This is a genomic window from Enterobacter asburiae (assembly GCF_008080435.1).
Classification (GTDB): Bacteria; Pseudomonadota; Gammaproteobacteria; order Enterobacterales; family Enterobacteriaceae; genus Enterobacter; species Enterobacter asburiae_C.
Genome location: NZ_VRKN01000007.1, coordinates 56960 through 114630, shown reverse-complemented (window position 1 = coordinate 114630; position 57671 = coordinate 56960). Strand labels below are relative to the sequence as shown.

Here is a 57671-nt window from a genome sequence, read left to right as displayed (position 1 = left end):
CTGCGGCGAAGGAGATACCGGCATACAGCTCTTTTTGAAAGACCAGGGGGATGCGTTTGCAGAACATATCGCGCAGCACACCACCGAATACGCCCGTGACCACGGCAGCAATGGTGGCGATAGCGGGCCCTTCCCCCATATCGAGCGCGATTTGCGCACCGATGATCGAAAAGACGATCAGCCCCAGCGCATCAAGCACCAGGAACAGGCGGCGAAGATGGGGCATAACGGGCGCCACTATGGTGGTTAACACGGCAGCTGTCGCCACGATAATCACGTACTCAGGGTGTTTAACCCAGCCGAGCGGGTAATGGCCAAGCAGAATATCGCGCACGGAACCACCGCCCAGTGCGGTCGCTGTAGCAATAATGATTACGCCGAAAGTGTCCATACGGCGACGTCCGGCGGCAAGTGCGCCGGTCATGGCTTCTGCGGTGATGCCAATGAAATAAAGGATGTGAAGCAGCATATACCCTCCGGTGTGAACGCGGGGAGGTTAGCGATTTGTGCGTAAGATCACGATTGAGATTTTCTAAGGCGAGTCAGTTTGCCCTATAAAATTTTATCACGTTATGCTGAGCAGGCTTGATGAAAGGCGGTAAGAAGTGAAAATTGGCGTTGAGATGGATTAGAAATAATAATGGGTGGTGCAGTCGACACCACCCTAAAGGCATTACTCGATATTCTGGATCTGCTCGCGCATCTGCTCAATCAGCACTTTCAACTCAATCGCTGAATTCGTCACTTCTGCATTGATCGACTTAGACGCCAGGGTGTTCGACTCGCGGTTGAACTCCTGCATCATAAAGTCCAGACGGCGGCCCACAGCTTCTTTCTTCTTCAGAATGTTGTAGGTTTCTTTAACATGCGCTTCCAGACGGTCCAGCTCTTCAGCCACGTCAATGCGCTGCGCCATCAGCACCAGCTCTTGTTCCAGACGGGTGTTTTCCAGCTGAACTTCCGCTTCTTCCAGTTTGGCGACCAGGCGCTCGCGCTGCCATTGCAGCACTTCTGGCATATGGGTGCGGACTTTGGCTACTTCGGTACTCACGCCTTCAAGACGCTGCTCAATCATCGCTTTCAGCGCCTGGCCTTCGGTTTCACGGGCAACGATAAAGTCGTCCAGCGTGCCGTCGAGGGCTGCCAGAATTTCAGCGGCAATGGCATCCAGATCCTGCTCACCGGCGGCCATGACGCCAGGCCAGCGCAGAATATCAACCGGGTTGATTTCGCCTTCATCGCTCTGCATTTTGACCCAGTTCGCCGCATTCACGAGCTGTTTCGCCAGTTTTTCATTGAGGATGAGTTCGCCCTGTGCGCTGGCATCAGGCTCAAAACGCAGGTTACATTCCACTTTCCCGCGCGTCAGACGCGTACGGATACGTTCACGTACGACAGGCTCAAGGCTGCGGAACTGCTCCGGCATACGGAAATACGTTTCCAGGTAACGCTGGTTTACCGAGCGCATTTCCCATGTAGCGCTACCCCAGCTACCCTTGATTTCACGCCGGGCGTAGGCGGTCATACTGCGGATCATAGACATTCCCGTTTTTAAAGGAGAGATGGGGGGATTATAGCTTTCGGGGGCTTCTCAGGATAGGAATAAGCGTCCTTTATCCGTATAATGCGCAGCCACATTCGTTTCAAGCCGGAGAATCCATCATGCGTCCATCAGGTCGTAGCGCCAATCAGGTGCGTCCCGTCACCCTGACCCGTAACTATACAAAACACGCAGAAGGCTCCGTGCTGGTTGAGTTTGGTGACACTAAAGTTCTGTGCACCGCCTCCATTGAAGAAGGCGTTCCGCGCTTCCTGAAAGGTCAGGGCCAGGGCTGGATCACTGCCGAATACGGCATGCTTCCGCGCGCGACCCACACCCGTAATGCTCGCGAAGCAGCAAAAGGGAAACAGGGTGGCCGTACCATGGAAATCCAGCGTCTGATCGCGCGTGCGCTGCGCGCTGCCGTTGACCTGAAAATCCTTGGCGAATTCACCATCACGCTGGACTGCGACGTGATTCAGGCAGACGGCGGTACGCGTACGGCGTCGATTACCGGTGCCTGCGTGGCGCTGGCGGATGCCCTGAATAAGCTGGTTGCGGCCGGTAAGCTGAAAACCAACCCAATGAAAGGCATGGTTGCGGCGGTTTCTGTCGGTATCGTTAACGGCGAAGCGCTTTGCGATCTGGAATACGTTGAAGATTCCGCCGCCGAGACCGACATGAACGTGGTGATGACCGAAGACGGTCGCATCATTGAGGTGCAGGGCACGGCAGAAGGCGAGCCGTTCACCCACGAAGAGCTTCTCTCCCTGCTGGCGTTGGCCCGAGGGGGAATCGAATCCATTGTAACGACGCAGAAAGCGGCGTTAGAAAATTGATTTTAAAGGCGACCAATGAGTCGCCTTTTTTTTGCCTGTAAGACAGAAAAACCAAAGGAGCAAATCCATGAAATCGTATCAGCGCCAGTTTATTGAGTTTGCGCTTAACAAGCAGGTACTTAAGTTTGGCGAATTTACGCTGAAATCCGGGCGTAAGAGTCCCTATTTCTTCAACGCCGGGCTGTTTAATACCGGGCGCGATCTGGCATTGTTAGGCCGTTTCTATGCCGAAGCGCTGGTAGATTCCGGGACTGATTTTGACCTGCTGTTTGGCCCGGCCTATAAAGGCATTCCGATTGCGACCACCACCGCGGTTGCGCTGGCGGAACACCATGACCGCGACGTGCCGTACTGCTTTAACCGTAAAGAGGCCAAAACCCACGGTGAAGGCGGGAATCTGGTCGGCAGCCCGCTGCAGGGCCGCGTCATGCTGGTCGACGATGTGATCACCGCGGGTACGGCGATCCGCGAATCGATGGAGATTATTCAGGCCAACGGTGCGACGCTTGCTGGCGTGCTGATTTCTCTGGATCGTCAGGAGCGTGGTCGCGGTGAAATTTCCGCTATTCAGGAAGTCGAACGCGATTACAGCTGCACAGTGACGTCGATTATCACCCTGAAAGAGCTGATTGCGTATCTGGAAGAGAAGCCTGAGATGGCGGATCATCTGGCGGCGGTACGTGCGTACCGGGAAGAGTTCGGGGTGTAATTAAATTGCCTGGAGGCGCTACGCTTACCTGGCCTACGCATTTCGTAGGCCGGATAAGGCGAAGCCGCCATCCGGCAACGGTGTTACTGCAACTGAGCAGCGACTAACGGCCAGCGGGCGTCAAAATCGTCCGTTGGACAGTATTTGAACTCGCTACGCACAAAGCGGGAGAGCATCCCTTCACAAAACGCCAGAATCTGGCTCGCCAGCAGCGTTTCATCAATGCTATAACCTTCGCCTTCACGCATTTTCTTTTCGCGCAGTACCTGGCGCAGCTGCGCTTCAATACGTTCGAAAAGCTGGTTAATGCGGCCCTGCAGTCTGTCCTGTTCAAACATCAGCGCGTGGCCGGTGAGGATACGGGTTAAGCCCGGATTGCGTTCACCGAAGCCCAGGATTAACAGCACAATCAGACGCAGACGCGCGGTGGTGTCTTTTTCGTCTTTCAGAATCAGGTTGATGCGCGTGATCAGGCTGTCTTCAATAAACTCGATCAGGCTGTCGAACATCCGGGTCTTGCTCGGAAAATGACGGTACAGCGCCGCCTCAGACACGCCTACAGAGGCGGCCAGTTTAGCGGTGGTGATGCGTTGACTGCCATCGCTGGATTCAAGCATCAGAGCCAGAGATTGAAGTATTTCTTCGCGACGATTCCTTTTCGCAGTTTGTTTTTCTGCCATGTTACAAAATACCCCTGAAAATAAGCACTTGCCAGGCTGGCATCCACACAGCGACCGCAAACTGGCGTTTGCGGTTTGTTATTGCATTATGACGCTGTGAGATACGTGTCTTTCGGGCCGTTATTTGCGCCCGGAATGGCCGAAGCCGCCTTCGCCACGGTCGGTGGCGTCAAAGTCTGCCACCAGGTTAAATTCTGCCTGTACCACCGGTACAAAGACCATCTGCGCGATACGCTCGCCCGGTTCAATGGTGAAGCTGTCCTGACCACGGTTCCAGACGGAAACCATCAGCTGACCCTGGTAGTCGGAGTCGATCAGGCCGACCAGGTTCCCCAGCACAACGCCGTGCTTATGGCCCAGACCAGAACGCGGCAGGATCACCGCTGCCAGCGACGGGTCAGCAATGTGAATCGCCAGGCCAGTTGGAACCAGGGTAGTGGCACCCGGAGCCAGTTCTACGGCGTCATCGAGACAGGCGCGCAGGTCAAGACCGGCAGAGCCGGAGGTGGCATAGGTTGGCAGCGGGAATTGCTCGCCAACACGCGGGTCCAGAATCTTAACGTCGATTTTTTTCATCATAACGGGTAACGATCTCGTCGAGTAATTGTTGGCCCAGGAGTTCCTTGCGCTCAAGCGGTAAGACTTTATCTCCATCCTGCCAGAAAAGGTGCAGTGCGTTGCTGTCGCTGTTAAATCCTTGTGTGGCCAGCGATACGTCGTTCGCGCAAATCAAATCGAGGTTTTTGCGGGTACGTTTTTGCCGGGCATATTCTTCCACATTATTCGTTTCTGCGGCAAACCCAACAACGTAAGGACGATGGCTTTTTAATGCGGCGACACCGGCAACGATGTCCGGGTTTTTCACCATTTTTAGTGTTAATTCATCGCCTTGCTTTTTGATTTTAGACTCGGCGATGGTCTCGGCTCGATAGTCAGCCACGGCCGCACAACCGATAAAAATCTGCTGGCTTTGCGCATGGGCCTGCACGGCGGCTTCCATCTCCAGCGCGGTGGTAACATTAATACGCTGCACAAACGGTGGCGTAGGTAACGAGACCGGGCCGCTTACCAGCGTGACGTTGGCACCGCGTTTTGCCGCCGCGGCAGCTATCGCAAAGCCCATTTTACCGGAACTGTGGTTGGTGATGTAACGCACCGGGTCCAGCGGCTCGCGCGTGGGGCCCGCGGTAATCATGATGTTGAGATGTTGCAGATCGTTGACAGGCGAAAAATGGGCTGCGGCCATATCAACAATCGTCAGCGGGTCAAGCATGCGACCCGGGCCAACATCGCCACAGGCCTGGCTGCCGCTGTCCGGACCCCAGATAAGCAGGCCGCGTGAGGCCAGCGTCTCCAGATTGTGCTGGGTGGCTGCGTTACGGTACATCTGCTGGTTCATGGCAGGAACGACGGCAACAGGCGCTGGCGTGGCCAGACAAATGGTGGAGACCAGGTCGTTTGCCATACCGGCCGCCACCCGAGCGATTAAATCAGCCGTGGCGGGGGCGAGGATAATCAGGTCTGCCCATTTCCCCAGTTCAATATGGCCCATCGCGGCTTCGGCGGCTGGATCCAGCAGGCTGTCAGATACCGGGTATCCTGAAACGGCCTGCAGGCTCAAAGGAGTGATAAAGGCTTTACCGCCTTCGGTTATCGCGACCCGCACATCTGCCCCGCGCTCGCGCAGACGACGCACCAGCTCCGGCGCTTTGTAGGCAGCAATGCCGCCGCTCACGCCAAGAACGATTTTTTTACCGGCCAGGCTCATCATGATTCTTTCCTGTTGGGTTTCACCAGAGAGCGGGCATTTTACCACAATCCCCAAAGCGGGGTGATTTTGTCCTTCGACCACTTTGCGAGGCGCTACGCAAGAACGCAATGTGGTCGTCGAGCGACGGATTGGCCTGTGGCAGCATGAGGTCAAAAAAGGGAGAAAGAGCATGGAAGAAGAGGATGAGCAGCTGCTGCCGCGTGAAAAACTGCTGCGCTATGGCGTCACCCAGTTAAAAGACGATGAACTGTTGGCGCTCTTTTTACGTACCGGAACGCCCGGAAAAACGGTATTTACGCTGGCAAAAGAGCTGATAGCACATTTCGGTTCGCTGTACGGTTTACTGACCGCAGATCTGGCGCAGTTTAAGCACGTTGAGGGGATCGGCGTGGCGAAATATGCCCAGTTGAGGGGCATTGCTGAACTTGCCCGCCGTTTTTACAATGTCCGCATGGAGAAGGAAGAGCCGATCCTGACTCCAGCGATGACGCGCGAATTCCTGCAAAGCCAGTTAACCGATATTGAACGCGAGATCTTTATGGTGATCTTTGTCGATAACAGAAACCGGGTGCTGAAACATAGCTGTCTCTTTGCGGGCACGTTGAGCCACGTTGAGGTGCATCCGCGTGAAATTGTGCGGGAAGCGATAAAAGTGAATGCAGCGGGCGTGATCCTCGCGCATAATCACCCCTCTGGCTGTGCAGAACCGAGCAGAGCGGACAAAGAAATCACCGAACGCATTATCAAATGCTGTCAATTCATGGACATTCGTGTGCTGGACCATCTGATAATTGGCCGCGGAGAGTACATTTCTTTCGCAGAACATGGCTGGATTTAGGCTATTTCTCGCGATCCATCGGGATCTTTGTCTGTTCGGGACTTGAGCACACCGCCGAGTCAGCGTATACTACGCCACCTTTGAGAATCTCGGGTTTGGCATTTGGGCCTGGCAATCGAGAGTTCACTTAGAACTATGCGATGACCGGGCTGTAAAGCCTGACGAGGCGCCGATACCCCATACGAAGCTCGAGCTAATTTGATTTTTGGAGAATAGACATGTCCCGAGTCTGCCAAGTTACTGGCAAGCGTCCGGTGACCGGTAACAACCGTTCCCACGCACTGAACGCGACTAAACGCCGTTTCCTGCCGAACCTGCACTCTCACCGTTTCTGGGTTGAGAGCGAGAAGCGTTTTGTCACCCTGCGCGTATCTGCTAAAGGTATGCGTGTAATCGATAAGAAAGGCATCGATACAGTTCTGTCCGAACTGCGTGCCCGTGGCGAAAAGTACTAAGTACTTAAAGAGGAAATAAATCATGGCTAAAGGTATTCGCGAGAAAATCAAGCTGGTTTCTTCTGCTGGTACAGGTCACTTCTACACCACCACGAAGAACAAACGTACTAAGCCGGAAAAACTGGAACTGAAAAAATTCGATCCAGTTGTACGCCAGCACGTACTGTACAAAGAAGCTAAAATCAAATAATTTTAGTCTCCTTGTATCGAAAAACCCCGCAACTGCGGGGTTTTTTGCATTCTGTATCTCAACGGAGGAACCATGCCTGAATTACCTGAGGTAGAAACCAGCCGTCGCGGCATTGAGCCCCATCTGGTCGGCGCGACGATTCTTCACGCGGTGGTTCGCAATGGACGTCTGCGCTGGCCGGTGTCCGATGAGATCCATGCCCTGAGCGATAAACCCGTCCTTAGCGTACAGCGCCGCGCTAAATACCTGCTGCTGGAGCTGCCCGACGGCTGGATTATTATCCACCTGGGGATGTCCGGGAGCCTGCGCATTCTTACCGAAGAACAGCCTGCGGAAAAGCACGACCACGTCGATCTGGTGATGAGTAACGGCAAAGTGCTCCGTTACACCGACCCACGGCGCTTTGGAGCGTGGCTGTGGACGAAGGAGCTGGAAGGGCATAACGTGCTGGCGCATCTGGGCCCAGAGCCGCTTTCAGACGCGTTTAACACGGAATACCTCAAGGCGAAGTGTGCGAAGAAGAAAAGCCCGATTAAGCCCTGGCTGATGGATAACAAGCTGGTGGTCGGCGTGGGAAATATCTATGCCAGCGAATCGCTGTTTGCGGCCGGGATCCATCCCGATCGGCTGGCCTCTTCGCTGTCTGCGCAGGAGTGTGAGCTGTTGGTCCGGGTCATTAAGGCGGTACTGCTGCGCTCTATTGAGCAGGGCGGGACAACGTTAAAGGACTTCCTGCAAAGCGACGGGAAGCCAGGCTATTTTGCCCAGGAGCTTCAGGTGTATGGCCGTAAAGGCGAACCGTGCAGAGTCTGCGGCACGCCAGTTATTGCAACGAAGCACGCCCAGCGCGCCACGTTTTACTGCCGTCAGTGCCAGAAATAGGGTTACTTTAGCTTTTCCATCAATGCCTGGTGGACGTTAGTCGGCAGGAAATGGGTGACATCGCCGTGATGACGCGCCACCTCTTTTACCAGCGTGGAAGAGATAAACGACCACTCTTTGGAGGGCATCAGGAACACGCTCTCCAGCTCCGGCATCAGGTGGCGGTTCATGTGCGCCAGCTGCATCTCATACTCGAAGTCTGCCACCGCGCGTAAACCACGGATCAGAATATTTGCCTGCTGAGCGCGGGCGAAGTTTGCCATCAGGTCGCTAAACCCGACCACCTCAACATTCGGCAGGTGCGAAATGGCATCGGTGGCGAGCTTTACGCGCTCGTTGAGGTCAAACATCGGCTTTTTGCTGGGGCTGGCGGCAATGGCCAGGATCACCTTGTCGAACATGCACGCCGCACGGGTGATGATATCAAGATGACCGTTGGTGATCGGATCGAAGGTACCCGGATAAATCGCTTTTGTGCTCATGGCTCACGTTTTCTCTGAGTAGCCGCGGCAGAGCGCCCACAGCTCGGTGTATTTGTTGAAAGTATACTGGGCATTCACTACCGCGAGTAACCAGCCCTGCTTACCGTCCAGTACGCCACCACGCAGCAGCAGCGTTTTCAGGAACGCGCCCAGCGTGTGGGTGAAGATACCCGTCAATGAGGCCTTTTTGCCGCGCTGGTGACGTTCCTGCGCCCATGCGGTGGCATAGTTGAGCTGTTTACGCTGGAAGCTCGCGAAATCACGGCAGGTCAGGTGCAGCAAATCGCCCGTCAGGGGAATGACCTGGGCGCTATCGCAGCTCAGGGATTCATGGACCAGATTGTCGTTGTACTGATACCGCTCGCGTTCGTAGAGGCGCATCACGCGGTCAGGATACCAGCCGCTGTGGCGCATAAAACGGCCAAGGAAGTAGTTGCGGCGGGCAATGCTGTATACGGCACCAGGCTGAGGTGAGGAAAGCACTGCCTGAATGGCCTGCTGAAGTTCTGGCGTAATGCGCTCGTCAGTGTCGAGCATCAGGACATAATCACCGGTGGCATACCCCTGCGCGCGCTGGCGCTGGATGCCATAGCCTTGCCAGTCAGCGTCGACAAAGACTTTTGCGCCCGCTGTCCGGGCAACGTCCACCGTGTTGTCCGTACTTCCGGAGTCAAGCATGACTATCTCGTCAGCCCAGGCAACCGACGCCAGGCAATCCGGAAGCAGGTCGGCGGCGTTTTTGGCGATCATTACGACCGACAGACGCGTTGACATTAGTGGCTCCGCTGGGGCAGATAAGGTTGCAGAAGTTGCAGCAGACGGGTCAGTGCGCCCTGGTTCTGGTGCAGTACTTCGACGGCATGTCGCCCGTACCACAGGCGATAATCTTCGTCAGTCAGAAGGGTCGATACCTCTTTGACCACCGAATCCGCATCGGTTACGGTAATTAAACCATCGGCCTGCTGTAATTTTGCACAGATATCTTTGAAGTTAAACGTGTGCGGACCCATCAGCACCGGAATGGCGTGCGCAGCCGGTTCCAGCGGGTTATGACCGCCGCGCTCGACCAGGCTGCCACCGACAAACGCGAGGTCAGCAATGCCGTACAGCAGCATCAGCTCACCCATCGTATCGCCAATCACCACCTGGGTGCTGCCGGAAGGGATTTCACCGCTGCTGCGCAACGTGAAGCTGAAGCCGCCTTTCTGGACCATTTCACGGGCATCTTTAAAACGCTCCGGATGGCGAGGCACAAGGATAAGCAGTAAATCAGGGAATGTTTCCAGCAGCTTACGGTGAGCCTGCAGGATGATCTCTTCTTCGCCATCATGGGTACTGGTCGCAATCCAGACCTGGCGACGTGGGGCCCACTGGCGACGCAGTGTGATCGCACGGGCGGCGAGTTCAGGGGTAACAGAAATATCAAATTTCAGGCTGCCCGTTACCGCAAGCTGGTTGCGTTTGAGGCCCAGCGCGATAAAGCGTGACGCGTCCTCTTCGTTCTGCGCGGCAATCAGCGTGATCCTGCTGAGCAGGCGGCGCATAAATTTACCCAGCTTGCCGTAACCTTTCGCCGAGCGCTCTGACAGGCGCGCGTTGGCAATCACCAGCGGGATTTTACGGGCATGCAGGGCGGAAATCATGTTCGGCCACAGTTCGGTTTCCATCACGATCACCAGCTTCGGGCGAACGGTATTCAGGAAACGATTCATGGCGCAGGGCAGATCGTAAGGCAGATAGACGTGCTGCACGTCTTTTCCGAAAGCGGATAACGCGCGCTCCGAGCCAGTCGGCGTCATGGTGGTGACGGTGATCGGCAGCGACGGGTAGCGGTGACGCAGGGCGCGAACCAGGGGGATCGCCGCCAGCGTTTCACCGACAGAAACGGAATGCAGCAAAATACCGTCCGGTGTGACTTTATTGCGGCAGAAGCCATAGCGTTCAGCCCAGCGTTTACGATACGCAGGCGCTTTCCGGCTACGAAGCAACAGTCTCAGCCACACCAGTGGCTGAATGATGTAGAGCAGAGCGGTATACAACAATTCCAAGCGATTATCCGTTTTTTTAGTTTCGGCGGGCAAATTCTAAGCATTTAGGCCAGGTAAAGCTATCTCTTATGCCAGATACCGTTTTAAACGAAAATAACGTCGACCCAGCCGCCAGCGCAGACGCGGACTTTTTGCACTTTTCCAGATGAGTTTCCAGATGCCTGCTTCGAAGAATTCTTTAATAATCAGTGATTTCTTCTTCTCATCCTTCATGTTGTCGAAGGTGTGAATAATTCCCAGCCCCTCTTTGGCAATTTGCCAGTGGCAGGCTGGGATCCCTTTCACTTTATCCGGGTAACGCTGATTGATGGCATCGAGCAACTGCAGGATTTTCATGTAGTGACGCGCGGAGCGGATCAGCGTGTCGTCATTGTCCGGCATATGGGACACCGATGCAGAGTGAATGTAGTAGTCGTAATAACGTTCACTGGTGTACTGAACCCGCTCTGCCGCGAGCAGCACTTCGGTGGTCCACGGGATATCCTGATGGCGCAGGCCGGGTTCGAAATGGAAACTGTGTTTACGGATAAAGTCGTGGCGATAGATGTTCAACCAGGTGACGTGAAGGAATTTACGCGAATCCAGCGCCATTTTTAACCACGCTGGGCCAGCCATGACCCCTGTCGAAGCCAGTTTGTCTTCAGGGAAGATCGGGCGTGAGGGTTTCTTGTTGTTCTCCCAGACGTAGTTCCCGTTACAGGTGGCGACATCCAGATCCTGTGTGACGGCCATATCCAGCAGGCGCTGGTACATGCCGGGTTTAAAGACATCATCAATATCCGGGAAAGAGAGATATTGACCCGTCGCAACGGCCAGACCGGTATTACGCGCGATGGATACGCCCTGGTTTTGCTGTTCTATGACCTGCAGCTGCGGCAGTTTTTCTCGCCAGTTTTCGACGATCTCCATCGAGCGGTCAGTAGAGCCGTCATTGACAATGATGACTTCCATGCTGTCGATGCGTTGATTCACAAGGCAGGTAAAGAACTGATCCAGGAAAGCTTCACCGTTATAAACGGCAACCACCACGCTTAACAATGGGGCTGAATTTTGCATAAGAAACCTGATTATTTTTGATTGTCGACCAGAGCAATATATTGCTGGCAAATGGCATTGATACCGAACGACGCGATCGTTGCATCGCCAACGACCGGTGGGGCGGTATAAATATCCGCCAGCGTTTTTGCCAGTGACGCGTCATTTAACTCTGCCAGCCCGCGCGCTAAGGCTCCGGTAAGGATTTCGGCGGGGCCACCTGGGCAATTTGTACTGACCGGTGGCGTCTGGCAGATAATGGCTTCAACCAGCACATTACCAAAACCTTCGCAGTCAGAACTTAACACTAAAAGGCGTGCCCCTTTAATCCAGGGATAGGGATTGGAATCGAACGGGCGGAAAACCGTTTTGTTTTCAATACCCAGCTCGGCAGCCAGCTGCTTGAGTTTTTGAATTTGCGCTTCGGATCCATTGCCCATCATGACCAGCGTTGTGTCAATTTTACTCAGGGCGAACGCACGTAAAAGGCGGTCGTGGCGTTTGTGCTCATGGAAGCGACCAACATGAATGATGTAATCCTTTCCCTGCATCTCGAAGGGCGCATCCGCCAGACGCTGAATTTCAGGAATATCGAAAGGATTATGGATAACCGCTTTGCGTCGAAGATTGAGTGCCAGCGTCTCGGAAAGATCTTTCAACACGGCGCCTGAGACGGCGACAACGTTGCGGTTTTCGTAGGTATGACGAATTTTGAGATGTTTAAACCAGCGTGAAAGTCCGCTGCGATGGCGAAGATAGGAAAACGAGAACATGCCGTGCACGCAGAACCAGACTTTGTCACGTTCCAGCGCGCGGCAGTGCGCCACAATGCGGTCTGTTTTGTGCAAATGAGAGAAAACCACATCAAATTTGCCGCTGCGTTCAGCTCGCTTAATTGCTTGATCCAGCAATTGGGCGCGGCGTGGGATCTCCGTCAGCTTTCGCCACGGTTTTTTACATGTGTCCTGAACAACCTGATAATCGATGCCTTCCGGGATGGCGTAGTCGCACACTTTCCGCAGAGAGAATAGAGAGACCTGATGCCCCATTTCTTTTAATCCGCGGGAGAGTGTAAGAACCGTTTTTTCGGCTCCTCCACCGGGTAAACCATCAATAATCATTAGGATGCGCATTTTTAATCCAGTAATTTTTGATAAAGCGTAATAAGCTGACTTGACAGTTTTTCGGGAGTGGCGTCTTTTACACGTTCACGTGCCGCTCGTCCCATATTGTTATTTTTTTCCAGAGAAGGGATGGCGGCTACCGCTTCCTTCAATGCACTGATATCAAGTGCGTCACAATAAAATCCGTTCTGGCCTTGTTGAATAAATTCTGCACCACCGCAACTCTCTGAAGTAATGACGGGTAAGCCGCAGGCCATCGCTTCAAGAATGACGTTAGGAAAGGGATCATACAGCGTTGGCAACAGTAAACCATCGGATAGCTGATAAAAAGGCAGAGTTTCTTTTTGCACCCCCAGGAAACGGATTTGCCCCTCGCAGCCTAACGAACGGGCGAGTTCGCGATAACGACGTTCTGCTTTATCTTGTCCAACCACAATCAGCCAGGCTGATGTTCCAGCGATAGCGCGTATGGCGCTGGCCAATCCTTTTCGTTCAAACCCTGAGCCTACGAAGCAGAATATTACGGCATCGGTTGGCAAGCCAAACTGCTGGCGTAGTGCAAAACGCTGCGACTCTTCTGCCGGAACGAAGCGGGTGGAGTCTATTGAATTATAAATCACATGTATTTTTTTTGCGTCAATATCAAAGTCTTCAACGATTTCGCGTTTGATCATTTCCGCATTACAAATCACCGCTTTTAACTCGGGCGCCTGGTACATTTCACGTTCGGCATGCATCACGTAGCGGTGATAACGGTCGAGCATCAACATTTTCGCGCGCCAGGCAGGTAAAATGCGCGCGCGCTGCAGCAGCCAGCGACGATGCACCCCATCACCTGCGCGATAGATATCACAACCCGGGATGCGCTCATGGCTTTGAACAATATCAAACTGCTGTTGCTGCCACAGCGCGCGTGCGGCCTGTGCAAATCCGCGTTCACGACTGATGCGACCCCATTTTTGAGGGTTGCAAATGTGAATATGCCAGTCGTCTTGCTTCTCTCCCTGCCACTCACGCGTGATGACGTTGAGTTCAAGGTTCTGATTGCTCAGTGCGGTGAGGGCGCGCGAAACGAAGCGTTCCGCTCCGCCATCAGGGCGATACTTTTGGCGAACAATGGCCAGACGATGGTGTTTCATGACAGATATCTCCTTGCGGCGGAGACGACAGCATCAACGGGAATGGCGTCGAGATAGCGTTCTTTCGTTTTGGTATCAATGGCATCCGGATCGGGTAGTGGGCCGTAATCGCCGGCCCAGATCACTTCCCCTTTAACCTGCCAGGGTGACCAGAACGTCAGTTTTGATGGACCAAACAAGGCCACGCAGGGCGTTTGCAGCGCGGCGGCCATATGCATCGGTACGGAGTCGACACCAATAAACAGAGAGGCATGATCGATAAGCGATGCCAGTTGACGCAGCGTCAACTGGCCCGCCAGCGAAACGACACCGGTTTTCGGTGCGGCAGCGAGAATGCGATCGATCATCGCCAACTCTTTTTTATCCGGCCCCGCGGTGAGCACAACCGTATGACCATCCTGCTGAAGTGCAGTAATGGTTTGCGCCATTTTGTCTTCGCTCCAGCATTTAAAGAACCAGCGTGACGTCGGCTGGATCACGATATAGCGCTCGCCCACACCCGTCTGCGTCAGTCTTTGACGGGCATGATCCCAGTCTTCTGCAGTGTAGGCCATGGTTACGGCAGGCTGCGGCGCGACCGGTAATGGCGTTAAAATGGAGAGATTCTGTTCGACCGTATGCAGGGATTTGTGGCCATCGACAGAGACCAGATCGGTATGACAAAAACGCCAGAATGCACTGTTGCGTTTGTTAAACGCGAATCCGAGGCGAACCGGTGCACCGGTGAAACGGGTGACGATAGCGCTACGCCATTGATCGGCAAGGTTAATGACCAGATGATAATGCTGATTTCTTAACGCACACAGCAACTGCCACTCTTTTTGAAGATGCTTCAGCGTGCCCAGCTGCTTCCATTTACGATCGATTCCATAAATTGTACCGATCGCCGGATGCGCGGCGAGCATATCGCGCGTTTCTTCATACAGCAGGACATCAATCTGTGCCTGCGGCCATTTTTGACGTAACGAATCAATGACGGGAGTGGTCAGCAACATGTCGCCATGATGGCGGAGTTTGATAAGTAAAATGCGCAAATCAGGTGTGTCAGGTAAGTTATTCATCATCATCTTATCGGCGTTGTACTGATGGCAATTCTAATAGACCTGATAGCGACTTGCACTCTTTCTCCATAATCTCAGGAATTTCCCTGGAAGGGTTTACTCATGCTTTGGAGAGTGCGTAACATAGCGCTAACTTTCCTGTCTTGCGGACTCATTATGAACAAACCAGCGTTTATCATCACAATTGATACTGAGGGCGATAATCTCTGGCAAAATCACCGCGTCATTAAAACGGAAAACGCGCGCTATCTGGCGCGGTTCCAGACGCTTTGTGAGCGTTTCGGCTTTAAGCCCGTGTGGCTTACCAATTACGAGATGGCAATCGAGCCCGTTTTCATTGCGTTCGCCAGGGACGTGATCGCCCGCGGTCAGGGGGAAGTGGGGATGCACCTTCACGCATGGAATAGCCCACCGGAGCACGATCTCACGGGAGATGACTGGCGCTGGCAGCCTTATTTGATTGAATTTTCGGATGAGGTTATGCGCGAGAAAGTGCTGTTCATGACTCGCCTGCTGGAAGAGACATTCCAGACCAAAATGCTAAGCCACCGTGCCGGACGTTGGGCATTTGATAGCCGCTACGCCAGGTTACTGATTGAGCTGGGCTATCAGGTTGATTGTTCCGTCACGCCGCGAGTGAACTGGCGCAACGCGAAGGGGGCGCCGCAGGGTAATGGCGGAACGAATTATCAGCATTTTCCTGACCACGCCTACTTTATTGATACTGACGATATCTCCCGGGCAGGCAATAGCCTATTACTCGAAGTGCCGATGAGCATTCAGTATAAACACCCGGCCTGGTTGAACACGATCAAACAGGGTTACGATCGGCTTCGCGGTAAATACCGCTCACCCTCCGTCAACTGGCTAAGACCGTCCGGTGGGAATGCGGCGCAAATGATTCAGGTTGCACAGCAATGCCTGTCTCAGGGAAGTGAGTACGTGGAGTTTATGCTTCATTCGTCGGAATTTATGCCTGGCGGAAGCCCTACGTTTAAAGATGAGGCGGCGATCGAAGGGTTGTATCAGGATTTAGAAACGCTCTTTAGCTGGTTATCCGATAAGACGGTGGGGATGACGCTGGCGGAGTTTTATCAATACAAGAAAAAATAATGCCCGCGACGCGGGCATTATCATTAACGTTGCCGGGTCTGAGAAAAAGGTGTACTCAGCGCAAACACGGTGACAAAGAAGATTAAGGCTTCTGAACTCAATAGTATGACGTCCGTCAGGCCATAGAGTAATAAAAGAAGCATGGTCGTCAGCAGCAGGCCGTTTCTGTTTTTAAGCGCGTAAGCGATCATCGATATATAGAAAAAGAATAATATCACCAGACCGGGGATCCCTTGCAGAGAATATTTTTCAATAAACTCATTATGCAGATGCACCCTGATATAATCGAGTGCGGATGCGAGATGTGGATGCCCATTTTTCACATATTGCTGTGTCCATACTTCACGGTCTTCAACAGACTGCCCTAAAGGATGGGCAAGTCCGTTTTGAATACCAACACTCCACATAGAAAAACGTGCACCGAGTGAAGTTGCATCGTATCCTTTTTGATAACTTTCAACTTCAGTTTGTGTTTGTTGTATCTTTGGTAAAATTAATGGCTTGTAGCTAACGATAACAATACCTGCCACAATACATAAGAAAATCAGCGTTGATTTAAGGTGTATTCTTCTGAAGTGGTAAAGCGTGAGTACAATCGCCAGGAGTAAATATAATCCCATTGCGGCACGCGTGCCCGTTAAAAGAATAACAAAATAAGATATTAAGATGATGAGTCCTGCGGCTACATAAAGTTTTATATTTTTCTGTAGATAAAGGCTGTATACCAACGCCAGTGACAGTACAGAGTAAACATAGGCCGACACGGTCGCACGATTTATAGCCATCTCGATACGCCCCATACCCTGTGATGCCTGCCATAAGCCATAGCCAGTGGCGAGTATAAACCCTGCACCGGAGGCGTATAAGAAATATTTCTGGAAGGATGTTTTATCAATATAAGACTTAAACCGGTCAAGATAAAAAATGAGAATGCTTGCCAGAATCAATTTTTTACTTGCGCCGAGATAATCGCTATAAACGTTCAGACCTTCACTATGGTATTCATACACCATGTACCAGCCAAAATTAAGCAACCCAATTAGCAAAATCGGCAATGCGATAGAAAAAGGACGCACTGCGATTTTTTTATATTCACATGCTAAGCCGATAATGCTGGCATAAGTCGCAATATAGAAAAACTCTCGTTGCTTACCTGAACTAAGCAGCGTGAGCGCAAGCGAAATAAGGCTCAAAATCAGCGTAAGCTGATAAAGCCGCAGTTTTACTTTTTCCATAGTGCCTCAATGACCCTTTTTTTGTAGCTGAAACGTACATCTCTGGAGAAGAAGAAAGAGAAAGAATAAAGTGTGTTTACCCGCTGTTTAACCAGTTTGAGTTGCAGGTCGGTTAGATGCTGCCGGTGGTTACTGTAGATATCAAACCAATGACAATTAATAAGATGTTTGAATAATATCGGGAATGTTTTTTCCATCCGTAAGGTGCATTCGATAAGCGTAGCGATTTTACTGGCATCGAGTCGGCTCGACAAACTGTCGCTACGTTTGATGTAATAATAGTGTCCCTGACGCTGATAGACTATTTTACTCGATTGCATCAACATGCCGGGAAATACGGCGAAATCTTCATAGCAGACCATCGAAGGAATCGGGTTGCTTACGTACAATTTCCGATGAATGAATTGCCCGATGAGATGTGCCTGAAAATCTTTGTGCTGCAGGAACCGCTTTATTGCCTCATGTTGTGACAAAGCAACAGGAGAGAACCCCTGCCAGTCGGCGGTGATTTTTTGGGTGTCACGAATTTCCAGCAAGCGCGTCAGTAGCATATCAGGGCGCTCTGTTTTGAGGTACGCCACAGCGTCCCTGATGCTGCCCGGTTTCAATCGGTCATCGCTATCCAGCATGGTAATGTATTCACCTGAGGCCAGCGAGAGGGCACTGTTTCGAACATGACCTACGTTACGGTACTCTACGTATCGGGATTGCGCATTCGGAAGCGTTGGCAGCCACGCCTCAATAATATCCTGTGTTGAGTCATCGGAACTGTCGTTAAAGATAATGATCTCTACATCATCGCCCGCATCATTAATCGCGTTTTGTAGACTTTCCAGCGTTGTATGAAGCGTATCTTTGGCGTTATGCGCGGCAATAATGATGCTTAGAAAAGCCATAATAATTAGTTTCCCTGAGCATCAAAGGAATATGCGGTTGCGTTAATTGTTGATAACTCGCAAATAAAATGTTTGAGGTCACGTAGCGATTCGTCTGTTACAGCGAAGAGTTCTTCCCGGCTCTGTGAGAAGTAATATCGTGTTTCAAAAACATATGAGCAAATGTTGGCATCATTACCAATCAGCAATACGTTGCCCAGCGGACGCTGTTCATAGTGGCAGCAAGGCCCGAACAGTAAGATTACCGGCACCCCGACTGCATCGGCAATGTAGACATTCCCCGAGTCAGACGCGATATAGCAATCCATTTTAGAAATGGCCCACGGCAGCTCTTCAAGCGAGATTTTGCCAATCAGATTAATAAAGTTGGGCAGTTCACCATAAGCGCGGGTGATATCATCCATCCACGATTGTTCATTCGGGGCGCCAAACACATAAAATTCGCAAGGCAGGTCGGCGAGACGATCGGCAATTTGCTTCCAGATGACCGGCGGAACGGTTTTCGCTTTATTTCCGGCGGCTACGCTGATGCCAATGCGGATCACGCCGGGTTTATCGAGGATTGCCGGATAGGTCGCGGGTTTGAAAAGTGGCTTTGTGGCGTGCTTTGGCGAGTCTTGCCAGGTTAAGGCGCGATCGGCCAGTTTCAGATAGTTCGTGACCGACAGCGTCTTTCTACCGTGTTCAACAGTACCGTCTGCCGTTGCATAGAAAATACCGTGATACCATCTGCGTGTGTAAGTGCTTAAAAACTGTTTGTTTTTAGCATTACAAACGGCGGCGAAAAAGAGGTTCACGCTGTTAGGTTGCAGAAGATAGACATTGTCATAGCGGTTCATGATCCGACAGGCAAAGACCAGCTTTCGCCACAGGTTACGCTTATGCTGCTCGATAAAAAAAATCTCGTCGATCGTCTCATCATGCTTCGCCAGTGCACCCACGCTACGACTGATGAGCACGTCGCTTTTTTGCAGGTATGCCAGAAGGGGCGTTGCATTAACAAAATCGCCGATTTTTGCTGTCTGAATGACCAGGTTTTTACCTGTCTCTTTGCGGAACAGCTTCCGGATAAGTTTCACCGGAAAGAGTAAAATCAGCAGAAATACGTAACTCATGCGTTAGATATCCCTGTTGGAAAGCCAACGGCTGCCCTGTAAAAATGAAAAAATAGCATCTGCGCTGATATCCTTCGTTTGCTGGGTCGGGCTGACCATCTGATGCTGGTTTTTACCGTAACCCCCGATCAATCCAGGATCGGTCGGGCCAAAAATCGTAATATTCGGACGATCCAGCGCTGCGGTTAAATGGCTTAAGCCTGTATCAACGGAAACAACAGCATTCGCCCCCGCCAGCTGCGCTGCAACCTGCGCCAGCGTGAGCTTCGGCAATACCTCGACGTGCGAATAGCCGGCGGCCAGACGCTCTGCACGCTGCCGCTCATGTTCAGCTCCCCAGGGCAGTTTAATATGGATACCGGTAGGTTGCATTAGTTCAATCAGGCTTCGCCAGTGCGTTTCCGGCCAGTGTTTATCGTCGCGCGTTGTGGCATGCAGGAAGACAAGATAAGGCTGAGCACAGGGATCTGTATTGCGCAAAAAGTGCTGCGCAATGGCGTAGTCGCCCTGGGTTTCCGGTTTCGCATAGCCCAGGCTTTTTGCAAACAGCTCGCGGGTACGTTCGACGGCATGCTGTTGCTTTGCGATGTGGTGGCGGCGGTTATAGAACAGGCTCGCCAGCGGTTCACGGGCGGTGTGCCAGTCCATGCCGTGCTTTACGCCGTGTGCCAGACGCGTCACCAGCGCGGCGCTTTTCACCAGCCCCTGGGCGTCGATGATAGCGTCATAATGCTGTGCCTGCACCGCCTCACGGAAGGCTTTGCGTTCGGCTTTAATCGGCGCGGAGAACCACGCTTTGCGCCAGCGGCGAATCGCCACCGGGATCACGCGGTCAACCGCTTCATGCCAGGTGGGGATCTGCGCGAAGCCTTCTTCCACCACCCAGTCAAAACGAATGCCGGGAATGGCCCGCATGGCGTCCGTCAGCGACGGCAGCGTATGCAGAACATCGCCCATCGAAGAGGTTTTAACGATCAGTACCCGCATTCGTTATCCTTCTTCGCTCAACAGCAGTTCGTTAAGCTCTTCGAGAACGCGCTCTGGCGTGATGTCGATCAGGCTCTGATGGTAGCCTTCTGCGGCATCGCCTTTGCGCACTTTGTGGTAGCCGGTGATCAGGCGGATGACGCGCGCTTTATGAGAAAGCGGGGGCGTGAAGTCCGGGCTACTTGGGCCATACAGCGCCACCAGCGGGCGGTTGAGCGCAGCGGCGACGTGCATCAGGCCTGAATCGTTGGTGACCACAGCCTTGCAGGCGGCAATCAGAATAACCGCCTGTTCAAGCTGCGTTTCTCCCGCCAGGTTGCGGCACCAGGCCTGCTGTTCATTACTGAGCGTCGCGAGAATTTCGTTGCCAGCCTCGTGGTCTTTTGCCGAACCAAACAGGACAATCTGGTAGCCTTCGTCAATCAGCTGTTTCGCCAGCTCCGCATAATGATAGTGCGGCCAGCGTTTTGCCGGACCGAACTCGGCGCCAGGGCAGAAGCCAATCATCGGGCGTTCAGACGAAAGACCAAACGCGTTACAGGTCTGGGATTTTTCACCGTCGTTAACCTGAAGCTGTGGCCAGAGCAGCGGCTGCGGCAGATCTTTCGCACTGCGCATCACGCCTTTGTCATAGGCCAGCGCCACATAGCGCTCCACCATCAGCGGCCAGGCGTCTTTATCCAGCACCCGCGCATCGTTCAGCAGGCCGTAGCGCATTTCACCGCGCCAGCCGGTGCGATGTGGGATGCCCGCAAAAAAGGGCACCAGGGCGGATTTAAAGGAGTTTGGCAGGACATACGCGCGATCGTAGCGCTTCTCGCGCAGGCTATGACCGAGCTTGCGGCGTTCGCCGATTTCCAGCGCCCCGTGGCCAAGCGGCATCGGGATGGCTTCATTCACTTCCGGCATACGCGACAACAGCGGACGGCACCACGCGGGCGCCATCACGTCGATTATCGCCTGGGGATAACGCGCCTTGAGCGTGCGATAGAGACTTTGCGACATCATCATGTCGCCCACCCATGACGGGCCGATCACCAGAATTCTCATACTTACGCGTCGCGGTTCAGCCAGGTCATATATTCCGTTACGCCTTCGGCAACGGTCTTGAACGGCTTGTCGTAGCCTGCGGCGCGCAGGTTGGTCAGATCGGCCTGCGTGAACGCCTGATAACGGCCTTTCAGCTTGTCAGGGAACGGAATGTACTCGATGCTGCCTTTTTTGTGATACGCCAGCGTTGCGTCAGCCACTGCCTGGAAGGACTCCGCGCGGCCGGTACCCAGGTTGAAGATGCCGGATACGCCGTTTTCCCAGAACCACAGGTTCACTGCGGCAACGTCGCCCACGTAAACGAAGTCGCGCTTAAAGCCGTCGCTGCCTTCGAACAGTTTCGGGCTTTCGCCGTTATTCAACTGGGTGTTCAGGTGGAATGCTACGCTTGCCATGCTGCCTTTGTGGCCTTCGCGCGGTCCGTAGACGTTGAAGTAACGGAAACCGACGATCTGCGAGTTCGCTTCTGGCAGAACCTGACGCACGTACTCGTCAAACAGGAATTTAGAATAACCGTAGACGTTAAGCGGCTGCTCATATTCGCGGGACTCGATGAAGTCCGAGGTGCGGCCGCCGTAGGTTGCCGCGGAGGAGGCGTACAGGAACGGAATTTCACGCTCCAGGCAGTAGTGCAGGATCTCTTTGGAGTACTGATAGTTGTTGTCCATCATGTACTTACCGTCCCACTCGGTGGTGGAGGAACAGGCGCCTTCGTGGAAGATGGCTTCGATCTCGCCGAACTCTTCGCCTGCCATAATCTGGATAAGGAAGTCTTCTTTATCCATGTAGTCAGCGATGTTCAGATCCACCAGGTTGACGAACTTGGTGCCATCTTTCAGGTTGTCAACCACCAGGATGTCGGTGATGCCTTTGTCATTGAGAGCCTTAACAATATTGCTGCCGATAAAGCCTGCGCCGCCGGTAACGATGATCATAACTGTAACCTTTGAAGTGTGAAGCCCGGGGACAATCCCGGACGCTAATGTCTCTATCATATCATTAGTATGGCTGCCCTTCAGCCATTCACCTTCACAGCGCAGGGGTACGCGTGATTTATGCTGCAAAAACGACAAGAGATGACGTGTCATCTCGTCATGAACTATAGGTTTGGGTAATATGTCCCGAAATTTGCCGAGTCTGGAGAATTGCAATGCGTGGTGATTTTTACAAACAGTTAAACAACGACCTCGACACCGCACGTGCGGAAGGGTTGTTCAAGGAAGAGCGTATTATCACGTCTGCCCAGCAGGCGGACATCACCGTTGCCGACGGCAGCCATGTGATCAACTTTTGTGCGAACAACTACTTAGGTCTTGCGAATCACCCTGAGCTGATTGCCGCTGCAAAAAACGGCATGGACACCCACGGTTTCGGTATGGCCTCCGTACGCTTTATCTGCGGTACGCAGGACAGCCACAAGCAGCTTGAGCAAAAGCTGGCGAGCTTCCTCGGAATGGAAGACGCGATTCTGTACTCCTCCTGCTTCGACGCCAACGGCGGTCTGTTTGAGACCCTGCTCGGCGCAGAAGATGCGATTATCTCCGACGCCCTGAACCACGCTTCCATCATCGACGGCGTACGCCTGTGCAAAGCGAAGCGTTTCCGCTACGCCAACAACGACATGGTTGAGCTGGAAGCGCGCCTGAAAGAGGCTCGTGAAGCAGGTGCTCGCCACGTGCTGATCGCCACCGATGGCGTGTTCTCCATGGACGGCGTGATCGCCAACCTGAAGGGCGTGTGCGACCTGGCGGATAAATACGATGCGCTGGTGATGGTCGATGACTCTCACGCGGTCGGTTTTGTTGGCGAAAACGGCCGTGGTTCCCACGAATACTGTGATGTGATGGGCCGCGTGGACATCATCACCGGTACGCTGGGCAAAGCGCTCGGCGGCGCATCCGGCGGCTATACGGCCGCTCGAAAAGAGGTGGTTGAGTGGCTGCGCCAGCGCTCTCGCCCATATCTGTTCTCCAACTCCCTGGCACCCGCGATTGTGTCTGCCTCCATTAAAGTACTGGAGATGGTGGAGTCCGGTGCCGGGCTGCGCGACCGTCTGTGGTCCAACGCTCGTCTGTTCCGTGAAAAAATGAGTGCCGCAGGTTTCACTCTGGCCGGTGCTGACCACGCGATCATTCCGGTGATGCTGGGCGATGCGGTCGTCGCGCAGCAATTTGCCCGCGAGCTGCAGAAAGAAGGGATTTACGTCACCGGGTTCTTCTTCCCGGTGGTGCCAAAAGGTCAGGCGCGTATCCGCACCCAGATGTCTGCGGCGCATACGCCTGAACAAATTGAACGTGCGGTGGAAGCCTTTACCCGCATCGGCAAACAGCTGGGCGTAATTGCCTGAGGACGTGTGATGAAAGCGTTATCCAAACTGAAAGCGGAAGAAGGGATTTGGATGACCGACGTGCCGGAGCCGGAAGTCGGTCATAACGATCTGCTGATCAAAATTCGTAAAACGGCTATCTGCGGTACTGACGTTCACATCTACAACTGGGACCAGTGGTCGCAGAAAACCATTCCGGTACCGATGGTTGTCGGTCACGAATATGTCGGTGAAGTGGTGGGTATCGGCCAGGAAGTGAAAGGCTTCCAAATTGGCGACCGCGTCTCCGGTGAAGGCCATATTACCTGCGGCCACTGCCGTAACTGCCGCGGCGGGCGTACGCACCTGTGCCGTAATACCATTGGCGTGGGCGTAAACCGTCCGGGCTGCTTCGCGGAGTACCTGGTGATCCCGGCGTTTAACGCGTTCAAAATCCCGGACAATATCTCTGACGATCTGGCCTCCATCTTCGACCCGTTCGGCAACGCGGTGCACACGGCGCTCTCCTTCGACCTGGTCGGTGAAGACGTGCTGGTCTCCGGCGCGGGCCCAATCGGCATTATGGCGGCAGCCGTAGCGAAGCACGTGGGTGCGCGCAACGTTGTGATCACCGACGTGAACGAATACCGACTGTCGCTGGCGCGTAAAATGGGCGTCACCCGTGCGGTAGATGTCTCGAAAGAGAGCCTGACCGACGTGATGGAAGAGCTGGGCATGACCGAAGGCTTTGACGTGGGTCTGGAGATGTCCGGTGCGCCACCGGCGTTCCGCACCATGCTCGACACCATGAACCACGGTGGCCGTATCGCGATGCTGGGTATCCCGCCGTCAGATATGTCTATCGACTGGAACAAAGTGATCTTCAAGGGGCTGTTCATCAAGGGCATCTATGGCCGCGAGATGTTCGAAACCTGGTACAAGATGGCGGCGCTGATCCAGTCCGGTCTGGATCTGTCCCCGATTATTACTCATCGTTTCTCCATTGATGAGTTCCAGCAGGGCTTTGACGCGATGCGTTCCGGCCAGTCAGGGAAAGTGATCCTGAGCTGGGATAAATAATCAAAAAGGGGCCTCAGGCCCCTTTTTTCATTGATTCTTTTTCTCTTCGTCCGTCAGGTAACGCACCTTGCGGGTGTAGTCCTGACCTTTGAACAACAGTTTGTTATCCGGCGATTCAAGATACTTCTGCCATTCGGAGAGTGGGAAACCGCCGTGCGCACCAATCACCTCTTTCGGTACCACGGCTTCCTGACCGCCGATCTTCTTGGAGACCGGCCAGTTCATCCAGTCGCCCAGGTTGACCGTTTTTAAATCCAGCATATCCAGCAGCGCGGCGAGGGGTAATTGATCGGTCGGCGGCTGCGTGTCGTCCATCAGCTCCCAGGTATCCTGGAACAGCGTCAGCCACAGCGGGCAGATGCGGCGCCAGGTTTTTTTGTTTGCCGCAAGAAACGCGCCGTTAACGTGATCGACCAGATACGGGCGCACCGTCTCTTTGTAATACGCCGGCACCTTCTCCGCTGGCGCACCGTCAAGCTTGGCAATCATCTTGCCCTGACGGAAGCTGGAGTAGATGTGCATATCGGCCATCTTGATCTCGGGCATCTTCAGCAGGTTGAGATCGGAATCGATCATCAGTATCCCTTCACCGCGTGCCTGCAGCGGGGCGTTAAGCTTCACCAGACGGCTGAGGTAGATCTGCTTATAGCGGTAACCTTCCTCACGAACCGGAAGGTTAAGCGTCACGACGCGGGTTTTAGGCGGCAGTACCCCAAAGGCGGATTCAGGTTGATCGCTGACGATGACGATTTCGCTCGCCCCGGTGGCATAACGTTCCGCGAAGGTGGCAGAGAGTAATGCTTCTTCGACGAAATCTGCGCCGGTACACGGAATCACAATAGAATCCACCGCAGCAAGTGCGCCCGTCACGGGCAGAGAGCTATAAGGAATGTTGTGTCGCCCGGTGATATGACGATAGCGAGCATTAAGAAATTTAAACATAGTTATCTCGTTTGGTTAGTGCGCACCAAGCACGGCTTCGACACCGCTGACATAGTTTTCGATGGCATAGGTATGACAGACGTTCTGGTATGCAGCCGCAGCCAGTCGAGCCCGCAGCTCCGCATCTGCCCAGATATTGTCCAGATGCTGTGCAAGTTGTGAAACATCGCTCCAGGGGAAGAGCAGCCCTGTCGAATCATGATCAATCAATTCCGCCGTGCCGGTCACCTGAGATCCAATCACCGGGATATTGAGAAGCATCGCTTCCAGCACCACACGCGGTAGCCCTTCGCTTTTTGAGGCGAGAATAAAGGCGTCAAACGTAGCGAGGTAATCAAACGGGGTATTCTGAAAGCCGGTAAAGATGACGTGGTGTTCAATTCCCAGCACTCGGGCCTGTTCCGCTAAAGCGCGGCGTTCGCCACCTTCGCCGACCAGCACCATTTTCCATTTCGCCTGGGGATGCTTCTGGCTGAACTGCGCCAGCGCCTCCAGCGTGTGGTGGTTGGTTTTGCGAGGGATTAACGACCCGATACTGCCGAACACAAACGTGTCGTCATCAATGTTCAGGCGCTGGCGCATCGCGCGTCGGTCAGGTAAAGGCTGGTGGATGTCGATGGCATTATTGACCGTCGTACACAGTTCAGGCCGGACGCCATGCTGAAGCAACACGCGTTCAACGCCGTGCGAGACGGCGATGATTTTTGTGGCATGGGCATTAACCAGCTTCACCAGCGGTGGGGTCAAAACAGGTTCAATGCGGCAGTGCTGAATCAACCGCGCCTGCAGTTTTGCTGCCGCGAGATAGCCTTCCTCATTTGAGCCCGGTTGGTTATTCATATAGAGCGTATCGAAACCGCCCTGCGTGAAAAGGGTTTCGATTTTGCTGACGTTAGGCTTGATGCGCCACATAATATCCACATGACGCGTCAATGCCTTGCGGGCACTGCGTGAGAAAAACAGCAGGCTACGTCCCGCTTCCTTCAACAATTTGGCCCAGACCGGCTGCTGACGTTGAGGGATCACGATGAGCGGGATCCCGATGCCGTTGAGCACCTGGCCAATTGTCTCACCTTCAGCACGACTATAATCACTGTAAAAACAACAGGTAATATCGAATTTATCGCGATTGATTCGCTTCAGGAGCTCAAGCATACTGTTGGTGCCTCCCCCCCATTCTTTACCCGTGTCCAGGAGGAGAATTTTACTTTTGTGCGGCATGTCTGAATCCGTGTGCTACCCTTCATCTGACTGCATTATAAAGAATCTGTTGAAATAAAATAGATTTTTCTATTTTATTGCGCTTCAGGATTAGACAAAATTTCAAGCGTGCTTATTTGAAAAGTGTGATTCAGGACTTTAATCGTCTCTACTCATTTATATAGTATTAATAATATTAATTTAGGCTGCTATTGAGAGTGGAAAAATGTTTAAAATAACGGTCTGCTTATTAACGTTTAATTCTGAAAGATTATTGCACGATGTTATCCCGCCTCTTTTAAAAATAGCGGATGAAGTTGTCGTCGTCGATTCAGGCAGTACGGACAAAACACGATATATTTGTGAAAGCTTTGGACTGCTACCCGTCTATAAAAAATTTGGCTGGCATGGCGAGCAGATGAACCATGCCATATCCTTAGCCAGCAATGACTGGGTCCTGTGCATCGACAGCGACGAAATTCTTGACCAGGAAACGGTTGATGCCATTTTAACGTTAAAAGCAGGCGATGAGCCAGACGCCGGAATGGCATGGCGAATATGCCGCCACTGGTTTGTTCTGGGTGAAGAAGTCCGGACGATCTATCCTGTTTCATCCCCCGATTATCCTGTGCGGCTTTTTAACCGTAAACAGTCCCGGTTTAATAACCGACCGGTAGACGATCAGGTCGAAGGTTTTCTCCGTTGTGCGCGTATTCCGGGCTACGTAAAACATGATACGTTTCCCACGCTGCATGAACTTTTTAACAAATTAAACTGTTATTCAACCCGTCTGGTTCAACATCAAAAAATACGGCCCTCTATCGGGCGCGGCGTAATCAGCGCCATCGGCGCTTTTTTCAAATGGTATCTGTTTAGCGGTGCCTGGCGTCAGGGCAAAGTGGGGGCGGCGACAGGGCTGTATGCCACAGCCTATAGTTTTTTGAAGTATTTCAAATCCTGGTATCAGCATCAGGAGAAAAAAGAGCCCGTTGCTAACGAGCAAACGGACTCTCAGATTGCGAAATAAGTGTCAGGCTTTCTTACCCCATCCCTGCCACTGCTGCTGGACGTATTTCACCAGCGTACTGTTGCTGATGCTGTCACCAATCACAGAGAAGAAGCGGGTCGCATAGACCGGTTCAGGCGGTTGCTTCGGTACACAGCGCTTCACGCCGCGGAACGGATTACGCGGCGCTGTCGGGGAGGGTTGCGCAGAATTCGGTGTAGAGGTATCCACCTGCGGCTCGTTCAGCAGATCGCTCGGACGCACCAGCGTGATATCGGCAGGCAAGGTCGGCAGCATTTGCTGCAGGACGCGAACGGTAGATGGGTGCGGGTGACCGATGGCAATGGCTGAACCATTGCGGCGGGCCAGCTGTACCGCGCGATTAAACTGCATGCGGATATCGGCTTCGTTCTGGGTATCGTCCAGGAACACCTTGCGCTTAATCACCTTTACGCCCGTTCCCTGAGCGGCACGCATCGCCTGGCTGTTGCCGATGGTCATGCTGTCGAGGAAGTAGAGGTTGTAACGCTCCAGCGCCTGCATCACTTTGAGCATCCCGTACAGGCTTGATGTCATCGCGCTGCCCATATGGTTGTTCAGCCCAACGGCATACGGCACTTTGTTGTAGGCGTCGCGGATGATGCGCTCGATCTCCTCGCTGCTCATATCCGGGCGCAGGGTATCTTTTTCCAGCGGCTGCTTGCTGATCGGTGCCATGGGCAGGTGGATCAGCACCTGATGACCGCTGCTGTGGGCTTTGGTCGCCATCTCACGCGCATGGGGGGCATTTGGAAGGACGGCGACAGAGATGGCCGACGGCATCGCCAGCACCTGATTTTCATAGTGTGGACGATAACCGAAGTCATCAATCACGATAGCGAGTTTACCTGCATATACCGGTGCAGCCAGCGCCAGCGCGCTGACGACGGAGAAAACCAATCGACGAAATTGAAGCAAAACTTATCTTCCCAACCACGGCTGTGGATTGACCGCCTGACCCTGACGACGAATTTCGAAATAGAGTGACGGGCGGCCCTGACCGCCACTGCTGCCCACAAGGGCGATGGGTTGGCCTGCGCGCACCTGCGTGCCGACGCTGACCAGCGCGCTCTGGTTGTAGCCGTAAAGGCTCATATCACCTTTACCGTGTTCGACCACCACCACCAGTCCGTAACCCTGCAGCCAGTCGGCCAGAATCACGCGGCCATCGGCAATGGCTTTCACTTCGCTACCTTCAGACGCACCGATAACGATCCCTTTCCAACGTAGCTCACCCTGCAGCTGTTCGCCATAGCGATGCAGAATTGAACCGCGAACGGGCCAGAAAGCCTGGCCGCGAGGAGAGCCCAAACCGCCGGTACGCGACATCAGGGAACGTTCGCTCTCGCTTGGCTTGTAGGTGGTTCCTTTGCGGGACGCTTCCTGCTGTTTGTCGCGAACGGCCTGCGCCTCGCGAGCCTCTTTTTCGGCACGCGCTTTCGCCGCCGCTTCCGCACGGGCGATGCTGTTACGCAGTTTTGATTCGTTGGCGCGCATTTCGCTCAGCTGGCTCTGACCTTCCTGAATGGAGGATTCAAGGCCGGAAAGGGTTTTCTTACGCTCGTTGCGAGCCTGCTCAAGCTTCGCCTGCTGGGCCTGCTGATCGTAGAGCAGCGTCTGCTGCTGGCTCTGCTTCTCTTCCAGCTCAGCTTTTTGCGTGGAGACCTCTTCGCGCGTCTGCTTCAGCTGCGCGATCGTTTCCTGACGCGCCTGGTTCAGATAGCCAAAGTAGGCCTGCAGGCGCTGGCCGCGCTGGCTCTCTTCGCCGCTGAGGATCAGCTGGAGTCCGGTATGTTCACCCTGGCGGAAGGCGGCATCAAGCTGTGCCGCAAGATTGCGCTCCTGCGCATCACGCTGGCGCTCCAGTTTGGCAATCGACGCGTTCATCTCGTCGATCTGTTTATTCAACTGGGCGAGGGTGTTTTGCGTTTCACGGAGTTTACGTGTGGCGGCGGAGATCGCCTCTTCCTGCTGCTTAAGCTGGGCGAGCAGAGAGGAGCGCTGCTGCTGCTGTTGGCGTACCGCACGCTCTTTGGCGGCGATATCGGCCTGAATGGATTTCAGCTGGTCGCGGTCATCCGCGTGGGCGGATGCGGCGCACAGCAATACGCCAGCGCTGAGTGCGCTGGCGTAAAACAGAGGTCTGACTGATAACCTAAGCGGCTTCACGACCCATGTGATTGAAAAAATCGCCTTTCCCCTCATGGGGAGCGATTATTCCACGATGAACAGCGGCTTACCAGTCATCTCTTCAGGGATTGACATCCCCATCAGCGTCAACATGGTTGGCGCGATGTCAGAAAGCTTGCCGCCATCCACTGCTTTCAGTGATTTACCACCCACATAAATCAGCGGAACAGGCAGGTTGGTATGGGCCGTGTGCGCCTGGCCGGTCGCCGGGTCGCGCATCTGTTCAGCGTTACCGTGGTCAGCGGTGATCAGCAGCTGGCCGCCAACGGATTCAACCGCTTTCGCAACCTGCTCAACGCAGTGATCCAGCGCTTCAACCGCTTTCACTGCCGCTTCCATCACCCCGGTATGCCCCACCATATCGCCGTTCGGGTAGTTACAGATGATGGTGTCGTACTTGCCGCTCTCGATGGCCGCAACCAGCTTTTCCGTCAGCTCGGCAGAGCTCATCTCTGGCTGCAGATCGTAGGTGGCTACTTTCGGGGAGTTGATCAGAATGCGGTCTTCGCCTTTGAACGGCTCTTCAACGCCGCCGTTAAAGAAGAAGGTCACGTGTGCGTATTTTTCAGTTTCGGAAATACGCAGCTGCGTTTTGTCGTTCTTCGCCATCCACTCACCGAAGGTATTGGCCAGCGAGGCGGGTGGATACGCGCAAGGCGCTTTGATGTCTGCCGCGTATTCAGTCAGCTGGATGAAGTCGAGGTTTACCACTTTCTTACGGGCAAAACCGTCGAAGTCGCTGTTGACGAATGCACGGGTGATTTCACGCGCGCGGTCAGCGCGGAAGTTCATGAAGATCAGCGCGTCGCCATCTTCCATGGCGGCGTCGGCCTGGCCTTCAGCACGGATCACGGACGCTTTCACGAATTCGTCGTTTTCATCACGTGCGTAAGCCGCTTCCAGCGCTTCAACAGCGGTCGCGAACTGGAAATCACCTTTTGCCAGGGTCATCAGGTCATAGGCTTGTTCAACGCGATCCCAGCGGTTGTCGCGGTCCATGGCGTAGTAACGGCCAATGATGGACGCTACGCGGCCTTTACCCAACGCGGCGAATTTGTCTTCGAAGGCTTGCAGGGAGCCTTTTGCGCTGCGTGGTGGCGTATCGCGACCGTCCAGGAAGGCGTGCAGATAGATTTTTTCCGCACCGCGCTCAGCGGCCAGTTCAACCATCGCCATGATGTGATCTTCGTGGCTGTGAACGCCGCCAGCAGAGAGCAGGCCCATGATGTGTACGGCCTTGCCAGCGGCAACGGCTTTATCGACCGCGCCAGACAGCGTTGGGTTGGAGAAGAAGGTGCGTTCTTTGATTTCAACGTCCAGACGCGTCAGATCCTGATACACAATACGCCCGGCGCCCAGGTTTACGTGACCGACTTCGGAGTTGCCCATCTGACGGTCCGGCAGGCCCACTTCCAGGCCAGACGCGTCAATCAGCGTATGCGGACGTTTCGCCCACAGCGCATCCATGACCGGGGTTTTGGCGTTGAAAATAGCGTTATCCTGGCTGTCTTCACGGTAGCCATAGCCATCCAGAATCACCAGTACCATAGGTTTTTTAGAAACCGACATTGCGACAACCTCATGCTCAAGAGTCAAAATTTGCGTAATTTTACTACAGCTGAATCGATCAAATAGCCGCAGAAGATCAAAGAAAGCGCAGGGGCAAGGTACTGACCAGACCATTTTGAGGCATTTTTTAGGTGGCATGCCGCAGAAAATGGATTAGGTTATTGTCGCTGGCTGTATTTGCCAGAACGCACAGGTATACTCCTGTCCTGGTTTTTTTTATCACTTAGTCGGGAGTAGTTACCCTCCATGCAAGAAATTATGCAATTCGTTAGCCGCCATCCGGTTCTGAGCATCGCGTGGATTGGCCTGCTGGCTGCTGTGCTGTTCACCACATTTAAGAGCCTGACGTCTAAAATTAAGGTTATCACCCGTGGTGAAGCGACGCGTCTGATTAACAAAGAAGATGCCGTCGTGGTCGATCTGCGTCAGCGTGACGATTTCCGCAAAGGTCACATTGCGGGCGCAATCAACCTGCTGCCAGCTGAAATCAAAGCGAACAACGTCGGTGAGCTTGAAAAACACAAAGCCCAGCCGATTATCGTTGTGGATGCGACCGGCATGCAGGCACAGGAATCTGCCAGCGCGCTTCATAAAGCAGGCTTCGAAAACGTAACGGTGCTGAAAGAAGGTATTTCCGGCTGGAGCGGAGAAAATCTTCCTTTAGTTCGCGGTAAATAAGGAGTTCAGTGATGGCCAATATTGAGATCTACACCAAAGCAACTTGCCCGTTCTGCCACCGTGCGAAAGCGCTGCTGAACAGCAAAGGCGTCACGTTCCAGGAACTGCCGATCGATGGTGATGCGATTAAACGCGAAGAGATGATCCAACGTAGTGGTCGCACGACGGTTCCGCAGATTTTTATTGATGCGCAGCACATTGGCGGCTGTGATGACTTGTATGCGCTCGACGCCCGTGGCGGACTCGATCCGCTGCTGCGCTAAGAGACTTTAGGACAATTAAAAAGGGTATTTCCATGTCAGAACAAAACAACACCGAGATGACTTTCCAGATCCAGCGCATCTACACCAAGGATGTCTCTTTCGAAGCGCCAAATGCGCCACATGTTTTCCAGAAAGATTGGCAGCCAGAGGTTAAACTTGATCTGGATACCGCATCTACCCAACTGGCAGATGACGTGTATGAAGTCGTGCTGCGTGTGACCGTTACCGCGTCTCTGGGCGAAGAAACTGCATTCCTGTGTGAAGTACAGCAGGGCGGCATCTTCTCTATCGGCGGTATCGAAGGCAACCAGATGGCGCATTGCCTGGGTGCGTACTGCCCGAACATTCTGTTCCCGTATGCGCGTGAATGCATCACCAGCCTGGTTTCTCGCGGTACATTCCCGCAACTGAACCTTGCGCCAGTTAACTTTGATGCGCTGTTCATGAACTATCTGCAGCAGCAAGCTGGCGAAGGTACTGAACAACATCAGGATGCCTGATGAGCACTGTTAATGCGTCAATGATTGTGATCGGTGCCGGCTCATACGGCACCGCTCTTGCCATCACGCTGGCAAGAAATGGTCACGAAGTGGTTCTCTGGGGCCACGACCCAAAACATATCGCAACGCTGCAACGCGACCGTTGTAACGTGGCGTTTCTTCCTGACGTTCCGTTCCCTGACTCCCTGCACCTTGAAAGTGACCTTGCGACCGCGCTGGCGGCCAGCCGCAACATTCTGATTGTGGTCCCGAGCCATGTATTTGGCGACGTGCTCCGTCAGATTAAGCCGCTGATGCGCCCGGATGCGCGCATTGTCTGGGCGACAAAAGGACTGGAAGCCGAAACCGGACGCCTGCTGCAGGACGTTGCCCGCGAAGCGCTGGGTGATACGATCCCGCTGGCGGTCATCTCCGGCCCAACCTTTGCCAAAGAGCTGGCCGCTGGCCTGCCGACGGCGATATCGCTGGCCTCCACCGATCAGGCCTTCTCCGACGATCTTCAACAGCTGCTGCACTGCGGCAAGAGCTTCCGCGTCTACAGCAACCCCGATTTTATCGGCGTGCAGCTGGGCGGGGCCGTGAAGAACGTGATTGCGATTGGCGCCGGGATGTCCGACGGCATTGGTTTTGGTGCCAATGCACGTACAGCGCTGATCACCCGAGGGTTGACCGAGATGTCCCGTCTGGGCGAAGCCCTGGGTGCCGATCCGGCCACCTTTATGGGGATGGCAGGCCTGGGCGACCTGGTGCTGACCTGTACCGACAACCAGTCTCGTAACCGCCGCTTTGGCATGATGCTCGGACAGGGCAGCGATGTAAAAGGCGCGCAGGAGAAGATTGGTCAGGTGGTTGAAGGTTACCGCAATACCAAAGAAGTCCGCGAGTTGGCGCACCGTTTCGGTGTCGAAATGCCAATAACCGAGGAAATTTATCAGGTATTGTATTGCGGAAAAAATGCGCGCGAGGCAGCATTGACCTTATTAGGTCGTGCGCGCAAGGACGAGCGCAGCAGTAACTAGTCGGAACCGTTGTCACCTGAATGACCCAGCCAGCGCAGAACTGGCTGGTCATTAACTATCGTCTGGAGTAAGCAATGCCGTGTGAAGAACTGGATATCGTCTGGAACAATATTAAAGCCGAAGCCCGGGCGCTGGCCGACTGCGAGCCTATGCTGGCCAGTTTCTACCACGCGACGCTACTCAAGCATGAAAATCTCGGCAGCGCGTTGAGCTATATGCTCGCCAACAAGCTGGCTTCCTCGATCATGCCTGCTATCGCCATTCGTGAAGTGGTGGAAGAGGCTTACGCCGCAGACCCGGAAATGATCGCCTCTGCCGCCTGCGATATCCAGGCCGTACGCACGCGTGACCCGGCGGTCGATAAATATTCTACGCCGCTGCTGTACCTGAAAGGCTTCCACGCCCTGCAGGCTTACCGCATCGGTCACTGGCTGTGGAATGAAGGCCGCCGCGCGCTGGCGATCTTCCTGCAAAACCAGGTGTCCGTGACGTTCCAGGTCGATATTCACCCGGCGGCAAAGATTGGCCGCGGGATCATGCTCGATCACGCCACCGGGATTGTCGTCGGGGAAACGGCGGTGATTGAAGATGACGTCTCGATCCTGCAGTCGGTTACCCTGGGCGGTACCGGTAAAACCAGCGGCGATCGCCACCCGAAAATTCGTGAAGGGGTGATGATTGGCGCGGGTGCCAAAATCCTCGGCAACATCGAAGTCGGGCGCGGTGCGAAGATCGGCGCAGGCTCCGTGGTGCTCCAGCCTGTGCCACCGCATACTACTGCCGCTGGCGTACCGGCACGCATCGTCGGTAAACCAGACAGCGATAAGCCGTCCATGGACATGGATCAGCACTTCAACGGCATTCACCATACCTTCGAGTATGGTGACGGCATCTGAGATTTTGCCCGGTGGCGCTGCGCTTACCGGGCCTACCTTAATATGGCGCCCGGGTAACCCAGCTGGCGCCAGGCTTCATACACCACCACCGACACCGCATTCGACAGGTTCATGCTGCGGCTGTCCGGCATCATCGGAATACGGATTTTCTGCTCAGCGGGCAGGGCATCCAGGATCGTGGCCGGCAGGCCGCGCGTCTCCGGGCCAAACATCAGATAGTCACCTTCCTGATAGCTCACGGCGCTATGCGCTGGCGTGCCTTTGGTGGTCAGGGCGAACATGCGCTGCGGTTTCTCTGCTTCCAGAAATGCAGCGTAATCGTGATGGCGAACGACGGCGGTAAATTCATGATAATCCAGCCCTGCGCGACGCAGACGTTTGTCGTCCCACGTAAAGCCCATCGGCTCAATGATATGCAGACGAAAACCAGTGTTCGCACACAGGCGGATGATATTGCCGGTATTCGGCGGAATTTCTGGTTCGAATAAAACGATGTTAAGCATGCTGCCCCCTTAATTGCGGGGGCAGAATAGCAGAAAAGAGAGGAACTACGCGACGCCGGGTTCCTGCGAGCGGCTGTACAGCATTTTGTAGACGGTTGCTGCAGCGGCCACCAGAGCGGGCACGCTGAGGATCATTAAAATACTGTCTGCCTGCCACTGCATAGAAAGAAGTTGGGCGCTGGTCATGGTTCCCGCCACGCCGCCAAAGCGGCCGATCCCCTGCATCCAGGCGATGCCCGTCGCACGGCACTCGGTAGGGTAAAAGGTGGCGGCCAGGGTTTGCATGCCCGATTGCGCACCGTTCATCGCGATCCCCATCAGGAAAATCAACCCGCCAAACAGAGCGATATGGTTATGCTCAATACCCAGTAAAAGAATAAGACCCATTGTCAGCACGAAACCACACGCAACCACCCTGTGCGCTTCCCAGCGGTCCATCATCCAGCCCGCGAGCAGAATGCCTGCGGTACCGCCGAAGGTGAACAGCGAGGTGAGCCAGGCGGATTCCGTCAGGGCATAACCCATCCCCTGCATCAGCGTTGGCATCCAGCTCAGCAGGACGTAGTAAATGACCAGGCCCATAAAATAGGTCACCCACAGCATCAGGGTGCCGGGCAGCCAGGGCATGGAAAACAGCTGCGACACGCTCCCTTTTTTAGATGCGACCTTCTCCTCCGCCAGGAAAAAACCTGTGACGCTTTCCAGCGCGCTGCGGGCGAACCGGCTGGCGATACGGCGGACCTGCATGACGTCTCTCCCGCGCTGCACCAGAAACTTCACGGACTCCGGTAAAAACAGCGCCAGCAGCAGCGTTAAAACCAGCGGAGCAATCGCGCCAGTCAGCAGCACGCTTCGCCAGCCGTGGTGGGGGATAAGCCAGGAAGAGATCGCGCCGCCGCCCGCCGCACCCAGAGGGAAGCCGCAGTACATGGTATTAATCGCCATGGCGCGGCAGCGCTGGGGGGCAAATTCGGAGATAAGCGTAATGGCGTTAGGCATTGCGGCGCCGAGCCCCAGGCCCGTCAGAAAGCGCCACAGCGTCAGAGTATTCAGACTCTGCGCCCAGGCCGTCCCCAGGCTCGCAAGGCCGAAGAACAGGCACGAAAAGACCAGCACGCGCTTGCGCCCCATCCGGTCAGATACCGGACCGGCAATCAGCGCGCCCAACGACAGCCCCAGCAGCGCCGCGCTCAGCACCGGCCCCAGATCCTGTTTATGTATCCCCCATTCTGCCGACAGCGTAGGCGCGATGTAACCCATCGCCGCCGTATCAAAACCATCGATCGCCAGAACCAGAAAGCCCAGCACAATGAGCAGCCAGTGAAACCCTGAAAAGGGACTCTCATCGATCACCTGCTGAATATCCACCTTACCTGAATACGCCATACGCTCCCCTCCGATCTGATGTTGTTTTTGTGTTCTTGTATTTGCTTGTCTATACAATTGCGGACGGCAGGTGTATGTCAAATTTTCTTATCTAATATGTTATCTAGATGTTATTTTTGGCGTAAAAAAGCGCCCGAGGGGGAAATCGGGCGCATGAGAAAGGGGGGTTAACCGGAGAAGGTCAGGCCGCGTTTCCCTGAGCAAGGGGAGCCAGCGGCGCCGGTAATTTGCTTAACTCCTGCACCAGGGAATCTTTGCTGATTTCGCTAATCGTTCTTGCACCTGTCAGCGTCATCGCCACCTTCATCTCTTTTTCGATCAGGTTGAGCAGATTCGCCACGCCTGCCTGGCCCGCCGTCGCCAGCGCATACAGATACGCACGCCCCAGCAGTACGCTGTCAGCGCCCAGCGCAATCATGCGCACCACGTCCAGCCCGTTGCGGATGCCGCTGTCGGCCAGGATGGCAATATCGCCTTTCACCGCATCGGCGATGGCCGGCAGGGCGCGTGCGGAAGAGAGCACCCCGTCAAGCTGGCGTCCGCCGTGGTTAGAGACCACAATCCCGTCTGCCCCAAAGCGTACCGCATCGCGGGCATCTTCCGGATCGAGGATCCCTTTGATCACCATCGGGCCGTCCCAGAACTCGCGGATCCATTCCAGGTCTTTCCACGAGATCGACGGATCGAAGTTGTTCGCCAGCCAGCCGATGTAATCCTCCAGCCCGGTCGGTTTACCGAGGTAAGCCGAGATATTGCCCAGATCGTGCGGACGACCGTTCAGGCCGACATCCCACGCCCACTGCGGGTGGGTCACGGCCTGCCAGTAGCGGCGTAGCGCAGCATTCGGGCCGCTCATGCCGGAGTGGGCATCACGATAGCGCGCGCCGGGGGTCGGCATATCGACGGTAAAGACCAGCGTGGAGCAGCCCGCCGCTTTGGCACGCTCCAGCGCATTACGCATAAAGCCGCGATCCCGAAGGACGTACAGCTGGAACCACATCGGGCGCTTGAGGGTCGGGGCGACCTCTTCAATGGGGCAGACTGACACGGTGGAAAGGGTAAACGGAATGCCTTTGGCATCTGCGGCGGCGGCGGCCTGCACTTCACCGCGACGGGCGTACATGCCGCATAAACCGACAGGTGCGAGCGCTACCGGCATGGAAAGCGTCTCGTTGAACAGTTTTGTCTCAAGGCTCAGTTCAGACATATTCTTCAGCACGCGCTGGCGAAGAGCTACCTCCGACAGATCTTCCACGTTGCGGCGCAGGGTGTATTCGGCATATGCCCCGCCGTCGATATAGTGGAACAGGAACGGGGGCAGAATGCGCTGCGCCGCGGCGCGATAGTCACTGGCTGCTGAAATGATCATGCTTTGTTCTCCCTGGAAATATCACTGTCGCCAGGCAGACGGGTAATACGCGCCTGTCGGGCCTGGTCTTCATCGAATCGTTTAATGGTGGTATGCACGAAGCCGAGATGCGCCATCATCGCTTTGCGTGCGGCCTCGGCATCACCGGCCAGAATGGCCTTGAGCACCGCCTCGTGCTGTTCGGTCAGCTGGGCAAACACCGGCGGAACCAGATACATGCGTTGGCGGCTCTGTTTAACGGAGGATTGCAGCAGGTCGAAGAACCCGCGCATGGTCTGGAGCAGCACCACGTTGTGCGACGCCTCGGCAATCGCCAGGTGAAAACGCACGTCCGCCTGGGAGGCGATATCCGGGTCGCTGCTTTGCGTGGCCTCAAAGCAGGCGATGAGTTTCTCTTTGTCGGCGTCGGTTGCCCGCATGGCCGCGTGCCAGGCGGTACTGGTTTCGATGGCGTGACGCGCTTCAAGGATGTCGAAGCTGTAGTCCGGGTCGTTCTCCATCAGCGTCTTCAGCGGCTGAACGATGTTTTGCTCGGACCAGTCGTCATGCTGCCAGCGCACAAAGGTGCCGCCGCCGCGACGGCTCAGCAGCACCCCTTCGCTGACCAGCGTCGCCAGCGCCTCGCGCAGTGAATTGCGCGACACGCCAAGTTGGGCGGCGAGCTGGCGTTCGGCGGGCAACTTCATGCCCGCTTCCAGCTGTTGTTCTTCAATCAGCGCCCGCACGCGAGAGGCAATCTCGTCGGACAGGCGTCTGGGCATCACTATCATGGGATCATCCAGGTTAAGACATAGGCCTGCAGGGTGGTGATCACCCCGACCATGCAGGTGAATATCAGGCTGTGTTTCACGGTAAAGCGGAACAGATCCGACTCTTTACCCACCAGTCCCACCGCCGCACAGGCAATGGCGATGGACTGCGGGGAGATCATCTTCCCGGTCACGCCGCCGGTGGTGTTAGCGGCGACCAGCAGCACGTCCGAGACGCCAATCTGCTGGGCTGCCGTTGCCTGCAGCGCGGCAAACAGGGCGTTAGACGAGGTATCGGAACCGGTCAGGAACACCCCCAGCCAGCCGAGGAACGGCGAGAAAAAGGTGAAGGCGTGGCTGGTATGGGCCAGCGCCAGTGCCAGCGTCGATGACAGGCCGGAGTAGTTCGAGATAAACGCGAACGCCAGCACCATGCCGATGGAGTAAATCGGCAGCATCAGCTCTTTGATGGTCGCCGCAAAGGTCTGCACCGCAGCTGCAGGTTTCATGCGTAGCCACACCACGGAAAGGATAGCGGCAAACAGGATGGCGGTACCGGTGGCGGAGAACCAGTCGAATTTATAGACCGCGGCATACGGCGTGGCGGCGTGCACCACCGGCGGCATACGGGCGACCATCTTGTCGAGGAACGGCACAGAAATATTAATCACCATGTCGTACAGCGCCCCGCCCGGTGCGAACAGGGCTTTAAACGGCGGGATGCTCCACAGGGTGACCGTTGCGGTCAGGAACAGGAACGGCGACCAGGCACGGACAACCTGGCCTGCGGTATAACCTGTACGGGCCAGGGTTTGATCAACCTGCGAGGCACCCATGTCGGCGAAGCGGAAGATACGTACCGGCTGCCAGCGTTTCAGGAACAGCGTCAGACAGACCAGAGAGACCAGCGAAGAGATGATGTCCGGCAGCTCAGGGCCGAGGAAGTTGGAGCTGAGGTACTGGGCAATGGCGAACGAACCGCCCGCCACCATCACCGCAGGCCAGGTCTCTTTCACGCCGCGCCAGCCGTCCATAATCGCCATGATCCAGAACAGGACGATAATGGTCAGGAAGGGCAGCTGGCGGCCGACCATCTGGCCGATCTCGAAGCTGTCCAGCCCGGTGACCTGTCCGGCCACCAGAATCGGAATGCCCATCGCGCCAAACGCAACCGGCGCGGTGTTCACAATCAGGCACAGGCCCGCGGCATAGAGTGGGTTAAAGCCCAGACCAACCAGCAGCGCAGCGGTGATCGCCACCGGTGCGCCAAAGCCAGCCGCACCTTCCAGAAATGCCCCGAAGGAGAAGCCGACAATCAGCATCTGCAGGCGCTGGTCCGGCGTGATGGAGAGAATCGACGAGCGGATGATGTCGAACTGCCCGGTTTTCACCGAGATTTTATAGACAAACACCGCCGCGATGATGATCCACGCAATCGGCCACAGGCCGTAGAAGAAACCGTAGACGACGGAGGCCAGTGCGCGATCGACCGGCATTTTGTAGAAGAACAGCGCCACCATCAGGGCGATAGCAACGGTATACGTCGCGGCGAGGTAGCCCTTCAGCTTGAGCTTAATCAGCGCAAAGAAGAAGAACAGGATCGGAAGCGATGCGATCAGGCTCGACAGCCAGATATTTCCGGCCGGGTCGTAGTTTTGTTGCCAGAGGCTCATGCAGGTCTCCTGGGGACCAGACAGCCTGCGCTGCGGGTGAGTCTCCGCTCAACTCGGCGTCACAGGTTGTGTAAAAGTGGTCCTGCCAATGTTGTGTTGTAGGGTTAATGACAATGAATGGTTAACCAGATGTTATGAGCTAGCAATGGTTTTGTGAGCGGAAATAATGGAATTGTGAACCGGGGGAGGATTGATTGCGCTATTGGTTGGACCAATTCACTCGAAGGGGAAAAGAGTAGGCCGGGTAAGCGCAGCGCCACCCGGCATGAAATCAGAACGCCGTCTTACAAAAACCGGTCATCTCTTTCAGGCCCATTTCGCGGCCAAGCTCGGTCATCGGGTGGACCACCACCAGACCACGGACGCTTTTCTTCAGCTTGCCCATGTCGGCCTGCTCTTTTTTGGTGATCGCGCGGCGGTGCGGCATGTCCATCAGCTTCTGCGCTTCTTTGCTCAGCTTCTGGCCTTTCACTTCGCGCAGGCGCTCGATTTCTGTTTCCAGCGTGGCGGCTTCTTTTTCCAGCTCGGCGTACTTCTCGGCGGAATCGACCAGTGACAGGCCCGCCATCTGGTGACGGATCAGATCCAGGCGGTCGCTCAGGCGTTTAATTTCGTTCTTTTCGACTTCTTTCATGACAAATGACTCTGAAAACGGGGAATTTACAGGGAAGGATACACCAATGTGAGCAGGCTTACTTCTGAAACGCTTTTTTTAAGCTGATTCGGGAAATCAGCTCAGTCAGGGAAAGCACCATCGTGGAACGGACAACCTGTTGATAACGCAGCTTTTGCATCGCGTATAGCTCAGGATCGCTGTTATCAAAATGGGGAGCAGGGGGCAGCGCGGTGACGCAGTGCAGCTCGCCGAAGGGCCCCAGGATCTCATCATCGGTAAAGGTGTACTCATTACCGTCATGATTGAGTTCTTCGCGCAGCGCCATTAACAGTTCCGCATCTTCATACTCTTGCCGGTTCAGCACGCCAAGACCATAAATCAGCTTCAGACGCACGGATAAATCGCCCAGCGGTCCGTCTCCGTCCAGTAACGGTTCTACAGCATATTTTACCGCGTAGTCGTCTTTGCGAAACACCTGAAGCACCAGGATATTGACCGCCTCGGTTAACAGCTCGACGGCGGCAATCAGGAAGCTTCGTACGGTTTTGCCAGCATTCAGACGCTCAAGCACACGATTTTCAAAGGCCTGGGTTTGTTCCATTATTGCCTGCATATCTGACAATCTATTATTTGGGCGCAGGTTAAACTGCGCCGCATTGTGCATCATTTGGTTGCGTTGTATGCGTTAACCGCCTCCACAACCACGTCGCTGTTGGCGTCCAGACCGGAAATCTGCGCCAGCGCAGCCTGCGCGCCTTTGTCATCAATCAGCTGAGCCAGTTCCTGCGCCTGTGGATCCTGCTCGCTGCGGTAGTGCATTGCAGCGGCAATCCCTTTCACCAGGTTGGCGTGCGGCAGGCCGTATTCCAGCGTGCCCAGCAGCGGCTTAATCAGACGATCGCCCGCGCTCAGTTTGCGCAGAGGCTGACGGCCCACGCGCTCAACGTCATCTTTCAGATACGGGTTTTCAAAGCGACCGAGGATTTTCTGGATGTATGCTGCGTGTTTATCAGCATCAAAACCGTAGCGTTTGATCAGCACCGCGCCGCTCTCTTCCATTGCCCCTTTTACCACCGCGCGGATCTTCTCATCGAGGATCGCGTCACGAATGGTCTGATGACCGGCCAATTTTCCGAGGTACGCGGTTATAGCATGCCCGGTGTTCAGCGTGAAGAGTTTGCGTTCGACAAATGCCATCAGGTTATCGGTTAATTCCATTCCCGGAATGGTCGGCAGGGCGCCTTTAAACTGCGTTTTATCAACAATCCACTCGCTGAAGGTTTCCACGGTCACTTCCAGCGGGTCGTTGGTGGCGGATTCAGACGGCGGAACGATACGATCCACGGCGGAATCCACAAACCCGACGTGCGCTTCAACCCAGGCTTTGTCTTCGTCTGCTACAGCGTTGAGCACGTGGCCTTTCAGCTGCGTGGTGCCGCGCACCATGTTTTCACAGGCGATGATGTTCAGCGGGGTGTCGTTGCCCTGCGCTTTACGTTTTGCCAGGCCTTTCGCGACCGCAGGGGCGATGCGCTCAAGGACGACCGGACCCACGGCAGTAGTGACCAGATCGACGCTGGCGATCAGGTCAATAACGTCTTCACCGATGCTGCTGACCGCGTTCACACCGGATACCGTCTCAACCTGCTCGTTTTCACCTACCACATGGACCTGATAGCTATGACGCGCATTCAGGGCATCCAGGACGACCTGATTCACATCGGCGAATGTCAGCGTAATGCCCGCGTCTGCCAGCAGTTTACCGATAAAACCACGACCGATATTACCTGCACCAAAATGTAATGCTTTCATAGTGTTAACCTTCATCAATGTTTTTACCCGAGAGGGCTGGGGTGAGGAACTTTTTCCCCTCACCCTAGCCCTCTCCCCGGGGGGAGAGGGAAGAGGCGCTGTTACTTGTTAAGCAGAGCCAGAACTTCGTCAACGCTTTCAGTCTGTGCCAGACGCTCGATAACAGACTCATCGTCCAGCGCGTTGGTCAGGCTGGTAATCACCTGAATGTGCTCGTTGTTGCGAGCGGCGATACCAATCACCAGACGGGCGATGTCGTCTTCTTCTTCACCGAAGCGCACGCCCTGCGGATACTGACAGAATACGACGCCGGTTTTCAGGACGCGATCTTTCGCTTCAACTGTACCGTGCGGCACCGCGATGGATTCGCCCAGGTAGGTTGGCGTCAGTTTTTCGCGTTCCAGCATCGCGTCGACATATTCAGGCTGAACGTAGCCGCCTTTTACCAGTTGCTCACCGGCAAAGCGAATCGCTTCTTCTTTGGTTGCCGCTGTACGACCGAGGAAGATGTTTTCCGCACCCAGTTTGAACAGGTGGGCATTGCTCTCGTCAAAGCTGTCCTGCAGGCTGGAGCGCACTTTTACTTCGTTGTCTTCGTGACGCTGCGCGGCAACCAGACGTTCGGTCAGGCTGGTGTACAGGCCGCTGTCGAGGAAGTTGGTCAGCGAGATGTGCTGTGCCTGTGGTACCTGGCGCATGGCACGTTCGGTCAGGTCGCGGTGCGTGATGACCAGGTCAACATCCGGCGGCAGGCTGTTAATGGCGCTGTTGGTCACGGAGATGTTGGTCAGGCCCGCATCCTGCACTTTCTTACGCAGCACGCCTGCACCCATTGCGCTGGAACCCATACCGGCATCACAGGCAACGATGATTTTACGCACGTGGCTCAGGTCGTTAGAAACATCACCCGCCGTCAGTGGGGTAGCGCCTTTGGATTCGGCTTTCATGTCGTGCATACGACGGGTTGCCGCTTCGATATCATCCTCTTCTTTCACTTTGCTGGTTTTCAGCAGGATAGAAGCGACCACGAAGGAGACAGCCATCGCCGCACAGATCGCCGCGATGTTTGCGAAGTACGTCCCTTTTGGCGTCATCGCCAGCACCGCCAGGATAGAACCCGGAGAGGCCGGAGACACCAGACCACCACCCAGCACGCTCAGGGTGAACACGCCGGTCATACCGCCGAGGATAACGGCCAGGATCAGACGCGGGTTCATCAGCACGTAAGGGAAGTATATTTCGTGGATACCGCCCAGGAAGTGGATGATCGCCGCACCGCCAGCAGACTGCTTAGCGCTGCCGCGGCCAAAGAACATGTACGCCAGCAGAACGCCCATACCCGGACCCGGGTTGGCTTCAATCAGGAAGAAGATGGACTTGCCGAGATCGTGTGACTGCTGAATCCCCAGCGGCGAGAAGATACCGTGGTTGATGGCGTTGTTCAGGAACAGGATTTTCGCCGGTTCTACGAAGATAGACGCCAGCGGCAGCATGTCGTGCGCCACCATGAAGTTAACGCCTGCCGCCAGAATTTTAGATAGCACTTCAACCGCAGGGCCAATGCCGAGGAACGCCAGAATCGCGAGGATCATCCCGATGATGCCCGCAGAGAAGTTGTTCACCAGCATTTCGAAGCCGGATTTGATCTTACCATCAACCCAGACGTCGAATTTCTTAATCGCCCAGCCGCCCAGAGGACCGGCAATCATCGCACCGAGGAACATCGGCATATCCGCACCGACGATAACACCCATGGTCGTAATGGCACCCACTACGCCACCACGGTCACCGCCCACCAGACGACCACCGGTGAAACCGATGAGCAGTGGCAGGAGATAGGTAATCATTGGGCCAACAAGTTTCGCCAGCGTTTCGTTAGGCAACCACCCTGTCGGAATGAACAATGCGGTGATGATACCCCACGCGATAAACGCGCCGATATTTGGCATCACCATGTTGCTGAGGAAACGACCAAAGCTTTGAACTTTGATCTTGAAATCGGATGACATAAAACACCCCTTCTTCTGTTTACGCTTAGGCTTACGGCCCGAGGTTTATTGTTAATGAGGCGGCAGAGGTAGCCGGGCCCTGTTCTGATGCTGTGAAATCTGGCACTGAATCGTTCAACTGTCCAGACAGTGAAAATTTGTGTGACACATATCACGTAAATGTAGGGGGTGTGGATATCAATGAGGTGATCTTAATCACAAAATAGATGGGCAAAAAAAATACGATGGCGAGAAATAAAGCAAAAACAACCCTTTTATGTGACCGCTGTCACGTTTTGATTTTGTGTGTTTGTTTCTGGATTGTGACTGATTTCACAAAATATTTTTATGCAGATTTCTCCGGCTGTGATCGGCGGCAAACTCTGCCTGGCGATTCGGCGTCAGGATGATCTGGCATGACACGTTAAGCTAAAAAACCACTTTTGATGTGTGGTATGGCGAAAAGTTAAAAGGTGGATTACGCTCATATTGTAAGGTTAAGTCTATTATTGTTCAGGATATATTTTGACACGCTTATAAACTTGCATGGAGATATTATAAAAACCGATACTCCCCGGCTCGGAAATAGTAAGCACAACCTCGTGTTTATAAAAATTAATTAGGTTGCGTACCGTTTTATTAATTTAATGAGTTGACGTTGTTTAAGTGAGGAGAATATGTTTCTCAACTATTTTGCGCTGGGCGTATTGATTTTTGTATTTCTGGTTCTCTTTTACGGAATCATCGCCATCCATGACATCCCTTATAATATGGCCAAAAAGCGTAACCATCCCCATGCCGATGCGATTCATACGGCAGGCTGGATTAGCCTGTTTACGCTCCATGCCATCTGGCCGTTCCTGTGGATTTGGGCCACGTTGTACCGTGAAGATCGCGGTTGGGGTATGCAAAACCACATCACAAAGCCTGATGAGGTTCCGGGCATGGATGCGCTCGCCAAACGCGTGGCGGAACTCGAACAAAAGCTGGCCGCGGTAAAGCCTGCTGCTGATAAGAACCCGCTGGAGCGTTAATCATGGATCTGTTAATTATTTTGACCTATGTGGCATTTGCCTGGGTGATTTTTAAAATATTCCGTATTCCGGTAAACCAGTGGACGCTTGCCACCGCGACATTAGGCGGGGTGTTTATTGTTGCCGGACTTATTCTTCTAATGAACTATAACCACCCGTACACCTTTATGGCGCAAAAGGCGGTTATTTCTATTCCGATTACACCGCAGGTGACCGGGGTGGTCAGTGAAGTGACCGATAAAAATAACCAGCTTATTAAAAAAGGCGAAGTGTTATTTAAACTTGATCCAGGCCGCTACCAGGCGCGCGTCGACAGACTCCAGGCCGACCTGGTAACCGCGACGCACAATATCGACAATCTGAAAGCGCAGCTGGTGGAGGCCGTCGCCAATACGACGCGCGTCTCCGCAGAGCGTGACCGCCTGTATAAAGATTATCAGCGTTACCTGAAAGGCAGCCAGGCGAAGGTGAATCCTTTCTCTGAAAGTGATATCGACAACGCGCGGCAGAACTATCTCGCGCAGGATGCGCTGGTAAAAGGCTCCGTTGCTGCACAGACGCAGATTCAAAGCCAGTTGGACAGCATGGTGAACGGCGAACAATCGCAGATTGCCTCATTACGCGCTCAGCTTGCCGAAGCCAAATACAACCTGGATCAGACCGTGGTACGTGCGCCAAGCAATGGTTACATCACCCAGGTGTTGATCCGTCCGGGGACGTATGCCGCCGCGCTGCCTCTGCGTCCGGTGATGGTCTTTATTCCTGAACAGAAGCGTCAGATCGTGGCCCAGTTCCGTCAGAACTCGCTGCTGCGTCTGAAGCCGGGTGATGAAGCGGAAGTGGTGTTTAACGCGCTGCCTGGTCAGGTGTTCTCCGGGAAGCTCACCGCGATTCTGCCGGTGGTGCCGGGAGGCTCTTATCAGGCGCAGGGCGCGCTGCAGTCGCTGACGGTGGTACCGGGAACGGATGGTGTGTTGGGCACTATCGAACTGGATCCGAATGCGGAAGTCGATGCGCTGCCAGACGGTATCTATGCCCAGGTGGCGGTCTACTCGGACCATTTCGCCCACGTCTCGGTGATGCGTAAAGTATTGCTGCGCATGACCAGCTGGATGCACTACCTCTATCTCGATCACTAATCCTTCCGGGGCAGGAATGCGACACGCATACCTGCCCTTTTTTCATCGCTTGATCCATACTGACTTTTTTCCGGCATCAAGGATCAGGCAATGAAACTCATCGGTAGCTACACCAGTCCCTTCGTGCGAAAGATCTCGATTCTCCTGCTGGAGAAAGGGATTGAATTTGAATTCATCAATGAACAGCCCTACAACGCTGAAAACGGCGTCGCGCAGTACAACCCGCTGGGGAAAGTCCCGGCGCTGGTGACGGACGAGGGCGAATACTGGTTCGATTCCCCGATTATTGCGGAGTATATCGAGCTGCTGGGCGTTGCCCCGGCAATGCTTCCGGCTGACCCAAAAGCGGCGCTGGCAGTGAAACAAATTGAAGCCCTGGCCGATGGCATTATGGATGCGGCGTTAACCTCCGTACGTGAACAGGCAAGGCCCGCCGCCCAGCAGTCGGAAACGGAACTGTTACGCCAACGGGAAAAAATCAGCCGCAGCCTGGACAGGTGCGAACAGCTTATCCGGGAGGGAAAGATTCACACCGACAGCCTGAACCTGGCAACCATCGCCATCGTCTGCGCCATCGGCTATCTCAACTTCCGCCGCGTTTCCCCTGGCTGGTGCGTAGACCGTCCGCTGCTGGTGAAACTTGCGGACACGCTTTTTAGCCGCGAGAGCTTTGCCCGTACCGAACCGCCAAAGGCTTGATGCGGGTTATAACACTTCGGCGTCGGAGGCGGTACAATCCCTCCACATGTTAACTCCCTCTCCCGTCGGGAGGGGGGAAGATATTTACTCGCCAGGCGCTTTCATGACTACTCATCATTCGTTGTACAGCCAGATCCCCGCTACCGACCGTCTTCTTCGCGAGCCCCGCATTCATGCTGTTGTTGAGCGCTTCGGCCATACCGCGACGGTGGAGATGTTACGCCTGCTTCAGGACGAAGCCCGGTGCGCGATTCAGGCAGAAAACGCCTTGCCCGACTGGTGCACGGCGTGGGAGCAGGAAGTTGAACACCGGCTGGACGAGAAAGCGCAAAGCGCGTTACGCCCGGTGATTAACCTGACCGGTACCGTGCTGCATACCAACCTGGGACGCGCGCAGCAGGCGGAAGAGGCGGTTGCTGCGGTCGCGCAGGCCATGCGAGCCCCCGTGACGCTGGAGTACGATCTGGACGGCGCCGGACGCGGGCATCGTGACCGGGCGCTGGCGGACCTGCTGTGCCAGCTGACCGGCGCGGAAGATGCCTGCATTGTGAATAACAACGCCGCAGCGGTACTGCTGATGCTGGCGGCTACCGCCAGCGGCAAAGAGGTGGTGGTTTCCCGCGGCGAGCTGGTGGAGATTGGCGGGGCGTTTCGTATTCCGGATGTGATGCGCCAGGCGGGCTGCACGCTACATGAGGTGGGCACCACCAACCGTACCCATGCGAAAGATTATCGCGCGGCGGTGAATGAAAATACCGCCCTGCTGATGAAGGTCCACACCAGCAACTATCATATTGAAGGCTTTACCAAAACGGTTGAAGAGGCGGAGCTGGCGGCGATGGGTCGCGAACTGAATATTCCGGTGATTGCCGATCTCGGCAGCGGATCGCTGGTGGATCTGAGCCAGTACGGTCTGCCGAAAGAACCGATGCCGCAAGAGATGATTGCGGCGGGCGTTAGCCTGGTCAGCTTTTCCGGCGACAAACTGCTGGGCGGGCCACAGGCCGGGATTATCGTCGGCAAGCGCGAGCTGATTGCGAAGCTGCAGCAGCATCCGCTCAAGCGCGCCCTTCGAGCCGATAAAATGACGCTTGCCGCGCTGGACGCGACGCTGCGGCTGTATCTCCACCCGGAGAAACTGGCCGACCGCCTGCCCACGCTGCGTTTGTTAAGCCGCGATGCCGCCTCGATTCGCGCCCAGGCCGAATTGCTGCTGCCGCGCATTGCCCCGCACTACCCCGATTTTGACGTTCACATTGAACCCTGCCAGTCGCAGATTGGCAGCGGTTCGCTGCCGGTGGACAGGCTGCCGAGTGAAGCGCTCACGTTCACCCCGCGTGACGGGCGCGGCAGTCACCTTGAAGCCCTGTCGTCGCGCTGGCGTGGCCTGCCTGCGCCGGTTATCGGGCGGATTTACGATGGCCGAATGTGGCTGGATCTGCGCTGCCTTGAAGATGAAGAGCGATTTCTGGAGATGTTGTTGAAATGATTATTGCCACCGCCGGTCATGTCGACCACGGAAAAACCACGTTACTGCAGGCGATTACCGGCATAAACGCCGACCGCCTGCCGGAAGAGAAAAAGCGCGGGATGACCATCGATCTGGGCTATGCCTACTGGCCCCAGCCTGATGGCCGCGTACTGGGTTTTATTGATGTTCCGGGGCATGAAAAGTTTCTGTCCAACATGCTGGCGGGTGTGGGGGGCATCGATCATGCTCTGCTGGTGGTGGCCTGCGATGATGGCGTCATGGCACAAACCCGTGAGCATCTGGCGATCCTGCAGCTGACCGGTAACCCGCAGCTGACCGTGGCGCTGACCAAAGCCGATCGCGTGGATGACGCACGCGTCAGCGAGGTGCGCGAAACGGTACAGGTGACCTTGCGGGAATATGGTTTTGCCGATGCACCGCTTTTTGTCACCGTGGCGACAGAAGGGCGCGGTATCGATGAACTTCGCCACCACCTACAGCAACTTTCGTCGCGTGACCACGCCAGCTATCACCGCTTTCGTCTGGCAATTGATCGGGCGTTTACCGTCAAAGGCGCGGGTCTGGTGGTTACCGGTACGGCGCTGAGCGGTGAAGTCAAAGTGGGGGATAGCCTGTGGCTGACGGGCGTTAACAAACCGATGCGCGTGCGCGGCTTACATGCGCAAAACCAGCCCGCAGAGCGTGCTCATGCCGGGCAACGGATCGCGCTGAACATTGCCGGGGATGCAGAAAAAGAGCAGCTTAACCGCGGTGACTGGCTGCTGGCCGATGCCCCACCTGAGCCGTCTGAACGCGTCATTGTCTCCCTGCAGACGCACATGCCCCTGACCCAATGGCAGCCGCTGCATATTCACCACGCGGTGAGCCATATCACCGGGCGCGTGTCGCTGCTGGAAAACGACCTTGCCGAACTGGTATTCGATTCACCGCTCTGGCTTGCAGACAACGATCGTCTGGTACTGCGTGATATTTCAGCGCGGGAAACGCTGGCCGGAGCACGGGTCGTCGCGCTGAATCCACCGCGACGCGGCAAGCGTAAACCTGAATATCTGCAGTGGCTGGCAGCGCTGGCGCAGGCCAGCGATGATAACGCCGCGCTGCGGGTGCATCTCGATCGCGGTGCGGTGAGCCTGAGTGATTTTGCATGGGCACGCCAGCTGAGCGGGGAAGGCTTACGCCAGCTGACCCAGCATCCGGGCTTTATTCAGGCTGGCAACAGCCTGCTCAATGCCCCGGTTGCTGCACACTGGCAGCGTAAAATACTGAACACGCTCGCAACGTACCATGAACAGCATCAGGATGAGCCTGGCCCGGGCCGTGAGCGTCTGCGACGCATGGCGCTGCCGATGGAAGACGACGCGCTGGTGCTGCTGCTGATTGAAAACATGCGCGAAAGCGGGACGATCAAAAGCCACCACGGCTGGCTGCATCTGCCGGATCACAAGGCCGGGTTCACCGCAGAGCAAGAGGCTATATGGCAAAAAGTGGCCCCACTGTTTGGCGATGAGCCGTGGTGGGTTCGCGATCTCGCTCGCGAAACGAGCACCGACGAGCAGGCGATGCGTCAGGTATTGCGCCATGCGGCGCAGCAGGGGTTGATAGTCGCGATCGTGAAAGATCGTTATTACCGTAACGATCGTATTGTGGCGTTTGCCAACCTGATCCGCGAGCTGGATCAGGAGCGGGGCTCTACCTGCGCAGCTGATTTCCGCGACAGGCTGAACGTGGGCCGCAAGCTGGCGATTCAGATCCTGGAGTATTTCAACCGCATCGGCTTTACCCGCCGTCGTGGTAACGATCATTTATTACGCGATTCGTTATTATTTCCTGAAACGAAAACCGGGACTAATACAGAATAAGAATAGATTGAAATAGATTTATATATTAATGAACACCTTCGCAGGGAGTAATTTGTTAAACCTGCGAAGGTGTACGCAAAAACAGGTTTTTGATCATATTTTTAAGATAATATTTTCCGTATGCTGCCGATAGTTTATATCTCTTTGAGGATTTATTATGGCTGCATCCGTATTTTATATTCCTTCCGTGAATATTATTGGTTCTGATTCATTATCTTCCGCAATGGATAGCATGCGCGACTACGGGTGGCGCCGCGCGCTGATTGTCACCGACGCGATGCTTAGCAAACTGGGTATGGCTACTGATATCCAAAACGCGCTTAAAGAACGCGATATTTCCAGTGTGATTTACGATGGCACACATCCGAATCCAACAACGGCAAACGTTGCTGCTGGTCTGGAAATATTAAAGAGCAACCACTGTGACTGCGTTATATCACTGGGCGGTGGATCGCCACATGACTGTGCAAAAGGTATTGCACTGGTGGCCGCTAATGGCGGAGATATTCGTGACTATGAGGGTGTTGATCGCTCGGCAAAACCGCAATTGCCAATGATTGCCATTAATACCACCGCCGGTACAGCCTCTGAAATGACACGCTTCTGTATTATTACCGATGAGGCGCGCCATATTAAAATGGCTATTGTGGATAAACATGTCACACCAGTTCTTTCCGTCAACGATTCTTCTCTAATGGCAGGGATGCCTGCATCGCTAACCGCGGCAACCGGCATGGATGCCCTGACCCACGCGATTGAGGCCTATGTTTCCGTGGCAGCCACACCGATTACGGATGCCTGTGCGCTGAAAGCAGTGACGATGATCAGCGAAAATCTGGTGCATGCTGTTGAAGAAGGCAGTAATGCGCGGGCACGCGAGGCGATGGCCTATGCGCAATTCCTCGCTGGCATGGCGTTTAACAATGCTTCCTTAGGCTACGTACACGCGATGGCGCATCAGTTGGGTGGTTTTTACGACCTTCCACACGGCGTATGTAATGCGGTACTGCTGCCACACGTTCAGGTGTTTAACAGTAAAGTGGCGGCAGCCCGTTTGCGCGACTGTGCAGAAGCCATGGGCGTAGATGTTAGCAAGATGACTGATGAGCAGGGTGCACAGGCGTGCATCGTGGAAATTCGTGCCCTGGCTCATAAAGTGAATATCCCGTCCGGTCTCCGCGAACTGAACGTCAAAGAGGAAGATATTCCGGTTCTTGCGACCAATGCGCTGAAGGATGCTTGCGGGTTCACCAATCCCGTTCAGGCTACCCATGATGAAATAGTGGCGATTTATCACGCCGCGATGTGACCCCTGTCGTAAACACCGTTACCGGTTGGCGAGAAAATCGCCAGCCGGAACTACCCTTGTTGTACACCAACAGCAAGGAGATGGTCATGACAAACAATCCTCCCTCATCGCGTATCCAGCCCGGCGAGTATGGTTTTCCCCTCAAGCTGAAGCCTCGTTATGACAACTTTATTGGCGGCGACTGGGTGGCTCCCGTCGACGGCGAATACTATTCCAACCTGACCCCCGTTACCGGCCAGCCGCTGTGCGAGATAGCCAGCTCCGGCAAGCGCGATATCGATCTGGCGCTGGATGCGGCGCACAAAGCGAAAGATAAATGGGGCCAAACCTCCGTTCAGGATCGCGCGGCCATTTTGTTCAAAATCGCCGACCGGATGGAGCAGAATCTGGAGCTGCTGGCGACGGCGGAAACCTGGGATAACGGCAAGCCGATCAGAGAAACGATGGCGGCAGACGTGCCGCTGGCCATCGACCACTTCCGCTATTTTGCCTCCTGTATTCGCGCTCAGGAGGGCGGAATAAGTGAGGTAGACAGCGACACCGTGGCGTATCACTTCCACGAACCGCTGGGCGTCGTCGGACAAATTATTCCGTGGAACTTCCCGCTGCTGATGGCGAGCTGGAAAATGGCGCCCGCGCTGGCGGCCGGGAACTGCATTGTGCTGAAACCGGCGCGTCTGACCCCGCTCTCGGTGCTGCTGCTGATGGAAATCGTTGGCGATCTTCTGCCGCCGGGTGTGATTAACGTGGTCAACGGTGCGGGCGGAGAGATAGGGGAGTATCTGGCTACCTCTAAACGGATCGCTAAAGTGGCGTTTACCGGGTCGACGGAAGTGGGTCAGCAGATCATGCAGTATGCCACCCAGAACATCATTCCGGTGACCCTGGAGCTGGGCGGGAAATCCCCGAACATCTTCTTCGCGGACGTGATGGAGGAAGAGGATGCCTTCTTCGATAAAGCCCTGGAAGGGTTTGCGCTGTTTGCGTTTAACCAGGGCGAAGTCTGCACCTGCCCAAGCCGCGCGCTGGTGCAGGAGTCCATCTATGAACGCTTTATGGAGCGGGCCATTCGCCGCGTTGAATCTATCCGCAGCGGTAACCCGCTCGATAACGTCACGCAGATGGGCGCGCAGGTCTCGCACGGACAGCTGGAAACTATCCTCAACTATATTGATATCGGCAAGAAAGAAGGGGCGGATATTCTGACCGGCGGTCGCCGTAAAGTGCTCGGCGGGGATCTGCAGGAAGGGTATTACCTTGAGCCGACGATCCTGTTCGGTCAGAACAACATGCGTGTCTTCCAGGAGGAAATTTTCGGACCGGTGCTGGCCGTGACCACCTTCAAAACGATGGAGGAGGCACTGGAGATTGCCAACGACACGCCGTATGGCCTGGGGGCTGGCGTCTGGAGCCGCAACGGTAATCTGGCCTATAAAATGGGCAGAGGCATTCAGGCCGGGCGCGTATGGACCAACTGCTATCACGCCTATCCGGCACACGCGGCTTTTGGCGGTTATAAGCAGTCGGGCATCGGGCGTGAAACCCACAAGATGATGCTGGAGCATTACCAGCAGACGAAATGTTTGCTGGTCAGCTACTCCGATAAACCGCTGGGGCTGTTCTAATCGCCCAGTTCAGGCCGTCCATGGGCGGCCTGAGCAATTTGCTGGCGCAGGCAGTTCAGAACGCCATCCAGAACGTATTGCACACGCCAGGGCTGGTATTCGCGTTTGCGGAATATGGCGGTCAGATCGAGCCACCATTCTTCCTGATGCGGGAAGCAGGGGACCAGCATCCCTTGCGTTAATTCTTTCTTCAGACTCTCTTTTGGCGCAAACACAATTCCAAGATTATTTCTTGCCAGCTCCAGGGCCGTCTGCGTATTGTCGCAAATATAATTACCGGTCACCCGGTAGTCATGCACGTTATCACTGCCGTGCACACGGAAACGCCAGATGTTTGCATCATCGACCAGCATGGAGTCAATCATAATACAGGAGTGATTAATTAAATCTTCAGGTCCCGTTAAGGGGTGTTTATTTAAATACTCAACGGTTGCGAATGCCGTAACGGAATATTTTGTCAAAACACTGGCGACCAGACTTTCGTCTTTCGGTTGCGCATAGGTAATTAAAATGTCGCAGTCATCAGGAAAGGAAACGCCTTCTGAAAATTCATTCCGGTCCAGGTTGTAGGTTTTCAGGGAGATGCGGATGTCACCGATGTCTACTATCTGATGAATCACGTGGCGCGCGAGATAGGTTACGATACCTGTAGGGGCATAGATTGTGACTTTTCCGCGCTTTTCATGCTTATAATCAGCAATAAAATTAACGAGTTGACTGTTCTTGTCCAGCGTGGCATTAACGTAAGGGAGTAACGCTTCACCAAACTGAGTAAGGGCCAGTTGCCGCGTGGTGCGCTCAAAAACCTTCAGTCCAACCCGCGTTTCAAAATCAGACAGATATTTACTGACGTTGGCCTGCGCCATGCCCAGCAGGGCGGCGGCATCACCAATGCTGTGGGTGGCTGCGATGACGGATATAATTTTTAATTCGCGTGGTTTTAGCTGTAATTTATTCATCATGCGCACCCATCTATATGATTTTATATATAATATTATATAAACCGCAGCGTTGCATTGGCAAATTTGTAACCATTATTATGCGCCTCGCTTGTTTGGCATTTTAATGGATTACATGTAATGACTATTAAATACAATTTACTCATCGCTGCCACGTTATTTGCAACATCCTCAGCAATGGCCGGTGATTTTTCACTTGGAGCGGGGGCTGTATTTAATGAGTCTCCTTACAAAGGCTATAACGAAAATACTACTGCAGTACCGCTAATTAGCTACGAAGGCGATCGCTTTTACGTTCGCCAGACCACCGGAGGATGGATCCTGTGGAAAGACGCAAAAAATGAATTCAGCCTGACCGCGTCGTGGATGCCGCTGCATTTTGATCCTGATGACAACGACGACCATCAGATGAAACAGCTTGATGAACGTAAAGCCTCTGCCTTCCTCGGCGGCGCGTACTACCGCCATGAAAGCTGGGGTTCGCTGAAAGTGGCGGTCTCGGGTGATGCCACGGATGAAAGCGGCGGCGTGATCGGTGAGGTATCTTACTTCCGTCCAATCAGGATGGAACGCCTGACCCTGACGCCCTCTGTCGGTATTTTCTATAGCGACGAAAGCTATAACGACTACTACTACGGCGTATCCGGCAGCGAGTCTCGCCGCTCAGGTCTGGATGAATACACCGCCGGTGACAGCTGGACGCCATACGTTGGCCTGGCAGCTAAATATCAGTTAACCCAGAAGCTGTACCTCAACGCCAGCGCGGTCTACACCGTGTTGCCTGACGACGTGAAGAACAGCCCGATGATCGACCGCGACGACAGCTTCGCGCTGATGACCGGCCTGACCTGGCGCTTCTGATGCGGTAAAGCCTGTTTACTCCCTCTCCCGTGGGAGAGGGTTGGGGTGAGGGCAACAGGCCGCAGATATTCAGCCTTCATCCACCCAGATCCGCATCTCTCCTTCTCCCCGATTAGCCCAACTAAACCAGGGAATGAAAGTCAGCGTCTGGGGCTGACGTTGTACCGGCGAGCGGTCGTACTGCCACAGTGCATCCGTGTCCTTCACGTGACATCCTATCCCCTCTGCCTGAATCAGCATCTTATGGGCGAATATCCCTTTTCCTTCAAAGACCCGAAATTCGCTATCAGCTGGCAGGGAGAGGTTATGTAAGTTCGCACCGTTATCGGCCTCTTCCAGGCAATAAACCAGCGGTCCGCGCTGCAGGGCGACTTTCCCCGCCTGCTGGCGGACCTGCGGGTTGCCATACACACGGCGAACCGGCATAGGTAATGTTAGCGTAATGACGTCACCCTCCTGCCAGCTGCGGCTCAGATAAAGGTATCCACGGGAGAGCTCGCCCGTTACCGCTTCTCCATTTAATGAAACGTCAGGCGTGGCACACCAGTCCGGCAGCCGCAGGGCTAGCGTATGCGTGACGGGAGCAGGAGAGGTAATTTCAATTTTTACCTCTTCATGCCACGGATAATTACCGCTAATTCGCAGCGCCAGGGTTTCGTCGCCAACCGGTATGGCGACATCGTTGCCTACGTAGAGGTTAATAAAAAGCGCATCCTGGCGGACGGTATAAATGTAGTGCCCCAGCGAGGTCAGCACCCGGGCGATATTCGGCGGGCAACAGGCGCAGCCAAACCAGCGCTGGCGGACGGGTTTCACGTGATCGTAGATATGGTTGAACGCCAGCGTTTTCGGATGTACCTCCAGCGGGTTTACATAGAAGAAATGTTTTCCGTCCAGCGCCATGCCACCGAGTACCGTGTTGTATAACGCGCGCTCCATCACGTCGGCGTAGTGGCCGTCGGCCTCCATTTCCAGCATCCTGCGGGCAAACATCATCAGACCGATAGAGGCACAGCTTTCGGCATACACCGTATCGTTGGGCAGATCGTAATCGCTGCTGAACGCCTCGCCGCTGCTTTGTGAGCCGATTCCACCGGTAATGTACAGCTGGCGCTGCGCCATGTTTTTCCACAGCCGCAGACAGTCCTGCCGTTTACCCTCGTCATGACTCAGGCGAGCCAGATGCGCCATGCCCGCCATCAGATAGACAAAACGCACCGCGTGTCCAATGGCGGTTTGTTGTTCTGCAATTGGCTGATGCGCCTGGCTGTAGGCTTTGTCTTTGACCATCCATGCCGGGCCATAGGTGTTCCAGTATGACGTTCTGCCGCGTTTCTCGTACTCGATATCATAAAAGTGAGGCTGCACGCCGCGTTGTTCGATGAAATATTTCACCAGTGTGAGATAGCGGGGCTCCTGCGTGACGTCATACAACCGCATCAGCGCCAGCTCGATTTCCGGGTGGCCCGGATAGCCGTGCAGTTGGTTTTCGCCCGGGCCAAACACGCTATCGATATGGTCCGCTAGCCTGGACACCACGTCCAGCAGGTGGCGCTTTCCGGTCCCCTGGAAATACGCCACGCCCGCTTCAATCATATGTCCGGCGCAGTATAGTTCGTGGCATTCGGCCAGATTCGTCCAGCGCTCGTTGGGCGCTTTTACCGTAAAGTACGTGTTGAGATAGCCATCGTCACATTGCGCCGCCGCGACCAGCGCAATCAC

57 protein-coding genes (2 of these 57 running past the window's edge) are annotated in these 57671 nt (G+C 54.7%); 23 read left to right on the top strand and 34 right to left on the bottom strand.

Annotation, left to right across the window (positions count from 1 at the left end):
* Positions 1-469: the 5' portion of a trimeric intracellular cation channel family protein gene (locus tag FU672_RS15035; RefSeq protein ID WP_148243827.1), read on the bottom strand. The gene continues 149 nt to the left of window position 1, outside the view; the window shows 469 of its 618 coding nt (coding positions 1-469); its start codon is at positions 467-469; the stop codon falls past the left edge of the window.
* 204 nt (positions 470-673) lie between these two features.
* A complete protein-coding gene (locus FU672_RS15030) occupies positions 674-1537 on the bottom strand; it encodes a YicC/YloC family endoribonuclease (RefSeq protein ID WP_023309886.1) in 864 nt (287 codons plus the stop codon).
* 125 nt (positions 1538-1662) lie between these two features.
* Between FU672_RS15030 and rph the strand changes: the two genes are divergently transcribed.
* Positions 1663-2379, top strand: coding sequence for a ribonuclease PH (gene rph, locus FU672_RS15025; RefSeq protein ID WP_010426431.1), 717 nt, complete (start codon positions 1663-1665; stop codon positions 2377-2379).
* 67 nt (positions 2380-2446) lie between these two features.
* A complete protein-coding gene (gene pyrE / locus FU672_RS15020) occupies positions 2447-3088 on the top strand; it encodes an orotate phosphoribosyltransferase (protein WP_148243826.1) in 642 nt (213 codons plus the stop codon).
* Between the two features lie 83 nt (positions 3089-3171).
* Here pyrE and slmA read toward each other — a convergent pair whose 3' ends face one another.
* The 3 genes from slmA to coaBC form a co-directional block, all read right to left on the bottom strand.
* Positions 3172-3768, bottom strand: a complete 597-nt coding sequence (gene slmA / locus FU672_RS15010; protein WP_024906630.1) for a nucleoid occlusion factor SlmA — start codon at positions 3766-3768, stop codon at positions 3172-3174.
* Positions 3769-3888: 120 nt separating this feature from the next.
* Positions 3889-4347 carry a dUTP diphosphatase gene (gene dut / locus FU672_RS15005; protein ID WP_008502691.1) on the bottom strand — a complete coding sequence of 153 codons (459 nt, stop codon included), beginning with the start codon at positions 4345-4347 and terminating at the stop codon, positions 3889-3891.
* The gene (coaBC, locus tag FU672_RS15000; RefSeq protein ID WP_148243914.1) at positions 4325-5536 is read right to left on the bottom strand and encodes a bifunctional phosphopantothenoylcysteine decarboxylase/phosphopantothenate--cysteine ligase CoaBC; all 1212 of its coding nucleotides are present in this window, start codon (positions 5534-5536) and stop codon (positions 4325-4327) included. The genes dut and coaBC overlap by 23 nt, the downstream gene beginning before the upstream one ends.
* Positions 5537-5708: 172 nt before the next feature.
* Between coaBC and radC the strand changes: the two genes are divergently transcribed.
* The 4 genes from radC to mutM all read left to right on the top strand — a co-directional run bounded on the left by radC (position 5709) and on the right by mutM (position 7904).
* Positions 5709-6377 (top strand): RadC family protein, encoded by a 669-nt coding sequence (radC, locus tag FU672_RS14995; RefSeq protein ID WP_148243825.1) that lies wholly within the window; start codon positions 5709-5711, stop codon positions 6375-6377.
* Between the two features lie 218 nt (positions 6378-6595).
* Positions 6596-6832 carry a 50S ribosomal protein L28 gene (gene rpmB / locus FU672_RS14990; protein WP_002436699.1) on the top strand — a complete coding sequence of 79 codons (237 nt, stop codon included), beginning with the start codon at positions 6596-6598 and terminating at the stop codon, positions 6830-6832.
* A 22-nt stretch (positions 6833-6854) separates the two neighbouring features.
* Positions 6855-7022: a 50S ribosomal protein L33 gene (gene rpmG, locus FU672_RS14985; protein ID WP_003024094.1), complete on the top strand. Its 168-nt coding sequence runs from the start codon at positions 6855-6857 to the stop codon at positions 7020-7022.
* 72 nt (positions 7023-7094) lie between these two features.
* Complete coding sequence (gene mutM / locus FU672_RS14980; RefSeq protein ID WP_148243824.1) at positions 7095-7904, top strand: bifunctional DNA-formamidopyrimidine glycosylase/DNA-(apurinic or apyrimidinic site) lyase; 810 nt, start codon at positions 7095-7097, stop codon at positions 7902-7904.
* A 2-nt stretch (positions 7905-7906) separates the two neighbouring features.
* Here mutM and coaD read toward each other — a convergent pair whose 3' ends face one another.
* The 7 genes from coaD to rfaQ form a co-directional block, all read right to left on the bottom strand.
* The gene (gene coaD, locus FU672_RS14975) at positions 7907-8386 is read right to left on the bottom strand and encodes a pantetheine-phosphate adenylyltransferase (RefSeq protein ID WP_032661930.1); all 480 of its coding nucleotides are present in this window, start codon (positions 8384-8386) and stop codon (positions 7907-7909) included.
* Positions 8387-8389: 3 nt separating this feature from the next.
* Positions 8390-9160 carry a glycosyltransferase family 2 protein gene (locus FU672_RS14970; protein WP_148243823.1) on the bottom strand — a complete coding sequence of 257 codons (771 nt, stop codon included), beginning with the start codon at positions 9158-9160 and terminating at the stop codon, positions 8390-8392.
* Positions 9160-10434 (bottom strand): lipid IV(A) 3-deoxy-D-manno-octulosonic acid transferase, encoded by a 1275-nt coding sequence (gene waaA, locus FU672_RS14965; RefSeq protein ID WP_148243822.1) that lies wholly within the window; start codon positions 10432-10434, stop codon positions 9160-9162. Before waaA ends, FU672_RS14970 begins: the two co-directional genes overlap by 1 nt.
* A gap of 66 nt (positions 10435-10500) precedes the next feature.
* Positions 10501-11490, bottom strand: a complete 990-nt coding sequence (locus FU672_RS14960; RefSeq protein ID WP_148243821.1) for a glycosyltransferase — start codon at positions 11488-11490, stop codon at positions 10501-10503.
* An 11-nt stretch (positions 11491-11501) separates the two neighbouring features.
* The gene (locus FU672_RS14955) at positions 11502-12602 is read right to left on the bottom strand and encodes a glycosyltransferase (RefSeq protein ID WP_148243820.1); all 1101 of its coding nucleotides are present in this window, start codon (positions 12600-12602) and stop codon (positions 11502-11504) included.
* Positions 12603-12604: 2 nt separating this feature from the next.
* Positions 12605-13732 (bottom strand): glycosyltransferase family 4 protein, encoded by a 1128-nt coding sequence (locus FU672_RS14950; RefSeq protein ID WP_148243819.1) that lies wholly within the window; start codon positions 13730-13732, stop codon positions 12605-12607.
* Positions 13729-14799 carry a putative lipopolysaccharide heptosyltransferase III gene (gene rfaQ / locus FU672_RS14945; protein WP_148243818.1) on the bottom strand — a complete coding sequence of 357 codons (1071 nt, stop codon included), beginning with the start codon at positions 14797-14799 and terminating at the stop codon, positions 13729-13731. Before rfaQ ends, FU672_RS14950 begins: the two co-directional genes overlap by 4 nt.
* Before the next feature lie 150 nt (positions 14800-14949).
* Here rfaQ and FU672_RS14940 point away from each other — a divergent pair, with 150 nt between their 5' ends.
* A complete protein-coding gene (locus FU672_RS14940; RefSeq protein WP_148243817.1) occupies positions 14950-15906 on the top strand; it encodes a polysaccharide deacetylase family protein in 957 nt (318 codons plus the stop codon).
* A gap of 23 nt (positions 15907-15929) precedes the next feature.
* Here the strand turns inward: FU672_RS14940 and FU672_RS14935 are convergent, their stop codons facing one another.
* From FU672_RS14935 to rfaD, 6 genes are read right to left on the bottom strand one after another with little or no spacing between them, the layout of a single operon-like run.
* Complete coding sequence (locus FU672_RS14935; RefSeq protein WP_148243816.1) at positions 15930-17141, bottom strand: O-antigen ligase family protein; 1212 nt, start codon at positions 17139-17141, stop codon at positions 15930-15932.
* Entirely contained in the window at positions 17129-18037 is a 909-nt protein-coding gene (locus FU672_RS14930) for a glycosyltransferase family 2 protein (protein WP_148243815.1), read from the bottom strand. The genes FU672_RS14935 and FU672_RS14930 overlap by 13 nt, the downstream gene beginning before the upstream one ends.
* Positions 18038-18042: 5 nt before the next feature.
* Positions 18043-19152: a glycosyltransferase family 9 protein gene (locus tag FU672_RS14925; RefSeq protein WP_148243814.1), complete on the bottom strand. Its 1110-nt coding sequence runs from the start codon at positions 19150-19152 to the stop codon at positions 18043-18045.
* A gap of 3 nt (positions 19153-19155) precedes the next feature.
* Entirely contained in the window at positions 19156-20139 is a 984-nt protein-coding gene (rfaC, locus tag FU672_RS14920; protein WP_148243813.1) for a lipopolysaccharide heptosyltransferase RfaC, read from the bottom strand.
* A gap of 3 nt (positions 20140-20142) precedes the next feature.
* A complete protein-coding gene (rfaF, locus tag FU672_RS14915; protein ID WP_148243812.1) occupies positions 20143-21189 on the bottom strand; it encodes an ADP-heptose--LPS heptosyltransferase RfaF in 1047 nt (348 codons plus the stop codon).
* A 2-nt stretch (positions 21190-21191) separates the two neighbouring features.
* Positions 21192-22124: an ADP-glyceromanno-heptose 6-epimerase gene (gene rfaD, locus FU672_RS14910; protein WP_148243811.1), complete on the bottom strand. Its 933-nt coding sequence runs from the start codon at positions 22122-22124 to the stop codon at positions 21192-21194.
* Between the two features lie 215 nt (positions 22125-22339).
* On the opposite strand from rfaD, the gene kbl reads away from it, so the two are divergent.
* On the top strand, positions 22340-23536 hold the full coding sequence (kbl, locus tag FU672_RS14905) for a glycine C-acetyltransferase (protein WP_148243810.1): 1197 nt from the start codon (positions 22340-22342) through the stop codon (positions 23534-23536).
* A gap of 9 nt (positions 23537-23545) precedes the next feature.
* Positions 23546-24574, top strand: coding sequence for an L-threonine 3-dehydrogenase (tdh, locus tag FU672_RS14900; RefSeq protein WP_023309906.1), 1029 nt, complete (start codon positions 23546-23548; stop codon positions 24572-24574).
* 27 nt (positions 24575-24601) lie between these two features.
* Here the strand turns inward: tdh and FU672_RS14895 are convergent, their stop codons facing one another.
* Both FU672_RS14895 and FU672_RS14890 read right to left on the bottom strand, forming a co-directional pair.
* Positions 24602-25516, bottom strand: a complete 915-nt coding sequence (locus FU672_RS14895; RefSeq protein ID WP_148243809.1) for a hypothetical protein — start codon at positions 25514-25516, stop codon at positions 24602-24604.
* 15 nt (positions 25517-25531) lie between these two features.
* Positions 25532-26737, bottom strand: a complete 1206-nt coding sequence (locus FU672_RS14890) for a glycosyltransferase (RefSeq protein ID WP_148243808.1) — start codon at positions 26735-26737, stop codon at positions 25532-25534.
* A gap of 205 nt (positions 26738-26942) precedes the next feature.
* Between FU672_RS14890 and FU672_RS14885 the strand changes: the two genes are divergently transcribed.
* The gene (locus tag FU672_RS14885) at positions 26943-27743 is read left to right on the top strand and encodes a glycosyltransferase family 2 protein (protein ID WP_148243807.1); all 801 of its coding nucleotides are present in this window, start codon (positions 26943-26945) and stop codon (positions 27741-27743) included.
* A gap of 3 nt (positions 27744-27746) precedes the next feature.
* Here FU672_RS14885 and FU672_RS14880 read toward each other — a convergent pair whose 3' ends face one another.
* Genes FU672_RS14880 through gpmM form a run of 3 tightly spaced genes read right to left on the bottom strand, consistent with a single transcriptional unit; the run spans position 27747 to position 31520 of the window.
* Complete coding sequence (locus FU672_RS14880; protein WP_148243806.1) at positions 27747-28679, bottom strand: divergent polysaccharide deacetylase family protein; 933 nt, start codon at positions 28677-28679, stop codon at positions 27747-27749.
* Positions 28680-28682: 3 nt separating this feature from the next.
* A complete protein-coding gene (gene envC / locus FU672_RS14875; RefSeq protein ID WP_262349021.1) occupies positions 28683-29942 on the bottom strand; it encodes a murein hydrolase activator EnvC in 1260 nt (419 codons plus the stop codon).
* 33 nt (positions 29943-29975) lie between these two features.
* Positions 29976-31520, bottom strand: a complete 1545-nt coding sequence (gene gpmM, locus FU672_RS14870; protein ID WP_148243804.1) for a 2,3-bisphosphoglycerate-independent phosphoglycerate mutase — start codon at positions 31518-31520, stop codon at positions 29976-29978.
* Positions 31521-31766: 246 nt separating this feature from the next.
* Here gpmM and FU672_RS14865 point away from each other — a divergent pair, with 246 nt between their 5' ends.
* The 5 genes from FU672_RS14865 to cysE all read left to right on the top strand — a co-directional run bounded on the left by FU672_RS14865 (position 31767) and on the right by cysE (position 34876).
* The gene (locus tag FU672_RS14865; protein WP_023309913.1) at positions 31767-32198 is read left to right on the top strand and encodes a rhodanese-like domain-containing protein; all 432 of its coding nucleotides are present in this window, start codon (positions 31767-31769) and stop codon (positions 32196-32198) included.
* An 11-nt stretch (positions 32199-32209) separates the two neighbouring features.
* Entirely contained in the window at positions 32210-32461 is a 252-nt protein-coding gene (gene grxC / locus FU672_RS14860; RefSeq protein ID WP_080329847.1) for a glutaredoxin 3, read from the top strand.
* 32 nt (positions 32462-32493) lie between these two features.
* A complete protein-coding gene (gene secB / locus FU672_RS14855) occupies positions 32494-32961 on the top strand; it encodes a protein-export chaperone SecB (protein ID WP_014168079.1) in 468 nt (155 codons plus the stop codon).
* Entirely contained in the window at positions 32961-33980 is a 1020-nt protein-coding gene (gpsA, locus tag FU672_RS14850) for an NAD(P)H-dependent glycerol-3-phosphate dehydrogenase (RefSeq protein ID WP_148243803.1), read from the top strand. The genes secB and gpsA overlap by 1 nt, the downstream gene beginning before the upstream one ends.
* Positions 33981-34054: 74 nt before the next feature.
* Positions 34055-34876, top strand: coding sequence for a serine O-acetyltransferase (cysE, locus tag FU672_RS14845; protein ID WP_008502718.1), 822 nt, complete (start codon positions 34055-34057; stop codon positions 34874-34876).
* 32 nt (positions 34877-34908) lie between these two features.
* On the opposite strand, the gene trmL is transcribed toward cysE, so the two are convergent.
* The 9 genes from trmL to FU672_RS14800 all read right to left on the bottom strand — a co-directional run bounded on the left by trmL (position 34909) and on the right by FU672_RS14800 (position 44993).
* A complete protein-coding gene (trmL, locus tag FU672_RS14840) occupies positions 34909-35379 on the bottom strand; it encodes a tRNA (uridine(34)/cytosine(34)/5-carboxymethylaminomethyluridine(34)-2'-O)-methyltransferase TrmL (protein WP_148243802.1) in 471 nt (156 codons plus the stop codon).
* A gap of 45 nt (positions 35380-35424) precedes the next feature.
* Positions 35425-36765 carry an MFS transporter gene (locus FU672_RS14835; protein WP_148243801.1) on the bottom strand — a complete coding sequence of 447 codons (1341 nt, stop codon included), beginning with the start codon at positions 36763-36765 and terminating at the stop codon, positions 35425-35427.
* 181 nt (positions 36766-36946) lie between these two features.
* On the bottom strand, positions 36947-38134 hold the full coding sequence (gene lldD, locus FU672_RS14830) for an FMN-dependent L-lactate dehydrogenase LldD (protein ID WP_148243800.1): 1188 nt from the start codon (positions 38132-38134) through the stop codon (positions 36947-36949).
* Positions 38131-38904 (bottom strand): transcriptional regulator LldR, encoded by a 774-nt coding sequence (gene lldR / locus FU672_RS14825; RefSeq protein WP_121426006.1) that lies wholly within the window; start codon positions 38902-38904, stop codon positions 38131-38133. Before lldR ends, lldD begins: the two co-directional genes overlap by 4 nt.
* Positions 38901-40556, bottom strand: coding sequence for an L-lactate permease (gene lldP, locus FU672_RS14820; RefSeq protein ID WP_148243799.1), 1656 nt, complete (start codon positions 40554-40556; stop codon positions 38901-38903). Before lldP ends, lldR begins: the two co-directional genes overlap by 4 nt.
* Positions 40557-40827: 271 nt before the next feature.
* Positions 40828-41190, bottom strand: a complete 363-nt coding sequence (locus FU672_RS14815) for a YibL family ribosome-associated protein (RefSeq protein WP_063145475.1) — start codon at positions 41188-41190, stop codon at positions 40828-40830.
* 58 nt (positions 41191-41248) lie between these two features.
* A complete protein-coding gene (gene mtlR, locus FU672_RS14810; RefSeq protein ID WP_148243798.1) occupies positions 41249-41839 on the bottom strand; it encodes a mannitol operon repressor MtlR in 591 nt (196 codons plus the stop codon).
* Entirely contained in the window at positions 41836-42984 is a 1149-nt protein-coding gene (gene mtlD, locus FU672_RS14805; protein ID WP_148243797.1) for a mannitol-1-phosphate 5-dehydrogenase, read from the bottom strand. Before mtlD ends, mtlR begins: the two co-directional genes overlap by 4 nt.
* Positions 42985-43085: 101 nt before the next feature.
* Positions 43086-44993 (bottom strand): PTS mannitol transporter subunit IICBA, encoded by a 1908-nt coding sequence (locus FU672_RS14800; RefSeq protein WP_148243796.1) that lies wholly within the window; start codon positions 44991-44993, stop codon positions 43086-43088.
* 656 nt (positions 44994-45649) lie between these two features.
* Between FU672_RS14800 and FU672_RS14795 the strand changes: the two genes are divergently transcribed.
* From FU672_RS14795 to aldB, 7 genes are all read left to right on the top strand, one after another.
* A complete protein-coding gene (locus FU672_RS14795; protein ID WP_148243795.1) occupies positions 45650-46006 on the top strand; it encodes a DUF3302 domain-containing protein in 357 nt (118 codons plus the stop codon).
* A gap of 2 nt (positions 46007-46008) precedes the next feature.
* Entirely contained in the window at positions 46009-47145 is a 1137-nt protein-coding gene (locus FU672_RS14790) for an HlyD family secretion protein (protein WP_148243794.1), read from the top strand.
* 90 nt (positions 47146-47235) lie between these two features.
* Positions 47236-47844, top strand: a complete 609-nt coding sequence (locus FU672_RS14785; RefSeq protein ID WP_148243793.1) for a glutathione S-transferase — start codon at positions 47236-47238, stop codon at positions 47842-47844.
* Between the two features lie 103 nt (positions 47845-47947).
* Positions 47948-49333, top strand: a complete 1386-nt coding sequence (gene selA / locus FU672_RS14780; protein ID WP_148243792.1) for an L-seryl-tRNA(Sec) selenium transferase — start codon at positions 47948-47950, stop codon at positions 49331-49333.
* Positions 49330-51195 (top strand): selenocysteine-specific translation elongation factor, encoded by a 1866-nt coding sequence (gene selB / locus FU672_RS14775; protein ID WP_148243791.1) that lies wholly within the window; start codon positions 49330-49332, stop codon positions 51193-51195. Before selA ends, selB begins: the two co-directional genes overlap by 4 nt.
* Positions 51196-51352: 157 nt before the next feature.
* Positions 51353-52504 carry an L-threonine dehydrogenase gene (gene yiaY, locus FU672_RS14770; RefSeq protein ID WP_148243790.1) on the top strand — a complete coding sequence of 384 codons (1152 nt, stop codon included), beginning with the start codon at positions 51353-51355 and terminating at the stop codon, positions 52502-52504.
* Positions 52505-52590: 86 nt separating this feature from the next.
* Positions 52591-54129 (top strand): aldehyde dehydrogenase AldB, encoded by a 1539-nt coding sequence (aldB, locus tag FU672_RS14765; RefSeq protein ID WP_148243789.1) that lies wholly within the window; start codon positions 52591-52593, stop codon positions 54127-54129.
* On the opposite strand, the gene FU672_RS14760 is transcribed toward aldB, so the two are convergent.
* Positions 54126-55091 (bottom strand): LysR family transcriptional regulator, encoded by a 966-nt coding sequence (locus FU672_RS14760; RefSeq protein ID WP_148243788.1) that lies wholly within the window; start codon positions 55089-55091, stop codon positions 54126-54128. The two genes, aldB and FU672_RS14760, sit on opposite strands and share 4 nt — an antisense overlap.
* Before the next feature lie 117 nt (positions 55092-55208).
* On the opposite strand from FU672_RS14760, the gene FU672_RS14755 reads away from it, so the two are divergent.
* Positions 55209-55949, top strand: a complete 741-nt coding sequence (locus tag FU672_RS14755) for a MipA/OmpV family protein (protein WP_148243787.1) — start codon at positions 55209-55211, stop codon at positions 55947-55949.
* Between the two features lie 69 nt (positions 55950-56018).
* Here FU672_RS14755 and FU672_RS14750 read toward each other — a convergent pair whose 3' ends face one another.
* A protein-coding gene (locus FU672_RS14750) for a glycoside hydrolase family 127 protein (RefSeq protein WP_148243913.1) crosses the window boundary here: on the bottom strand, positions 56019-57671 show its 3' portion. It continues 297 nt past the right edge of the window; 1653 of the gene's 1950 nt are visible here — the last part of the coding sequence; its start codon lies off the right edge, out of view; its stop codon occupies positions 56019-56021.

Coding starts and splice junctions, on each gene's coding strand:
- FU672_RS15030 (WP_023309886.1), bottom strand. CDS start 1,537: ATGATCCGCAGTATGACCGCCTACGCCCGGCGTGAAATCAAGGGTAGC.
- rph (WP_010426431.1), top strand. CDS start 1,663: ATGCGTCCATCAGGTCGTAGCGCCAATCAGGTGCGTCCCGTCACCCTG.
- pyrE (WP_148243826.1), top strand. CDS start 2,447: ATGAAATCGTATCAGCGCCAGTTTATTGAGTTTGCGCTTAACAAGCAG.
- slmA (WP_024906630.1), bottom strand. CDS start 3,768: ATGGCAGAAAAACAAACTGCGAAAAGGAATCGTCGCGAAGAAATACTT.
- dut (WP_008502691.1), bottom strand. CDS start 4,347: ATGATGAAAAAAATCGACGTTAAGATTCTGGACCCGCGTGTTGGCGAG.
- coaBC (WP_148243914.1), bottom strand. CDS start 5,536: ATGAGCCTGGCCGGTAAAAAAATCGTTCTTGGCGTGAGCGGCGGCATT.
- radC (WP_148243825.1), top strand. CDS start 5,709: ATGGAAGAAGAGGATGAGCAGCTGCTGCCGCGTGAAAAACTGCTGCGC.
- rpmB (WP_002436699.1), top strand. CDS start 6,596: ATGTCCCGAGTCTGCCAAGTTACTGGCAAGCGTCCGGTGACCGGTAAC.
- rpmG (WP_003024094.1), top strand. CDS start 6,855: ATGGCTAAAGGTATTCGCGAGAAAATCAAGCTGGTTTCTTCTGCTGGT.
- mutM (WP_148243824.1), top strand. CDS start 7,095: ATGCCTGAATTACCTGAGGTAGAAACCAGCCGTCGCGGCATTGAGCCC.
- coaD (WP_032661930.1), bottom strand. CDS start 8,386: ATGAGCACAAAAGCGATTTATCCGGGTACCTTCGATCCGATCACCAAC.
- FU672_RS14970 (WP_148243823.1), bottom strand. CDS start 9,160: ATGTCAACGCGTCTGTCGGTCGTAATGATCGCCAAAAACGCCGCCGAC.
- FU672_RS14960 (WP_148243821.1), bottom strand. CDS start 11,490: ATGCAAAATTCAGCCCCATTGTTAAGCGTGGTGGTTGCCGTTTATAAC.
- FU672_RS14955 (WP_148243820.1), bottom strand. CDS start 12,602: ATGCGCATCCTAATGATTATTGATGGTTTACCCGGTGGAGGAGCCGAA.
- FU672_RS14950 (WP_148243819.1), bottom strand. CDS start 13,732: ATGAAACACCATCGTCTGGCCATTGTTCGCCAAAAGTATCGCCCTGAT.
- rfaQ (WP_148243818.1), bottom strand. CDS start 14,799: ATGATGATGAATAACTTACCTGACACACCTGATTTGCGCATTTTACTT.
- FU672_RS14940 (WP_148243817.1), top strand. CDS start 14,950: ATGAACAAACCAGCGTTTATCATCACAATTGATACTGAGGGCGATAAT.
- FU672_RS14935 (WP_148243816.1), bottom strand. CDS start 17,141: ATGGAAAAAGTAAAACTGCGGCTTTATCAGCTTACGCTGATTTTGAGC.
- FU672_RS14930 (WP_148243815.1), bottom strand. CDS start 18,037: ATGGCTTTTCTAAGCATCATTATTGCCGCGCATAACGCCAAAGATACG.
- FU672_RS14925 (WP_148243814.1), bottom strand. CDS start 19,152: ATGAGTTACGTATTTCTGCTGATTTTACTCTTTCCGGTGAAACTTATC.
- rfaC (WP_148243813.1), bottom strand. CDS start 20,139: ATGCGGGTACTGATCGTTAAAACCTCTTCGATGGGCGATGTTCTGCAT.
- rfaF (WP_148243812.1), bottom strand. CDS start 21,189: ATGAGAATTCTGGTGATCGGCCCGTCATGGGTGGGCGACATGATGATG.
- rfaD (WP_148243811.1), bottom strand. CDS start 22,124: ATGATCATCGTTACCGGCGGCGCAGGCTTTATCGGCAGCAATATTGTT.
- kbl (WP_148243810.1), top strand. CDS start 22,340: ATGCGTGGTGATTTTTACAAACAGTTAAACAACGACCTCGACACCGCA.
- tdh (WP_023309906.1), top strand. CDS start 23,546: ATGAAAGCGTTATCCAAACTGAAAGCGGAAGAAGGGATTTGGATGACC.
- FU672_RS14895 (WP_148243809.1), bottom strand. CDS start 25,516: ATGTTTAAATTTCTTAATGCTCGCTATCGTCATATCACCGGGCGACAC.
- FU672_RS14890 (WP_148243808.1), bottom strand. CDS start 26,737: ATGCCGCACAAAAGTAAAATTCTCCTCCTGGACACGGGTAAAGAATGG.
- FU672_RS14885 (WP_148243807.1), top strand. CDS start 26,943: ATGTTTAAAATAACGGTCTGCTTATTAACGTTTAATTCTGAAAGATTA.
- gpmM (WP_148243804.1), bottom strand. CDS start 31,520: ATGTCGGTTTCTAAAAAACCTATGGTACTGGTGATTCTGGATGGCTAT.
- FU672_RS14865 (WP_023309913.1), top strand. CDS start 31,767: ATGCAAGAAATTATGCAATTCGTTAGCCGCCATCCGGTTCTGAGCATC.
- grxC (WP_080329847.1), top strand. CDS start 32,210: ATGGCCAATATTGAGATCTACACCAAAGCAACTTGCCCGTTCTGCCAC.
- secB (WP_014168079.1), top strand. CDS start 32,494: ATGTCAGAACAAAACAACACCGAGATGACTTTCCAGATCCAGCGCATC.
- gpsA (WP_148243803.1), top strand. CDS start 32,961: ATGAGCACTGTTAATGCGTCAATGATTGTGATCGGTGCCGGCTCATAC.
- cysE (WP_008502718.1), top strand. CDS start 34,055: ATGCCGTGTGAAGAACTGGATATCGTCTGGAACAATATTAAAGCCGAA.
- trmL (WP_148243802.1), bottom strand. CDS start 35,379: ATGCTTAACATCGTTTTATTCGAACCAGAAATTCCGCCGAATACCGGC.
- FU672_RS14835 (WP_148243801.1), bottom strand. CDS start 36,765: ATGGCGTATTCAGGTAAGGTGGATATTCAGCAGGTGATCGATGAGAGT.
- lldD (WP_148243800.1), bottom strand. CDS start 38,134: ATGATCATTTCAGCAGCCAGTGACTATCGCGCCGCGGCGCAGCGCATT.
- lldR (WP_121426006.1), bottom strand. CDS start 38,904: ATGATAGTGATGCCCAGACGCCTGTCCGACGAGATTGCCTCTCGCGTG.
- lldP (WP_148243799.1), bottom strand. CDS start 40,556: ATGAGCCTCTGGCAACAAAACTACGACCCGGCCGGAAATATCTGGCTG.
- FU672_RS14815 (WP_063145475.1), bottom strand. CDS start 41,190: ATGAAAGAAGTCGAAAAGAACGAAATTAAACGCCTGAGCGACCGCCTG.
- mtlR (WP_148243798.1), bottom strand. CDS start 41,839: ATGATGCACAATGCGGCGCAGTTTAACCTGCGCCCAAATAATAGATTG.
- mtlD (WP_148243797.1), bottom strand. CDS start 42,984: ATGAAAGCATTACATTTTGGTGCAGGTAATATCGGTCGTGGTTTTATC.
- FU672_RS14800 (WP_148243796.1), bottom strand. CDS start 44,993: ATGTCATCCGATTTCAAGATCAAAGTTCAAAGCTTTGGTCGTTTCCTC.
- FU672_RS14795 (WP_148243795.1), top strand. CDS start 45,650: ATGTTTCTCAACTATTTTGCGCTGGGCGTATTGATTTTTGTATTTCTG.
- FU672_RS14790 (WP_148243794.1), top strand. CDS start 46,009: ATGGATCTGTTAATTATTTTGACCTATGTGGCATTTGCCTGGGTGATT.
- FU672_RS14785 (WP_148243793.1), top strand. CDS start 47,236: ATGAAACTCATCGGTAGCTACACCAGTCCCTTCGTGCGAAAGATCTCG.
- selA (WP_148243792.1), top strand. CDS start 47,948: ATGACTACTCATCATTCGTTGTACAGCCAGATCCCCGCTACCGACCGT.
- selB (WP_148243791.1), top strand. CDS start 49,330: ATGATTATTGCCACCGCCGGTCATGTCGACCACGGAAAAACCACGTTA.
- yiaY (WP_148243790.1), top strand. CDS start 51,353: ATGGCTGCATCCGTATTTTATATTCCTTCCGTGAATATTATTGGTTCT.
- aldB (WP_148243789.1), top strand. CDS start 52,591: ATGACAAACAATCCTCCCTCATCGCGTATCCAGCCCGGCGAGTATGGT.
- FU672_RS14760 (WP_148243788.1), bottom strand. CDS start 55,091: ATGATGAATAAATTACAGCTAAAACCACGCGAATTAAAAATTATATCC.
- FU672_RS14755 (WP_148243787.1), top strand. CDS start 55,209: ATGACTATTAAATACAATTTACTCATCGCTGCCACGTTATTTGCAACA.